Origin of the sequence: Clostridium sp. 19966, from assembly GCF_032335695.1 — a bacterium.
GTDB lineage: Bacteria > Bacillota > Clostridia > Clostridiales > Clostridiaceae > JACTOJ01.
In genome coordinates, this window is record NZ_JACTOJ010000019.1 from 57,672 (window position 1) to 106,389 (window position 48,718).

Here is a 48,718-nt window from a genome sequence, read left to right on the forward strand (position 1 = left end):
TTTATACATTTCTTTTTTATCTTCTAAGCCAGATAATTGTCCTAAACAAGAAGCTCCGTGAGTACTTTCACTAATAAAATCGCTCCAAGCCGATGGGAGCTGTAGCATTCTTAAAGTATGTCCCGTTGGTGCAGTATCAAATATAATATTGTCATATTCCTTCTTGATTGACTCATCTGTTATGAAGGTTGAAAATTCATTAAATGCAGCTATTTCAACAGTACAAGACCCTGAAAGCTGCTCTTCCATATTTTCTATTACTGAACTCGGAAGCTTACCTATATATGGCGCTAAAACGCCTTCCCTATATTCTCTTGCTGCTTCTTCAGGATTAAGATTCACCACTACAAGGTTAGGTACATCTTTTATAACTGTTCCCTTATTATCAAGTTCCACACCGAACACATCCTGAAGATTAGAAGCAGGATCTGTACTTATCAAAAGTACTTTTTTGCCCTCATCAGCTAGTTTAACCGCTGTTGCGCAAGCTGTGGATGTTTTTCCAACTCCGCCTTTTCCTGTAAAGAATATATATTTTGTCATTTGTATATATCTAGGATTAAATAATTTATACATAGAATTCCTTCCTTTTTGGCTTTAGTTAGCAGCATCCGTTTCCATTACAGCCACAACGCTTATTGGCCTTTTTTATTTTTACACTGGCCACTTCTTCTTTTGTCAGTCCTGACCACAATGCAAATTCATCATTAGTTGGATATTCCTTAATTTTTATTACTTCGCCATCCACAAGGGTTATCGGAAGTACCTCGGCACCTTGTTCATTTAAATATTCATTAACTTTTTTGTTATCTATAAATGCTTGAGGATTACTAGAAAGATTATACCTTGTAATACTAACTTCTTTTTTAGTCATATTATTAATAGCTGTTGCAACTCTTAAAAGTTCCTTGTTTATACTTGGTCCGCAAACTCCTGTGGAGCAGCACATAGCTGGATCAAAAATTTCTAATTTGCTCATTTATATTACTCCTCATAATTCAAATTCATTATTTTCAATTCTTCTAGCTAAATCTTTAATCTTTTCTTCAATGGTCTTCGCTGTCTTTATAAATTCCTCGTCACTCTTTCCTGTTGGATCTTCTAAGCCCCAATCTTCTGTATACTTTGCTGGCAGAAAAGGACATACTACATTACAACCCATTTTTACTACAATATCTATTTCAGGAAGATCATCTATTAGCTTTGATCTATACTTTTCATCCATATCAATATCATATAGCTTTTTTATAATTCTTACTGCATCTTGATTAATACTATCTCGAAGTTCTGTTCCCGCTGAGTAAGAATCAAAGACCTCCTTGGCAAATGAATTTCCTAATGCTTCAGCCATTTGAGACCTGCAAGAATTGTGTACACATATGAATGCTACCTTCGGTTTCATAATTACATTCCTCCATTGAAATTAAATTTTTTTCTCCAGTATAATGCTACATTTACAAGCCCTATCATTACAGGGACTTCAACTAATGGTCCTATAACTGCTGTAAAGGCTTCTTTTGATTCTATTCCAAATACAGCAACGGCAACTGCTATAGCAAGTTCAAAGTTATTGCTTGCAGCAGTAAAGGATAGGGTTGTGGTCTTCTTATAATCAATTCCAGCTTTATAGCTTATAAAAAATGAGATAGAAAACATTATTATGAAGTACACTAAAAGTGGAATTGCTATACGTAATACATCCAAGGGCAATTCTACTATATATTTTCCCTTGTAGGTAAACATAATTATAATTGTAAAAAGCAAAGCAATTAAGGCTATTGGACTTATCTTAGGAACAAACTTTTTCTGATACCATTCTGTGCCCATTTTAGGCTCTAATATGACTCTAGTAAGAAGCCCGGCCGCAAAAGGTATACCAAGATATATAGCTACTGATTCTGCTACTTTAGCCATAGAAATATTCACTGCATATCCAGTAAGCCCAAATAATTTTGGCAAAGCAGTTATAAATATATAGCAATATATTGAATAGAATACTATTTGAAAAATTGAATTAAAAGCTACCAATGCTGCTGCATATTCTGTGTCTCCGTCTGCTAGGCTATTCCAAACGATAACCATAGCTATGCATCTTGCAAGCCCTATCAATATAAGTCCAGTCATAAAAGCTGGATAGGACTTTAAAAAAATCACCGCCAATATGAACATTAAAACCGGTCCAATTATCCAGTTCTGAAGTAAAGATAACCCTAAAACTTTAGGATTTTTTAAAACTTTGCCAAGCTCTTCATAATTAACCTTAGCAAGAGGAGGATATAACATCACTATGAGTCCTATTGCTATAGGAATAGAGGTTGTACCAACGGACAAACTTGATAATCCCTCAGCAAGACTAGGAATAGACCAACCTAAAAATATGCCTATGGCCATAGCTATAAATATCCATAGAGTTAAATACCGATCAAGCCAAGATAATCTAGATGTACTATTTTTCACATTCCTCACCTCCCAATTTATTAAAGCATATTTCCCCTTCTTTTAAGTCATCACAAGTAAGTCCGCTTTCCTTATATTTTTTTAGTTTTTCTAGATCTTCTTTGCATTTGCTTAATTTAGAAGCATGTTCCCTTACAATATCATCTATGAAGGAAAATTTATTTACAGTTTCCTCATTCATTTTGTAGTATACATACTTATTTATCTTGTAGTAGTCAACAATCTTAGCATTAGTAAGCTTAGTTAAGTGCCTTGAAGCATTAGATTGACTAATATCCAATACGGTTTCTATCTCACAAACACATAATTCTTCATCCTTAAGAATGTTTAATATCCTCATGCGTGTTTCGTCAGACAATGCTTTCATCACTTGTAGTAAATCCACTTTTTATCACCTCATATGAACATATTCAATTATAATCATATAACATCCTTAAAAAACTTGCAATTTTTTTATAAAATGCAAGTAATATTTTTTCTACTAATATAAATTTCTATATTTTTCATACTCCTGAGCAAATAGCTTAAGATGAAGCTCTTCATCAAGAATTATTCTTTCAATCAATTTTCTGATATGTTCATCTTTTATTATAGTTAAATGATATCTGTAATTTTCTATGGCCTTCTGCTCGGATTTAATATCTTCCAGAAGCATTTCTCGTATGTTAGCGGAATAGTTAACATATATGGGACTCCAAAGTCTGCCAGGAGGGCAAGCATTATCCATATATATTGGTTTAACCCCCTCTAATTTAATCGTTTCTGCCAAAAGCTCTAAATGCTTCATCTCCACCACAGAAATGCCACTGATAAGCTCAGCATAAGCATTATATTGTCCTTCACTAACAAAATGCTGATAAATATACAAACTTATGGCAGTAAATTCACTAACTGCTCCAGCGTAGTCCTTTAAAATAATATTAGCATAATGTATGTTTTGCATGTCTATCATTGGTTCAGGATATGGTAAATCAACAGCGTATTTAATGTGTTTTGATATTCCTCCTGCCATATTTCCTCCTAAATAATTAAACATACAATATTATATTTATTATTTATAAAAATATGCCTACCACCTTACTTCTTCGCTCCATTAAAACCACATCATGCCATATACCATTTGACATCTTTCCAACCTTTTCTCTTATGCCAATTTCTCTAAATCCGCATTTTTTATGCAAAGCAATACTTCCATCATTCTCTCTTATGATTCCAGATTGCAGAGTCCAAATTTCATTCTCTTCTGAAAGTTTTATTAAATGTTCTAAAAGCATTGTCCCTACGCCAAGGTTTCTATATTCTTTTCCAATATATATACTTACTTCAGCAACACCTCTGTAAACACACCTGCTGGAAGTAGGACTTAACGCGGCCCAGCCCAATATTCTATTCTCACTGTATGCAACCAATCTGCAAATTTTCATATGTCCTTTATCCCACTCATCAAAACTTGGAATTTCTGTTTGAAAGGTAGCTCTTTGGGTATCAATACCTTCAAGATATATTTTTGAAACAGCCTCCCAATCTTCTTCTTTCATTTCTCTAATACTATAATTCATTATTAATACACTCCTTTCTAATATTTAAAGGCTTTAACATTGGCACCTGCAAATGCTTCATCAATAAGTCCTGAATCAACTTTACTATATGCCTCACTGGAATTTTTTTGTTTAGCTATCTCCTCTATAAAGTCTTTTGTATATATATTTACTGGTGTGATTTCTATATCAGTAAACCCTACCTTTTTTAATGTTTCTTCATACTCTTTAATTGGTAATGCACCAGCTATGCATCCTACCCACATTTCAACACTTTCTTTTATACTTTCAGGTATATCTTTAAGCATAACAATATCTGATATAGCTAACCTTCCGCCTTTTTTCAAAACTCTGTAAGCTTCTGATAGAGCCTTTTCTTTACTTTCGCAAAGATTTATCACACAGTTTGAAGTAATGACATCTATTGTTTCATCATTCAATGGAATATCCTCAATATACCCTTTTATAAACTCCACATTTTTAGTTCCCATTTTTTCTTTATTTTTGTTTGCTAAATCCAGCATTTCATCCGTCATATCAAGTCCATATACTTTTCCCTCTTCTCCTACATATTTAGATGAAATAAATACATCTATTCCACCTCCGCTGCCTAAATCTAATATAACTTCGCCTTTTTTAGGATTTGCTAATACAACTGGATTGGCACATCCTAGAGATGCATTTATGGCTTCATCTGGTAATCCCTCAATAAAATCTTTTGTATATAAATATGAATTGCCTGTTTTAGATCCGCAGCAAGAACTTCCACATCCACAATCTTCTTTAGATTGATTAATTACTTGCTTAGCTATCTTACCGTAATATTCTTTGACTTCACCCTTTATGTTATCTTTCATAACAATTCCTCCTTAACAACAATTATTTTTGTGAACTGCTTCAACAAGCAGCTTTAAACTATCAAGTGTTTGTTCTCTTTTTCCCTCTGGTATAGACATAAAAACACTATTGTAATATTTCGCCATGTTCCCTTCTATAGTTTTAAATATATTTATTCCTTGCTCTGTAAGTTTTATAGTTATATAACGCCTATCCATTGCATGAGCTTCTCTAATCACAATATTGTCTTCTACGAGCTTGTTTATAGTTCTACTCATTGTGCTTTTATCAAGTGTCAATAATTCTGCAAGTTCATTTAAGGAGATTTCTCCAGCTCTTCCAATTTCAACAATGGCATGGCATTGTGAAATTGTAACTCCGCAGCAGCCTGCATCTGACTTTTCTAAAACTCCTAAATTTCTAACCAATATCCTAAGTAGTTCTCTTAAATAGTTACTGTCTTTTTTATCCATTTAATCACCTCAAAATAATTGTATCACAAAACAGTTGCATTGTACAACTGTTTTGTGTATTTTTTACTTTATGCACATATACATCTAAGAAAAAGACTGAGCTTTAAAAGGATATTGATAAAGACTTTGGTGGATTTCAAGCTTCAAAGATAATATCCCCCTTTTTAAAACATAGCCTACAGCACTAATTGTAGAATTTTTATAAAAAAATTGAATTATTTAACATGAATAATTTATTTATAATCTGAGAAAATTATGTATGTTATAAGAGTTATTATTTTTATAATGGAGGGATGCTTAATGGCAGATGATAAAGATTTTGAAAAAAGTAAAAATACTCACGATAAGGGTATTCTACATTGGATTTTAAGATTCATCTATGTGGCTGTTATTTTGGCAATAACATCATTTCTAACACCGGGTTTTACAATAAATGGATTATGGGCATTTTTATTAGCTGCAGTGGTAATAATTGTATTAGATTATTTAGTAGAATTAATTATAGGAGTTGATGCAGCGCCTTTTGGAAAAGGAGTAACTGGATTTGTAATCACCGCAGTGATAATATATGTGACTCAATTTTTGGTTCCCTATATGAGGGTATCTATAATTGGCGCAGTGTTAGCCGCTTTAGTTATTGGGATTTTAGACGCAATAATTCCTGGAAGAGCAATCTAGTACTCTATATTATTATATTTTAAAGGAGGGTATGTTTTAAATCAGTGTAAAAATTAACACTGATTTAAAACAGGGCCTTTTATTAATTTGAAACAATTCTTTATTCCTTCTTAAGATGCTTATACTATATTGAAAAGGTGAGTGAAATAATATGATGGTTGTATATCATGATGTTGGAGGCGCCCATTCTACAGCAGTAGCAGCTAATATACATATCAATAAATTACCAATGGATAAAACACCAAGTAAAGAGGAAATACTTGAGCTTCCTACCTTTGATAAAATTGAGAAAGAACAAGTTGGACACTTGGTGTACATAGGAAAAGATGAGTTCAATGCACAGATCTATACTTTATCTAGGCAGCGTACGCCAAACTTAGTTATTGATGCTATTACAGATATGTACTCTATTTTGCATGGAAATGCTGATGGGCTTATAATTGTAGATACGAAGCCAACTGTTAATTTACTTATGAATATAGGTGGATTTACCTCAAGAAGGCTTCACTGGGTAAACTTTGGAAGACCTATTGTAACAAAAGGAACGCAGCAAGCGTATATGGATATAGTTAATATAGTCAAAAGTACAAAAAACAATATAGAAAAATATGAATTTAAAATTAAAGGGTAATTAGATGTCTTTTTTACCTCTACCTATTTATTTCTTGATACCAACCACCTAAAATTTACTGTGTAAAATTTACTACCAATTTTATTCTTATGCAAAAATATATATCTTGGTTTTCTAGATGGTATTGCTGCGTTACTTCCACTTATATCTATACTAAGTATAAAATTCACAATATCTTTAGCTACGTTTGAATTGATAAAATTCTTTTGTGAATTCTTGATTTCTTTTAGTCTTTCAGCATTATTTTCCACAAGATTTTCCATTACCTCTTTTAGCTCACTAACTTTTTCGCACACTACTCCAAGATTGTATTTCTGCGCAAATTCAGGATTTCCATTTTCTTGTCCTGGTAATGCCCCTGTTATTACAAGCGGAATATTACAAGATATAACTTCCATCATCACATTTGGGCTTCCCCTTGTAAATGCTATATCAGATGCTAGCATTAAATCCTGAACATTTTTTGTAAATCCGTAGACTTCAACTCTATCTCCATATTTTTCGCCTAAAAATTTCTCCAATTTATTTCTTAGAGTGATATTTCGCCCAGCAACAATTTTTACTGTACAGTTAAAGTTATCAAGCAAAATTTTAGCTATTTTACTCATATTACCTACACCTTCACCACCGCTCATAATAAGACATTTTAGCGAAGCTTCAGAATTATAATTTGTCTCCTCTTCATAAAACTCAACATTATTTAAAAATCTTGAACGTACTGGAAAGCCCAAAACTTTAATCTTTGATTCCGAAACTCCATACTCTATGCATTTTTTCTTTGCTTCCTCAGTGGGACTTATAATATAATCTACTCTGGAATCAGCCCAAAGAGGATAAATGCTCACTAAATCAGCAATTAGCGTAATAAATGGAATCTTGATATTATATTTGTTCAAAACATTTATTACTGATCCATTAAAATTTGGATGAACAGATAAAATCAAATCAGGCTTTGTTCTCCTTAAAAGCTCAAGTAAATTATCCTTTATTACAAATTCAATAATTTCATCTACTACCTCAGGCTTTCTTGCTGATGCTTCCCAAATAAATTTCCACAATTCCTTAGAAACCCTTGTAATAGGCCCATAGGCCTTTCCCACTGATAGCAGAGCTTTTCCACCTAATGAAAAACCATCTACTACATGTACATTAATATTCTTATCTTCAGAGAAAAACTCACATAGTGACTCAGTTATACTTTTATGTCCATGACCTGTAAAATCTGAAGAAATAATTAAAATATTCTTAAACATAATATTCTCCTTTTAATACATACTTTCTTTAGTTGCCATCTTTTCGTGGATAATCGTACAAGTGGTTTATAGTTGTAAATAATCTTCTGTCTTTTCATACATTATTAGCGCATAAGATTAAAATCATATTAAAAATCCATGTATTTATTTTAAGATTTTAAAATTTAATTTAATTTTAATAGATATATTTTTAGTTATAAGTTATAATTTATTCCTATACTAACCTGCATTATTTACTACCTCTTAACTGTTTATTAATCTTCTTCAGGAGTTGAATTCACATGAATATCAATAAAATTAAAATAGTGTATACTATAACTGTTTTTGTAGTCTTAGCTGCCTTTGATAATATAATTGTAGGACTATTCCCACCGCTATTTTCTTCCATTGCAAAAGATTTGAATGTTCAAATATCAGCTCTTGGGTTTGTTTCTGGTATTAATATATTTGTTACATCAATTTCGTCAATATACTGGGGTTATCTCGCAGGGAAATTTAACCGTAAAAACCTTATAATAATCGGCACAATATTTTGGTCTGTCTCTGTATTTTTAACCGCCAGAAGTAATACATATGTACAACTTTTGATTTTTCAGATTTTCACTGGTATTGGCCTTGGCTGCATAGCCTCAATAGGCTTCAGCGTTCTAACGGATTATATTCCTCATAAATTCCGAGGCATGCTGTTAAGCCTTTGGGGAATGTCTCAAGGCTTTGGGGGAATTGCTGGATCTATAATGGCCTCTTTGGTAGCCACTTCTTCAAGCTGGAGAAAGCCCTTTGAAATTGTGAGTATTATCGGACTTTTATTAATTGTGCTATATCTGTTTATTAAAGAGCCTGTACTCGGTGAATCAGAGCCTGAACTGCAAGAACTAATAAGGGCAGGTTCAAATTATGATTATAAAATAAATACCAAACAGATACTTGAAATAATAAAAAAGCCAAGTAATCTATTGCTTTTTTTGCAAGCATTTTTTATGAACATTACAGTGGGTACCCTAACATGGCTGCCTACTCTATATATTTCAAAAATACATACACAAGGATACAGTTTAAGTACATCGATTATAGCTTCCGGTTATCTTTATGCACTATTCCAATTAGGGGGTTTAACCTCATCCTGCTTCGGTTATCTTGGAGATAGATTTCAGAGAAAAACATATAAGGGAAGAGCCTTGTTGACTTCATTTTTTATATTTATTATGATGCCTCTTTATGTTGCTATATTTATGGTACCAATGTATAATCTTTTACTGCCAAAAGGCAGTAATGCATTATTGATACTTTTGGGTTTAACAAAGCAAATAGCCTTAAATCCTTGGATGGCAGGAATATTTATTTTATCATTTTTTGCAAGTGCAGCACAATCTGCTAATACACCTAATTGGCTTGCTCTCATAACTGATGTTAATCTACCGGAACATAGGGCAACATCCTTCAGCATAGCTAACCTTGCAAATGGTATTGGAAGAACCATCGGCAATATAGGCGTAGGTGTTCTACTTTCCATAGTTTCTCTTTACACCTCAGCACCGCAGAATTATATAATTACATTGGCATTATTTCAGGTATTTCTTATACCTTCAGCACTTTGCTATATAAAAATGGCAAAATATAATGTCACTGATATAAATGAAGTTAAATCGCTCTTACATAAAAGAGGTAATATCTTTTAAAGATATTACCTCTTTATAATTTTTTCAGAATCAATATCTGCTACGAAACTGTGTATTTCTTCTCTCTCGTCATAGAAAGATATCCTACTAGAGCAAGTATAATTACTGTAAGAACCAGACTAACAGTACCAGTTCCAATACCAAGACCTCCGCGGTTTTGAGGGACTCCCATCCAGTCTGCAAATGATGCACCTAGTGGTCTAGTGATTATATAAGCAAACCAAAAAGCAAAAATCTCATTAATCTTAAAAAGCCAATAGGCTAAAGCAGGGATGACAAATATAATGGCAAACATAATTCCTGAATTTAAATATCCTAATTTCATGGTTGATGCAGTCATATCTCCAACTGCAGTACCAAGTGCAAAAGTGGTCAATATAGTCGCCCAATAAAATAGTTCTCTGCGTTTTGTGTAGATACTGTGCATTGAAAGAGTTTTTTCACTGGCATACCAAATACTAAATACAATAGCTAGTACCGTCATAAAGAATGCAGTCGATACTATATAGGGAATACCTAATCCAACATGCAAAACATCTGCAGCCATAGTACCGAAGATACTTACTATGATTACAGTTGACCAATACATCCATGCTATATATCGACGCATGGAAATTTGAAGAATTAACGAGATTATCAGTATGATTCCGCAAAAAGCCACGACTATTACCGGGTCCATCTGCCTAGCGAGAAAATCAGAAGCTACTTCTCCCATTCCTGTAGTCAATATTTTAATAATCCAAAAAAATATCGTAATTTCAGGAACTTTATTAAGTATTTGTCTGCCTCTTGAGTCCATGACATTAGTTTTATGGGATTTTAATCCTTTTTGATTGTTACTTTTACTTCCTTCCAAATTAATAGTCCTCCTTATTTTTACTCATTGCTTCTTATATTTTAACTGTCAATCACTAAACATATTTAGAGCTGAACAGATAATTTTTAATAAGCTGTCGCTGATTATAGATGTAAAAAGATATTACAGCTATAATATTAAAATTTGATTAAATATTTAAACTTAATTAAATTTTAATATTAGTCAAGTAAAATAAGGCAGGTTATCGTGAATACTAAGGAAGATAAGGGTGAAAGAAAGATAGATTGTGAAAAGATAAATAAAGGAATATAAGACGCATATATTTTACCAACCACTTTCTGATATTTTCCAGCTAAAGCTTGAACCGTCTGATACCCTGATCAACAGATAGTTTGTAGAAAACTCTCCACTTGGTATTGGTTCTTTACTATCATCTTTATATTTAGCATGATATTTAACTAATAATACTTTTATATCCTCCTTCAATAGCTTAGTATCTTTATGTTCTTGAAGGTAACCACTTTTAAGTGTGTTTTCATCTGATTCCTTTATGCTGATTATTTCTATATTTTCTAAATTATCTAACTGAGACTTAGATATATTAAAATTTCCATAAGTATATTTATTTATTTGGGAGGAGTTTTTTTCATTCATATACTTATAAAAAATTCTTATTGTATTCTCAGGTGTTTTTTTAGAATTTAAATACATATTAATAAAAACATATATTAAAGAAAAAACAATTAAAATTATACCTATTTTTAATGCATGGTTTTTTTTCATATGAAATTTCCTCGTTTATCACATTTTTAAAGGTTTTCAATATTATTTAATAGGATTATTATAGCATGCATTTGCATTGGTTTATATGAATATCAATACTTCTTTTTCTCTTAAATTCGATACCTTTACTATGCAAAAACACCGATTACCTTTAAGTAACCGGTGTTCCTTATGATTCTTATAAATTTTGTGTAATTTGCTAATTTTAAATGCACCACGGATTATACTCATTTGCTTGCTATTACAATATATTTTTGATAACCAGTCAAAATAGTCACTCGATACTAAATTACAAAAAATACGATGGATTACTAAATTCATTAATTCCATTCTTGATTTTTTTGAATTTTTAATATATAATAATATAATATTTGGTGCGTATAATTAATCAGCACGAGACTATCCATTAGTCTCGTGCTCTATTTTTTGCCCCAAATATTAAAACAAACAACAGGAGGATAAAAAAGTATGGAATTTCATATGAAGTTACCACGAAACAAAAAAGAATTTGCATTATTTATGGCAGTGATATCCATTATCTCAGTCAACATCATCGCTCCACTTATCACGTGCTTTGAAATGGGGTTCCACCTGTATATCTGGGCTGACACGCTAAAGGCTATTCCTTTCATTTGGATTGCCGTAATTATAATGGTACTAGTTACATACAAACCAGCTGAATGGTTGACCGCTTGAATTGTAAAAGAGGGCGATAGCTTTGGATCTCATATTGCGATAAACATCCTTTGTACAGTGTTTCTAATGTCTATATTTCTAACTGTCATTGGTACTTGGATAGGAATACGTCATATCAGCATGGAGCCTATTCGTATGTTTTTCTACAGATGGCCCCGCAATGCTTCGATTTCATTCTTCGTCGAAGCGTGTATCGCACAGCCAATAGCTCGTTTAGTAATGTTAAAGATTCATCAACATAAAGATTTAAGGGCACAATTAAGCTCAGACACTTAATTATCAAATGCCTAAGCAACATAAAAAAATCAGTACAAAAAAGGCAATCCTTTTTTGTACTGATTTTTGTTGTGAATAACAGGACTTGAACCTGCATGGGCTGCAACTAGAACCTGAAACTAGCGCGTTTTTCCGTACCTTTCTAAGCCAGTAATATCAATGTATCACGCTAGATTAGTCCTTAAATTCCACGTAAGACATTCTTTATATGTATTTTTATTATAGACCCAAAATGAGGTAAATTTCAATACATATTTATCCCGTTTCATTAACGTTAATATATTAAATCCTTATACCCTATTAACTATATAGATATTCGAAGTACATCTGCCTAAATTTCTCCCCGTAATATTTAATTTCCAAATAACAATATTTTTACTTTTAAATCCAGAGGCTTTATTCAACCGATTGCCTAAAAATATATATAAAATTATGCAATCGGTTGAATACACTAGAATACTGAAGTTTTCTATATTTGAATACGTTTATACAAAGCTTATTTAAATAATTTAATTTTGATTTTTACTTTTTTTAGTAATATTATCTTATTAACAGAAATAAATACAAATTTTAGGAGGCATTCTTATGAACAAAACGAAAAAATTTTTAAGTTTCTTTCTATCAATTCTTGTTACTTTCATTCTATTTGGAACTACATTTTCTAAAAATGTCAAAGCCGATACTCTACCAGTACAGTTATACTACGGAAAATACATACAAACCGCTATACTTGACGGTTCTTGTTATGAATATTCTGCCACTGGATATATCGCTGTTCAAAAATCTTCATATTCCAAAAACATTTCTATTCATTATTCAACAGACAACGGTACAAATTGGCAAGACACAAATGCAAACTATGTTAAAGATAATTCTACCGATGGTTATGAAATATGGAGTTTCAATTTGGCTTTAAATGATAATTCATCATTACAATTTGCTATAAAATATGAATCTAACGGTGAAACTTACTGGGATAATAATTACGGAAAAAATTATTATCTTAGTTCAGGCAATACATCTACATTTGGTAAAAGTCAGCTTTATACAACAGTTTACAATGATGGTAATGTTCCAACCGGATCAAATATTATAGGAAGTATTACTCTAAATAACATAGGTAACCCTAAAGTAGTTAAAATTAGATATAGCTATGACAATTGGGCTACATACTTAGAAACTAACGCTAACTATAATTCAACTTCAAATAACAATTCCTTAGACTACTGGGATTTTACTATTCCGTCAAATCCATCATCAAAACAAGTAAAGTTTGCAATATCTTATGAAGTAAACGGAATTGAGTATTGGGATAACAACTTTGGTAATAACTATACTGTAAATTATGTTTAAGTATTCCATTATGCTAATTCACTAAATTGTTTGATATAACTGCTACCACTTAAGGTTACTTACAAATCAACAATTATTTGTATATTCGTCATATTCTTTTAAGCACGAATTTGAGACTTGGAAATGGACAACTTATAAGATACAAAATAGCCTGAGGAAATCCTCGGGCTTATGCTTATTTCTTCTCATTCATATATCCTACAGTTGTTTTTATAAGATTATAAATTTCTCCATCTGTAACAGTAAGTCCAATCTTAGGCAAATCATTTTCTATAAGCTCTATTGCCTTAGCATACTTTCTACCACTAACATTTTCTACAAGCCCTTCTTTAGCTAACTGCTCTACTTCTACAACTGAATCCTTAACTATCTTTTCAAACTTCGTAGTATTATCTGTACCTATAAAATTCTCTACTTCATTTTCTAAATTCTTTATTGTTTCACTATTTTCTAATAGGTGTATTTTTTTCAGTAAATATCCGTTTAAAGCTATTATTATTGAGCTTAGCATACACCCTATAATTTTTTATCATTTCCAAAATCTGCGTCCACCTTAGCTTGTCCTACTGTAAATCCTTTATTGATTAATCTATTCTGAATCCATCTGACTAATTCATTTTTAGAGCCTTTCTGAAGTAATATTTTCGATATAGCTGCATTAGTTCTATTACCTCAAATACCATCTTCAGCCAAGTTATATCCACTAAGGTTACAGGCGTATTGAAAATCCAAAATGACAGTATCGACCTTATGTTTATCCAGTTCTGCTATTTTAGCGTTTAGACTTGCTATAGTATGCTGTCCTGCTAGTCCATCAGCTTGAAGCCAATCATCCTGCTGATACTTATAAACAGCATTTTTAATTTCATCGAATGGAAATTTTTCTCCAGGGAAGGAGGTATTATGTAATGCTCTATGAGGTTCAACTCTGCTTAAATTATATTTTTGCAATAAATATTTAATTAGTTCCATTTTCTTTCTCATTTTTCTTCCTCCAAAATAAAAAATCCCACATAAGACTAGTGAACAAATCACTAAAAGTCTTACGCGGGTTTTTTGAAGGTTTTTAATTTAAATCTAGCGTGTACCCTTGGTATCACTGCATTTAAGAAGTGCGGATAACAGGACTTGAACCTGCATGGTCTCCCACTAGAACCTGAAACTAGCGCGTCTGCCAATTCCGCCATATCCGCATACCTTTTGAATCACAATTCAATATTATAACATATTAAACTGCAATGTCAACTGGTATTCTCCAATATATGGTTTTACTATTTTAGCCTTCTCATGAATACAAATAGCTTTTTAAATAAGTATTGTCTGTTATTTCCACTTTCCTGCTTTAGATATCTCTCAAATTCACTGTAAATGTATTTCTTATCAAGCTCTTCCTTAGGCTTTCCTCCATAGAATTCCTCATATACCGCCTCTATGAGAGGATTTAAAATCAAATAAAGCTGTCTAGGCAGTGTCTTTATAAACTCTTTATCTGTAACATTATAAGGTTTATTGCGTCTATATCTTTTAAGTCTCTTATTTACGTATATATATAGCTTTATTGCAGATTTATCCTTAAGCATCGCTGTTTTTCTCTTATTTTGAATTAAGGATATGAGTAAAATTATCAATATTAAAGCTATAGTTACAGAAGAATATATTACAATTTTTGTATCCAGTTTATGATTTACCACTTTAACCTTTGTAGCTTGAGGATCATTATTTTTAGTAGATGGCGTATTGGTATTTTGAGGATTACTTTGCTGTTGATTCTGCTGAGCTTCTGCAGGAGCCGAATTATTCTCATTTGTATCCTGCTTCATATTCTCTTCTGGTGTAGGTGCTGCATCGCTTATTTCCCATACATTTGGTTTAACCATGTACTCGCACCAAGCATGAGCTTGCGAATTTCTTACTTCATAGATTCCTCTGCTATTGGCATTATCGTCCATTTTAAAGCCTTCTGTAAACCTAGCTGGTATACCTGCGATTCTGTACATTATGGTCATAGCTGTAGCAAAGTGAACGCAGTAACCTTTCTTATCCTCAAAGAGAAAGTAATCAACAAAGTCTTTTCCTTCTGGAACCACTGATGCATTTAATGTATATTTATAGTTCTTAGATAAATAATCTCTTATAGCTTTTATTTTTTCTTCATTTGTATTGCAATTTTTAACTATATCATAAACAAGATCTATTGTCCTTTGGGTTATACTGGAGGGTAATTGCAGATATTTAGAATATTCACTGTTATTATAAGCAACTATAGCTCCCGAAGTAAGCTTAGATAAATCCACATCATAAAAATCCACCGTATATTCATTATTTAATGCTTTTGTGCTAAGAAAAGTTCCTTCATCTTCATTATAAAAAGTTGTTCCTTGATGATCTAATACGCTTACGGGATATTTAGGTACAAATATAGAGGTAGTGATTAATCCGTCAGGTATTATTGTTATTGTCTTTCTTTCGCTGTCATTAAATATATTATTAGGAAGTCCTTTTTGCACATCCAAGGTTTGATAGTGAGGTGATATATTGCTTCCTTTGCTGTATTGCACCTGAGACTTTTTCCAGCTATAACCTGTATATTGATCCTTTACATCTCCTACCAGATAATAGGCTGCATCACTTTCTACATTAAAAGCTACGGAAGTATCAAGCTTAATGGGCCCACCCAATTTTTGCTCAGTACTGCTATAGCCAGAATAATCTAAACCATATCTCTCGGTAAAGGCTTTTGATTTAGAGCTTATAGTCCCACTGTCCCCACTTATGCCCTCAATTATGGAATCGCCGTAATTCATTTTAGTCTTATTAGGAAGAAGTGTAGACATAAAACTTACAGCTAAGCTTAAAAGGATTAAACTTATTATGAACATGTAACTGTTTATATGAATTAAAATTCTTTTTCTTTCAAGATTATTTATGAGCTTCATATGCTTGTTTATTACCATAGTAAAAATTGAAACCGCTATAAAAGGGAATAAGCATTTTATTACTTCATTATAATATTGAAGATACCAAAACATTATAATTTCAAAAGTTAAAAGAAATTGTACTGCACTTTTTGCTCCCACCTCATAGAGGAAGTATAAGCATAAAGTGATTAAAGGCACTATCACAATAAACATGGATTGATAAGCATCAAAATAAGTGAAACCATAACTTTGCATCTGATTATTTATGTAATTTAAGTTTGCTAAAAGCTGATTGTTTTCCCAGGAAATAAATGAATCTTTGTTAGCCAGAATAAATATTGCTGATATAATTAATATGGAAAGTATAATTATAATTTTTGCATAATTATTTTCCACGAAATATCCAAATAAATAGCAAACGAAAACTGTCAGAAAATACAAAACTGAAATATATACATAATTGAAGCCTCTAATGCTATAGCAAGTGCTCATAATGTAGAAGAATACTAATACATTTATATAATTGAGCAATATGTTGGTTATCTTTTCTCTTGAACCCTGCACGTTAATCACACCCTAAACCATCATTTAAAACAGAGCCATTTATCAAGTCATAAATATTAATCATACTTATGTTAAGTCTTTCCAGCTTATTAATGGCTTCCTTATTTTCTGAGTCACTGTAAATTATAGTTATGTTTCTTTTTCGTTCTGTGAGTCCTATTATATAATTCATTGTTTCATTATCAATACGAGATGTAAGTATAGCCATGTTCTTCATATATGGATTCTTGGATATTTCAATCCTCAAAAATTCAGAGAACTGCATATCTCCAATACTTTTGTTTAGTAGAAAAAAATCCATAAGCTCATCAAAGGATTTTGCATCCTTTATTTCCATAGAAGTCGATTTTTCTCCATTTATGAATATGTTTGAAATTACCTTTTTCTTGGAAAGCAAATGAACCATAGAAGCACAAATATCTATAAGCTGTTCCTCTAAAGCTCCAGTTTCGTCTGTTAAGTAATTCTCTTTGTTCATATTTAATAATAAATTGAACTCCTGTCCAGACACTATGTCATGATTTTTTACATACAATTCATTATGTTTTGCAGTAATCTTCCAATTCACTTTTTTTATATTGTCTCCAGACACATATTTTCTGTTGTCCCTTATGGAATAAGTATCTTCTATACCTGTATTTCTTATTTTTAGGTTATTGAATATATTAAAGCCCTTCATCTTGGATATATCAATTCTGTGAATATTAGGATAAACATAGATATTGTTTTCATGAGAATATTTCCTAGTGGTTCTTAGCATGCTGCTTATATCCATGAATTCTATCTTAAAATTACCTACATCGTAAATTCCCCGGATATGAAAAATCATATTATATGCCAATTCCTTATTCTCAAAGGGAGCTAAGCTTATTACGACCTCTTTATCTTTCATATTTGATGCTTTAACTAAAAGATTTTCAAATTTTAGAAAAAATACAGGAAAAAAACTTGTATTAATAAAATCTATTGATAGCTCTATTCTATCTCCAGCTATGAATTTATTTTTTGTATATTTAATTTTAGCTGCTAAATATCTTCTGTTTATAAATATAATCATAATTCCAAGTATGGTAATAATAAAAAGAGCATAAAATACTTTTACGTAAAGTGTACCCCCATCTAAGAAAGCCATGGCTGCCGAAATCAAAAATAATATTATATAAGGAATACTTATTTTTATCATACTATTTCACCTTAGGTACTGGAACGCTTTTTAGTATCTGATCTATTATAGTTTCACTTTTTATATTTCTGGATCTAGCTTCTGAGGATGGAATCAATCTATGAGAAAGCACAAGTACTGCGTTTTCCTTAATGTCTTCCGGAATTACATAGGTTCTTCCCGCTATAAGTGCAGTAGCCTGGCTTACCCTTAATAGTGCCAATGCCGCTCTGGTGCTCATACCCATTACTACCAAGTTATTTTTTCTTGTAGCTTCAGCTATGTCTATTATGTACTCATTTATAGGATCACTTACTATTATCTCTCTAGCCTTTTGCTGAAGCCATAAGATCTGTTCTCCTGAAACTACTGGTTCAATTTCTTGCAAAGGCTGGCTGTTTTTATATATCTGAAGTACCTTTTTTTCTGACTGCTTATCTGGATAACCTATGGATAATTTCATCATAAATCTATCCAATTGAGCTTCTGGAAGATTAAAGGTACCTTCATATTCTATAGGGTTTTGAGTTGCAAATACAAAAAAAGGCTTATCCAATTGGAAGGTATTATTGCCTTCTGAAACCTGATTTTCTTCCATGACCTCTAAAAGCGCCGATTGGGTTTTGGGAGACGTTCTGTTGATTTCATCTGCTAATACAATGTTTGCAAATATAGGACCCTTCTTGAATTGAAATTCCATTTCCCGCTGATTGAATATAGATACACCTATTATATCTGAAGGGAGAAGATCCGGTGTAAATTGAATTCTGCTATAAGATAGGTCTAAAGTTTTAGATATAGCTTTTATCATAGTGGTCTTTCCCACACCAGGCACGTCCTCAATTAGTATATGCCCACCAGCTATTATTCCCTTTAATATATTTAAAATTTCTCTTTTTTTACCTATCATTACCTTATCTACGTTCTCTACTATTTTTTCGATAAATTCTTTTGCCTCAACCATTCTAATAAACTCCTTTTCTTTAGCCTATAAACATAATTTTTTGAATATTCTAAGCTTTACCTATGATTATATCATGATTTTCCAATTTAAGAAAGCACGTATAAATATTTACTTAATTTTTACAATAAAGATTTATAAAAATAAGAGCAGACTTCCAAATAGAACTCTGCTCTTCTCTATATCACAATAATCATTATATTATCCATTTAAAAAGGAATTTACCTTGTCATACACATCTTCTTTGCCTATCACTACTATAGCATCTTCACCAAGGAATTTATAATTAGGCCCAGGAGATATGACTATCTCTTCCTTTCTTCTATAAGCTATTATAGTAGCACGTGTATTTTGCCAAAACTTAACTTCGTTTATTGATTTTCCAATAAACCTAGAGTCACTCTTTACAATTACCTCTACTAATACGAAAGGAGTTATATTCTTAAATCTTCCTACAAACTCTAACACATTGGTAAAGTTTTGCTCTAATTCCTTGTCTAATTCCCTTCTTTTCTGTATTATTGAGTATATGTTTTCTACCATAGTGCTTACATATTCATTGCTTTTATTCTTTTGTATAAATTTTTCTGCTGCAGATATAGAAAGCACTTCTATGCCGCTGCCTACATTAGCAGTAACCACTCCCATCTCCTTTAAAAGTGCTATTGCTCTTCTTACTGTTTCAGGAGAAACTTTGTACATACTAGCAAGCATGGATCTGCCGCTAATCTTATCATTTACCTTTATTTCTCCTCTAACTATTTTGTTTGCAATATCTAAAGCAATCTTTTTATAAATGGGTTCCCCTTCTTTTTTCATAGTCTTCATACCTCAATCAAATAAAATAGCCTTCTAAACAAAGGCTCTGTTTTAACTCAGTGTTGATTTTTACACTGAGTTAAAACTTCCTTCAGTTCGGTAGGCTATGTTTTAAAATGTTGATATTATCGTTTAAGTTCTAGAAACTCTTAGGGATTGCGACTTATAATTGGCGTAATTTTGCCCAGGACGGGCAAAGCAATTTTAGCGCCATGGAGGGCGCAATAAAATTGGTAGCCAATTATAACAAAGCAGCCCTTAGAGTTTCTTACATGGGTTCTGAAAGAAACCATGCTAGACGAAAAACGCCTTTATTAACATCCTTTTAAAACATAGCCTAAACAAATGATGAAATTACAAATGCTATAGAAAGCACAACTATAAACATAATAGTAATCCAAATGATAGTATTTTGCGTTTTACCATTTGTATATTTCCCCATGATATCTTTATTATTAGAAAGCAAAGCCATGAATATCAATATTATAGGACTTAATATTCCTGCTAGCTGCTGAGATACCAGCATCATTCCAATAAGAGAAATATGAGGAATCAATATTATTACAGCACTGACTCCGATCATAAGCGTAAATATTATATAAAATGCAGGTGCATCGTTAAAACTATTATCCATTCCTCTTTCTACCCCAAAAAATTCACAGATAGCATAGGTGGTAGATAAAGGAATTATAGTTGCCGCAAGAACTGAAGCTCCAAGAAGTCCAGCTCCAAAAAGAATGGTGGCATAATTTCCAGCTATAGGTTTTAATGCTAACGCTGCCTGCTTAGCGTCCTCAATTATTATACCATGCTTATATAAAGCCATGGCCGTTCCTACAATTATAAAAAATGAAACCAAATCTCCCCAAATAGCTCCTAAATATACGTCCAGTTTCTCATATTTAAGCTCTTTTACAGTGAGTCGTTTATCCACTATAGCTGATTGCAGATAAAATTGCATGTAAGGAGTTATAGTAGTGCCAATCATTCCTATAAAAGTTATGATAAAGGCCTTATCAAAGCTTAAATATGGTGTAAAGGTAGCTTTAACAACTTCATGCCAATTTGGATTTTCTTTAAAAGTAGTAAATATGTATGCAAAAAATACGAAAGTAAATGCTAAAAATATTTTTTCTGTCTTTTTGTAGGAGCCTTTGGTAACCACCAGCCATATTACTACTGCTGAAATAGGTACAGATATGTATCTATTTACGCCAAAGAGCTCAAGACCTGCAGCTATACCTGCAAAGTCACCTATACATACTCCTAAATTCGCTATAAAAAGTACAACTATAGCAAAAAAGGAAACTTTAACTCCATATTGCTCTCTTATTAAATCAGAAAGTCCCTTGCCGGTAACTACTGCCATTCTTGCATTCATTTCTTGAATTATGGCCAAGCTAAAAGTTATTATGAGAAGTCCCCAAAGCATTTTATAGCCATAGGAAGCTCCAACTGTAGCATAAGTAGTTATTCCGCCAGCATCATTGCCTGCGTTTACAGTAATTAAACCAGGTCCTATGATACCCAATATAATAAGAAGCTTGCTTTTATTTTTTTTCTTCATAGTATTCCCCCTCTGTTATTACGGGGCAATAAGATATTGATAGCATAAATGCATCCTATAGACCCCGTGTTTTTTTAAATTGTAGTTATTGTTACATAAATGACTAGGGTCTGCATCCATACTATTCATCTCCATTCTACAGCTTATACCTAAAAGCCTTTAATATTCCTACATTAATATACTCCCTTTATAGTAAAGAGTCAATGAATTATCTCTTATCCAATGTTAAATTTGCATAAAGGAGCTATAGGACAATTATCGCAGCCCGGCTTCATAGCTTTGCATAGATATCTTCCATGAAATATGAGAGTATGATGAGCTTTTATCCATTGATCCTTAGGTATGAGCTTCATAAGCTGCTGCTCCGTTCCTTCCACATCCTTGCTCTTTGCAAGCCCTATCCTGTTGGAAACTCTAAACACATGAGTATCTACCGCTAAAGCTGGCACACCAAAGGCATTGCTAAGTACTACATTAGCAGTCTTTCTTCCTACACCTGCAAGTTTCATAAGCTCCTCATGATTTCGAGGCACCTCACCATTAAAATCATCTACAAGGGATTTGCACAGACTTAAAATATTCTTAGATTTATTTTTATAGAGTCCTATTTGCTTTATATATCCCTCCAGCTCTCCTTGAGTGAGCTTTAAAAAGCCCTCAGGGGTATTGCAGACTTTAAATAGGCTTTCTGTCACCTGATTCACCTTTTTATCAGTGGTTTGAGCTGATAAAACTGTTGCTATTAAAAGTTCAAAGGGAGTTGTATAGTTAAGTTCACATTCGGCATCCGGGTACATTTCATATAGTTTATCTAATATTTCTTTTGCATTCTTTTTATTCATAATTTTTCTCCTACTATTATTTTTTACAGATTGAATATATTAATTTTATGATATTACACAAAAAAGTTTTGAACTATGTGTAAATTTTAAATTATTTATGATTTCGTTTTGATTAACCTCTTAAATTATTATATAATGACTCTATAGTAATTTAATAAAACATAATATGAAAGTATGTGCATATTATTAAATATATTGCGTCTTAATTTATGTTAAAATATTGCAATTACTTGTGTTTAGGGGGGATCATATGTGTTGTAATTTTGGAATTGACGTGGATAATTTCAACCCAAAGATACTTTACACTTTTGAAAAAAAATACTTTCCCAATAGAGGATTGGAAATACATAGTCACGATTATATGTCCGTGATATACATAATAGCCGGAAACTGTGACTATATTATAAATGATATTCCATACAAAGTAAAAAAAGGTGATATTTTAGCTCTTAATCCTCATGTTCCTCATGGGAAGATAATATCCTCTGAAGGTACCTTAGTGGAATTTCATGCTGGTTTTCAAAATTTTAGAGTATACGATTTACCAAGGAACTTTATAATATCTGATAAAACCACACCAGTAATTCCTTCTACCAAGTACGACAAGGAACTAATGAAATGCTTCAGAGATATATTATCAGAGCAAAATAAAAATGACTGCGGTTCTGAATTAATATTAAAGACCTTAGGAATGCGCCTTTTGGTTATACTGCTTAGAGCTACTTCTCAAAGAGAAACCGTGCGTGAAATGGGCTGCATAAATTTTGAGTCCTATGATAAAGCCACTATAGTAAATGCTATAACAGAATTCATAACCACTAATTATGCTGAAGATTTGTCTTTAGAGATTATATCCAAAAATATGTATCTTAGTCCAGCATATATATCAAAGCTCTTTAAGGAAGAAACCGGAGAATCTCCTATTAATTATCTTATAAAGATAAGACTTTCTAGAGCTAAGGAATTTTTAACCAAGGGCAATCTTACAATAAAAGAAGCTGCAAAGGCAGTAGGTTATGAGGATGCTTATCATTTTAGCAAGCTCTTTAAGAAGCATTATGGATATCCTCCATCTTGCGTAAAATATAAAGCCAGTTAGTAAAAAAAGCAAAGAGCCCCATAGAGCCTCTTTGCTTTTTATGTACTTTATAAGCAATAATTATTTATACACTCCTCTATACTCCTCTGGAAGGAGCAGTGCAATGGAATGCATAAGCTCATATAAAGCTCTTTTTTCGTATTCGTGCCTATCTTCATCCTTATTTTTTTCAACCAGCTTAATAGGTTTACCTATATTTACCCTTACCTCTGCCGATTGAAATTTTTCTCTGGCCATATTTCCTTCTTTATCTATAGGAAGCAGTTTTTCACTTCCGCTTACTCCTATAGGAACTATTGATACCTTAGTAATTTTTGCAATTAATATAATTCCCTTTTTAGCTTCTATCATTTCACCAGATCTGCTTCTAGTCCCTTCAGGAAATATAAAAATATTCTTTTTTTCTTTTTTTATAGTATCTATAATTTTAGTAAGTGCTTCCTTATCCGCAGTGTTAGGCTTTATATTAATAGTTTTAACTACATTTATGCCTATGTTTGTAACTGGATCATTACTTAGTTTTATACCTGCCACAAAGCTTACATCCTGATTTTTTAATACCTTTGATAAAATAAGTCCGTCAGAATTGCTAAGATGGTTTCCTACAAATATGACAGGAGCTTCCACATTGCTTAGGTTCTCCATTCCATTAATTTTGATACTTGCATATTTAGATAAATAATAATCCGCTATACTTTTGCACACAAACTTGCTTGCCCCTTTAGGCAATTTGCTGATGATCTTTGCTGCTATAGGAGGTAACATAACTCCTTCCACCTTTCATATAAAAAAATATCCTATGCTGCTCAATATTTTTCCTAGCAGAATTTTATATAAGATTTCGTTGTATTTACATTACCATACCTATTAATTATAATTCCTGCTGCTTTAAAAGTCTATTGTAATAATCCTTGATATAAGGTGATTTTATTTCTTTCAAATCAGTTATTTTATGCCCACTATTGGTTACATAGATTAATGCATTTCTTTGAAGTATATTCTTCCCTCTCCATCCACAGGAGGTAAGCTTATACTTTTCTTTGAATATAGCATTATCAATATTCATCAATTCTTCTATATCAACATTTACCATATGCTCTAGTGGTTTAAATTCTTTAATTGGAGAGGTACTAACATCTTTATTATATGGACATGCAAATTGGCAGGTATCACATCCAAAAAGTCTTTGCCCCATAAGATTAAAAAACTTATCCTCTAAATCCTTTTTTTGAGTTATATAGGATAGACATATATTAGGATTTTTTTTATGCATATTTATAGCTTTAGTGGGACACTTCTTTAAGCAATTCTCACAGCTTCCGCATTCTTCATATTTAATCATTTTATCGTAAGCTCTATTATTCTCTTCCTGAATATCAAGGGGCAAATCCATTATGATTTCTCCCAAGAAAACAAAGGATCCATATTTTTTAGTTATAAGCATATTATTTTTTCCTATAAACCCTAGGTTGCATAAATAAGCAATATACCTTTCAGGAAGAGGATTGCTGTCTACGAAAGCTTTGCATACACCTCCATTTTCCATTATAAATTCGCATATCTTACTTAGATACTGATTAACCACGCAGTGATAATCTTGTCCCATAGTATATATAGAGAATCCCTTTCCCAGCTTATAATCCGTATCACTATAATATGGAAAAGCTATTGAAATTATAGTTTTTCCTTCCGAAAAATGAAGAAAGGGATTTATTCTTTTTTCTATATCCCTCTCTTCAAATTCATTGATTAAATTATTATCTATCCTATATTGATACATAGGTGTAAGTTCTTCAAAGACTCTGCATTTAGTAAAACCTATTGTATCTAAACCTAAGGATTTACAGTAATCAATTATTTTTTCTTTCATATTTATAAGCTCCTAAAGACTCACTTTAAACCACTCTTTATATTGTCATTTCATTATATATAGTCCTTTTTTTACCTTGGTAATCACTTATTTCTATTATGGTTTTGGGCTTTTTTGCAATTATTCTGGCTGGTACCCCCACTGCTGTAGATTGAGCTGGCACATCTGTAAGCACTACTGAATTAGCTCCTATTTTAACATTATCTCCTATTAAAACAGGGCCTAATATTTTAGCTCCTGCTCCTATAAATACATTGTTTCCAACGGTAGGATGCCTTTTTCCCTTTTCTTTTCCTGTACCGCCTAAGGTAACTCCATGATATATAGTTACATTGTTTCCTATTTCGGCAGTTTCACCTATCACTACCCCCATGCCATGATCTATAAAAAGTCCTCTGCCTATTTTAGCACCAGGATGAATTTCTATACCTGTTAAAAATCTTGCTATCTGGGAAATTAACCTCGCTATAAAAAATAGTTTTATTTTGTAGAAGGCATGAGATATTCTATAAAAATTCAGCGCATACATTGACGGATACAATAGCAATACTTCTAAGGAAGTTCTTGCCGCTGGATCATTCTTTTTTACATTTTCTATATCATATCTTAAATTTCTAAACACTTTATTACCCCTCTTCCTAAATTTACAGGTTTTAAGTATCCGCATACCCTAGTAAGGTATACATTTATCAAAAAATAAACTTCGTCTCTCCTAGAGACGAAGCTTCGCTTCGCTATTCCACCCTATACATAGAATAATAAAACTTCAAGTACATAACTATATTTATATACTCTATCACTGTAACGGGTGATTCCGTTAATTCCTACTAAATGCAATCATTAAATACTGCTTTAACAATCATCATCTTTCAGAAAACTACTCCAAAGGGCACTTCACATTACAACACTGCAGAAACTCTCAGCTAGTTGTTTCCTCTCTGTTCAGATACATAATGCTACTTTCCTTCTTCAATGTATTTCCGAGTTAATTACTATGATTTATAATTTTATTATATTCTATTTATTATTTTTGTCAACTACCACTTTCATTAAATTAGTTGTACTATTTGCAAAATCTATGACTTCCTATTACTTTTATTACTGGTCTTGACCAAATCCATTTATTAGTGGTTTTAGCTGGATTATAATAGAATACCGCTCCTCCTGAAGGGTCCCATCCATTTAGTGCATCTCTTGCTGCATTTATTGAGCTCTGTTCTATCTTTACATTAATTTGACCGTCCACAATGGCGGTAAAGGCTCCTGGCTGATAGATGACGCCTGCAACAGTATTGGGAAATCTAGGATCTCTCACTCTGTTCATTATTACTGCTCCTACAGCCACTTGCCCTTGATAAGGCTCTCCTCTGGCCTCTCCATTTATAAGCCTTGAAAGCAGAGTTAAATTTTGATTGCTGGCCGTACTTGTTCCTGTAGTTTTCTGAGCCACATTTATTCCTAAAGCTTTTAATGTAGCATCACCAGCAACTCCATCTGCGGTTAACCCATTCTTTTGTTGAAATTTTTTCACAGCAGTATAGGTTCCATAACCATACTTTCCATCTACACTTCCTGTGTAGTATCCCCATCTTTTTAATCTGGTTTGTATTTCCGTCACAGTACTTCCCGTAGCTCCCCATCTATAGGTTACTGCCATTACTTCACCTATGTACGGCGTTATTAAAAAATCATAAAGCGCATATGTGAACACCATTACTGCTAAATACACTGCTATCTGCTTTTTTAATTTCATATTTTTCTCACCCCTTCCTGCATTTATTTTGCTTATAGATTTTAAAAAAATACAGGAAATTAATTCATCTTCTTCCAGGGTAAAATAAAAAAGCAAACGGCATAATTTCGTCGTTTGCTTTTTTATTTAGAGTATATTATCTATACTACCTTTTTAAATTTCTTTTTCTTACTATTTATAACATATTCATCAATGATATCATGAATAATTACTATTCCGCTTAGTATTTCTTCCTCATCTATTACTGGCAGAGAAAGCAAATCATACTTCATAGAGAGGTCAATTACATCATCAATGGCATCTTCTATTTTTACTTTTACAGGCTCTTTATCCATTATATCTTTAAGCATTGAATTTCCATCAGAAATTATAATATCTCTAAGGGAAACAACTCCTTGAAGCTTGCCAGTCTCATCCGTTATATAAATATAATACATAACTTCGTCATCAGGTTTCAGTTCTCTCAAAAGCTCTATAGTTTCTGTTACAGTTATATTAAAGTTAAAGGAAATATAATCCCTATTCATTATGCTTCCTACAGTCTCTTCTTCATATCCCATAAGCTCTCTTACTTCGTCAGCATCGTCTTTCTCCATGCTGGCCAGAAACTTCTCGGCGGTTTCTTCATCCACTTCATCTAAGATATCCGCAATTTCATCATTAGGCATAGCTTCAAGCACTACACTAGCCTTTTCTTCACTTAGATTAGCTAAAAGATCTGCCTGTATTTCTGGTTCTATCTCTTCCAGTGTATCCGCTGCTAGATTTTCGTCCAAGCTTTGGAAGATTTTCGTTCTGTTTTCAGAATCCATATCCTCTAATATGTCCGCAAGGTCTGCAGGCTTAAGCTTAGAAAGCTTTTTATATGGTACAGAAATTTTTAAATTATCATTCACCATTTCCAAAGACTCAACATTATCCCACATTATCATAGAATCTGCGGGATTTCTCTTAAAAGCCTTAAAAAAGCTTTTTACAGGTCCTTCTACCCCAAGTCTTCTTCCAAGAGCTATAGCCCCGCTGTCCACAGCTACTACTGCTATCTCTGCCATTTTCAAGTCATTTACTCTTACTACTTTCTTTCCATTTACATCTACTATTTGCTTATCCAGTAAGTTTTTTGAAAGCAGATAGGAAAAGGTTCTTGGTATTATATCTTTTACACCTCTAACCTTTATAAGTATTTTCCCATTGTCATCGTCCAAAAAAACTATATTTCTGAACTCATAGTTTAAAATTTCTCCGTCCTTCTTCACTTTATAGCCTATAGCTCTTGGATATCCCTCTTCCGTTGTTACATAAATATCCCAAAGTTTGCCTATGCTTTCATCAAATTCATCGTAGACTTTTTTGTGAAGAATGGAACTTAGAAATACACTGTTTACTCTATTCATAAATATTCCTCCTTCTTGTATCAAGAGGAATATTTGAAATCTTAATTCATGAAGACACAAAAACTAAGCACGTAAAATATATCTTTTAAATTTTCCGCACCTAAATATCCCTCTTGATATTCAATTTGTTTAAAGTTACAACTGTGACTTTGAGGGCCAGCCTCCATAAAAAAATACACCACCTTTTATTTTCAGAAAACTAAACTCATAATTTGTTTAGCTTACATCTTATTACACTTTTATTATATTCCTTTTATAACAAAATGCAACCATATTTTCTAATTTTCAATGATATTTAATTAAATTTAAGACTTATTCCTTAATAGAGCCCATTTACTATTTTTTAATGTGTATATCTCCTCCTTATTCTCGCTGTTATGAATTGTTGCTATATATTTTGTAATAATCTATAATGATTATATTGATTGCCTATGTTTTAAATCAATGCTGATTTAAAACTACATTCAGTTGGCAAAATACCACTTGGAAGGAAATGTCGAATGAACATAGCGAAAAACTTTTTGCCAATAAGCAAAAAAGATTTAAAAGAAAGAAATATAGAAGAATTAGATTTTGTTTTAGTTAGCGGTGATGCTTATGTGGATCATCCTTCCTTCGCTGCAGCAGTTATAGGAAGAGTATTAGAATCAGAAGGCTTCACCGTAGGAATAATACCTCAGCCAAACTGGAGAACCACTGAAGATTTCATGAGACTTGGCAAACCTAAGCTAGCTTTTCTTGTAAGTCCCGGAAACATAGATTCTATGGTTAATCATTTTACTGCAGCCAAAAAAAGGCGACATGATGATTTGTATTCACCTGGAGGAAAAGGCGGATACAGACCTGATAGAGCCTTAATAGTATATTGCAATAAAATAAGAGAAGCTTATAAGGATATACCTATAGTAGTCGGTGGAATAGAGGGAAGCCTTAGACGCTTTGCTCATTATGATTATTGGGACGACAAGATACGAAGAAGTGTCATAATGGATTCCAGAGCTGATTTGCTTTTGTATGGGATGGGTGAAAAAACTATTGTACAGGTGGCAAACATGCTTAGATACGGTAAAAATATTTCAAAGGTTACAGATATAAGAGGTTCTGTATACATAACGAAGGATATAACTGATTTAAAGGATTTTATAGAGCTTCCTCCCTACGAAGAAGTATGTGAAAGTAAAAAAGCTTATGCTGAAAGCTATAAAATTGAACACCAAGAGCAGGATCCTATACGAGGAAAAACTCTTATACAACAGCATGGTACGGAGTATGTAGTTCAAAATCCTCCTCAGCTTCCACTTTCTGTAGAAGAAATGGATGTGTACTATAAAATTCCATATGTAAGACAGTGCCACCCTATCTACGAAAAGGATGGCGGAATTCCTGCTATTAAGGAAGTTAAGTTTTCCGTTACCAGCCATAGAGGCTGCTACGGCTCCTGCTCCTTTTGCGCCATCACTTTCCATCAAGGAAGAATAATACAAAACAGAAGCGCAGATTCAGTAGTGGATGAAGCAACACTGCTTACAAAATTTGAGGATTTTAAAGGTTATATTCACGATGTAGGAGGCCCTACTGCTAATTTCAGACATAGAGCCTGCAAGGTGCAAGAACAGCATGGAGCCTGTAAGCATAGAGAATGTTTATATCCAGGACCTTGTAAAAATCTGATTATAGATCATTCAGAATACTTGGAGCTTTTAAGAAGGGTAAGAAAAATAGATGGAGTTAAGAAAGTATTTGTACGTTCTGGAATACGGTATGATTACTTAATCTACGATAAAAATGATACTTTCTTTAAGGAGCTTTGCAAATATCATATAAGCGGCCAGCTTAAAGTGGCACCTGAGCATGTAAGCAATGCTGTGCTTAAACAAATGGGAAAACCATCAAAAGAAGTATATAACAAATTTGTTCAGAAATATTCTGATATAAATTCAAAATTGAAAATGAAGCAGTACCTAGTTCCATATCTTATGTCAAGCCACCCTGGTTCTGACTTAAAGGCAGCCATAGAGCTTGCCTTGTATATAAAGGATATGGGATATATGCCAGAACAAGTGCAGGATTTTTACCCTACTCCAGGAAGTCTTTCTACCACAATGTATTATACTGGCATAAATCCTCTTACAGGAGAAAAAGTTTATGTACCAAAGACTCAGGAAGAAAAAGAAATGCAAAGAGCACTTTTGCAGTTTTCTAATCCTAAGAATTACGACTTAGTGAAAAAAGCCTTAATAAAAGCTGGAAGAGCAGACCTAATAGGCAAGGGTAGAAATTGCCTGATTTCTGATATGCCTCCAAGAAAATCTTCAAATAAGGTAAGAGGTAAGAGGTAAATTCCAATTAAGAAGTAAGAGGTAAAAAGTAATAGTCATTCATTTTTACTTCTTACTTAAACTCTTTACTCTATTCCAAGCACCTTAATGCCGCCTTTTATGCATTCTATAGTCAACGGAAAATCCGGTCCTCTTTCTCCGTCTATGTCTGTAACTATATTTTCATAGCATTCAATATGTAATTTAGAGGTTTTAAAATATATTAGAGCATTACTTCCCTCTAAATGATCTCCCTTAATCATTTTTATGAAAAGTGCTACTATATCTTTTATCATAGAAGCTTTTATTATTATAACATCGAGCATGCCATCATCTATCTCAGATTTATATGCAAGCTTCAGGTTTCCAGCGGTCTGCCCATTGAAAACCAACATGAGATACATATCTCCCTCAAAATTGAATTCCTTAGAATTCACCTTTATTTTAAGGCTTCTAAAGCTTGGAAGCTGCTCTATGCCTTTTATATAATAGGCCAATTTCCCTATAGTATTTTTTAAATTTACATCAGTTTTTTGGGACACATCGGTAAACAGTCCAGTACTAGCCACATTTATAAAATGCTTATCATTTATTTTGCCTATATCCAAAGACCTAGGACTGCTATTTAAAATTTTTTCGCAGGCATCCTCAACATCCTGGGGCATCTGAATAAATTTAGCAAAATCATTTGCTGTACCAACAGGCAGTATTCCTATAGGCAAATCTATATTTAATTCTTTCATGGAATTTACTACGCTATCTACAGTTCCGTCTCCCCCGGCTATTAGCACATAATCATATTCATAATCCATATCCCAAAAAGCATCTTTTATGTCACAATCTATAGTTATTCTATGCAGAACAACTGTATATCCATATTTTTGATGAATCATTATAACTTTATCTATATCTGTAATTATAGCGTTTTCTCCTGAGTATGGGTTATAGATAAATTTTACTTTCTTCATTTTAACTCTCCCGATAGTAATTTTTTTGTAGTATATATTTTAAAACATATCATTTCCAAATGAAGGTCTTTTTAATAAAGTATCCACCAACATTTTATGCAAGATATGTAAATTATATCACTAAAAAGAGTCTGTCCACAAGACTTAATTTAAAATGTGGAATTTATATGCATCCATATAAATTCCACATCATTTATACTAAATATCTACTGAATCGTTGGACTGCAAGGCTCCGATATATTCTTTAATGCTGTTTCTGCATTATTTTTTAGAGCTGGTTCTAGAGCAATATCACCAAGAGCTACCATTCCAACAAGAGTATTGTTTTCTACTACAGGCAATCGTCTTATCTGTCTCTCGCTCATTATCCTAACTGCATCATTTACATCAGCATCAGGATTAACCGTAGCTGGATTTGAGGACATTACACTTCTAACAGAAACATTTTTTGTATCACTGCCTTTTGCTACGGAACGAAGTGCAATATCTCTGTCTGTGATTATACCAACCACTCTTCCCTGTTCGCATACTGGTATGGATCCAACATTATGCTGTTCCATGAGACTGGCAGCCTTTTGCAGGTCATCATTAGTTTCTATACTAGCTATATCCTTTGTCATAACATCTCTTATCTTCAAAACTATCACCTCCATATTTTATTATGCTCAGGTGATATATTTTTTATTATTAAAATTTTTTGCTTTTTTTAGTCACCATGGAAAACAGCATTGCAAATAAGATAATTATAATAAATGGCAATATAAATTGCAGTGAAATTGGGTTGTCCAAATGCTTTCCCGCAGAGGAATAGGATATCATTTCAGGAATAACTCCTATTACTGTTCCAAGTATGAAATCTTTATATTTAATTTTTGACAATCCCGCTGCATAACTTAGTGCATCAAAGGGAAATATTATACTGAGCCTCATAAAGAACATTATTTTAAAGCCGTGTTTTTCTATGTTATCTTCAAGTTGCAGAGCTTTTCCTTTTGTAAATTTTTCAACAAAACCTTTTCCTAAAAATCTGGAAATATAAAAAGCCACGGTGCTTGATAAAAAGCATCCAACTAGACTGATAACTGTTCCGAGAAATACGCCATATATTCCGCCGGTAGCAATAGCTATAGCTGAAGTAGGTAATATAAAGCCTACAGGTTTTACCATATATATTATCAATATAGCTAATACTGTAAATTTTCCGAAATGCATAAGATATCTTCTTATATGATGAAGATTAAAGCCTAAAGGCTTATGTTTATGAACGATAAGCATGTATGCTAAAAAAATTACGAAAAGTACTAGAAGCAATATCTTAATGATATTAGAAGCATTTACTTTAAAAATATCTTTTTTCATACGACCTCACCAAATACATTTTATATTTATATATTCTTATCCCTTATGCTATAATAACATTTTCATTTATATTAATCCACAAAAAGTTAATTATGCTATTAATTTTTTTCAAAATTTGTTGTATAATATAAATTATAACTTGACAGCTTGATATATACTATTTTTAGGTTATAATATACTATGGTAGGGACTTATAATTTATTTTGGGGTGATTATGCTATGATAAAAAAATCTATACCTAATATCTTTACTTTAGGTAATCTTGCCTGCGGACTGTTATCTATACTAGCGTCTTCAGGAAAATGTTTTTATTGGGCTGGAATACTTATTCTTTTAGCTGGCGTTATGGATAGATATGATGGAAGAGTTGCTAGATTTCTACAGGTTTCCAGTGAGATAGGAAAAGAATTAGATTCATTAGCAGACCTTGTTTCATTTGGAGTAGCACCCGCTATTCTGATTTATTCTATGTATTTCGAACCGCTTGGACCATTAGGATATATTCTAGTGCTTATGTTTCCTATTGCTGGAGCATACAGGTTGGCTAGATACAATTGTACTAGCTTTGATGGTGTATTTATGGGGATACCAATCACTATAGCCGGAACCTTTATGGCTTTTTTCGCATTAATAACTATAAAAAACCCTTCAAACTTTGCTTTGCCAGTTATACTTATGGTTGCCTTATCTTATTTGATGGTTAGTAAATTAAGAATAAAAAAAGTATAAGACTTGTATATAAAAACATTTAGCTTTATGCCCTAGGGCATAAAGCTTTTTACTTTGTATCTCTGCTGTAAATCAGCTATCTTTTTATTCTATGTAGCCAAAGCCTTTATCAGCATTTTTTAAAACATAGCCTATTCTACTAATCCTGCAGCTTTAATTCATTATCGATTTCATTCTTAATATATTGAAATTGCATCTGACTTTTCATAACTTGTGACTTTAAGTCGCAATAATCTATATAACCGCTACTAGATTCTTTCAATATAACTAATAAATTATCTATAATCTCACCTAGCTCATGTGATCGTTTTATGGCGGCTTTAATATCTTTTTTGCTGGCAAGAGCAATGCCATTAAGCTCATTAGCTCCTCCAATAAGCAATCTATATGAATTCACAAGTTTCGTTAAAAGATCTGCTAAATTACTAATATCGGTATAATAATTTTCAATAACCTTTCTGTGTCCCAAAAAATCACCATATCACATAGTATTATCAAAAAATTATATTATTAAATCAAGGTTTCTATTCCAATTTTTTATTTAGAGGAATCTACTTTAAATATTGATTTTTTCAACTTTATTCCAGTAGATGTGGCTGCTATACCTCCCAGTCCTGTTTCCCTAAGAGTCTCAGGCATAGCTCTTCCTACCTTATACATAGCACTTACCGTTTCGTCAAAGGGCACTAAACTATGTATTCCGCTAAGCACCATTTCCGCAGAAGATAGTGCATTTACTACACCGGATGCATTTCTATTAGCACAGGGACATTCCACTAGACCGGCTATAGGATCACAAATCAGTCCCATTATGTTTTGAAGTGCTATAGCTGCTGCTGATAAAGACTGCTCTGGAGTGCCACCCATCATTTCTACAACAGCACCTGCTGCCATAGCAGCTGCTGAGCCGCATTCAGCCTGACATCCTCCCTCTGCACCAGCTAGAGTAGCATTTTGAGCAATAATAGCTCCTAAGGCTGAAGCTGTAAAAAGAGAATTTATCATATCCTCTTCTGTCTTATGAAATTTCTCTGCGGTAGTAATTATTGCAGCAGGTATTATGCCGCAAGAACCAGCAGTAGGCGCTGCTACTATTTTTCCCATAGATGCATTAACCTCAGAACAGGAAAGAGCTCTTGCCATAGCTATTAACAAAGTACTTCCAACTATGGAACTGCCTGTTTCTATATATCTATTAAGCTTTAAAGCTTCCCCTCCTATCATGCCGCTTACGGATTTAGTTTCATTGTAAAGTCCATAGCTTGCTGATTCCTGCATGACTTTTAAATTTTCTCTCATTCGGCTTATTATGTTTTCTCTGCTATAGCCATTCTCCTGCTCTGCTTTAATAGCATATTCATAAATTAAAATATTCTCTGTCTTACATATCTCTAATAATTCTTCTCCTGTTGATGCGAACACTAAACTCTCTCCTTCATATTTCGTCAAACTATGTTTAACTCATAGCTGCTATTTTTTATTATTTTTATCTGTCTTAAACTAATAGCTCCTTAAAGAATTTATAACTCTTACGCTAGAAATGTGCGGTATATTCTGCATCTCATCATATATGTCACTGCTTATATTGTTATCTAGCTCGAAGACCATAGTGGCTCTTTGACCTTTATCTGTTCTAAAAACCTTCATAAAAGCAATATTCACATTTGCATTATAAAGCAATGTAGTTACCTTCGATACAACTCCAGGTACATCCTTATGCCTTACAATTAATGTGGGATATTCACCTGTAAATTGGACTTGATCCCCATCTATGGAGTTGACTACTATGTTGCCTCCTCCAATGGATGAGCCTTCTACTTCTGTTATTTTACCATCTTTTCTAGTAATAACAAATTTTACAGTGTTAGGATGGCAAGCTTCTTCATTCTCTTCCTGAAAATAAATTTCTATATTTTTTTCCTTAGCTATACTTATAGAATCCCTAAGTCTTTCATCCCAAGGATCCATTCCTAAAATTCCTGCCACTAAAGCTTTATCTGTTCCATGACCCTTGTAAGTCTTTGCGAAGGATCCATAAAGAAGGAATTTAGCTTTAACGATATCGCCTCCCGCTATTATTCCTGCTATCTTTCCCAATCTTGCAGCCCCTGCAGTATGTGAGCTGGAAGGTCCTATCATTATCGGCCCAAGTATGTCAAAAACGCTGTAATTTTTCAATTCATTCATCCTTCCCCATCTCTAGTATTTATAAAAACAGCTGCCTCCTATAAACTCTCTTAATAAGGAATTTTCCGGTACCAATTCTGTATCTACATCCTTAAAGAAGCTAAGAAAGCTTATCAGTTTTGTTGCCTCATAATATACGGGACTATCATTTTTTATCTTTTTAAGTTCCTCTATGGCAAATCGCTTCAAAACACATAATTCATATACAAGAGTGGAATTGAACATAGCATCCGCTTGTTCCTGAAATACAAATATATTTTTTTCCTCTCCTCTTCTTATGGAAGGCCACATGTTAAGAGTTTGTTCTCCTCCATAGCCTCGCGATAAAAAATCCCTTACTATTCTTCTAATAATTCTTACATCCGTTGTAGAAATTCTGTTATGATCATCTAAATTAAGCTGGGTGAGAGCGCTTATATATATTTTAAATTTATTCTCCCTTGGAACCGTTGAGGTTAGCATATCATTTAGTCCATGTATTCCTTCCACCACTATGATGCCATTATCAGGAAGCTTAAGCCTATGCCCAGTCCATTCCCTTTCCCCTGTTTTGAAATTAAAGCTTGGAATTTCAACCTCCTTGCCTTTCATCAAATCATTTAAATCTTTATTGAAAAGCTCTAAATCTAAAGCATATATGGATTCAAAATCATATTCTCCATTTTCATCTTTGGGAGTGAATTCTCTTCCTACAAAATAGTCATCTAAAGATATGGGAACCGGCATCAAGCCATTTACTCTAAGCTGTATTCCAAGCCTCTTTGAAAAGGTAGTCTTTCCAGAGGAGGATGGTCCTGCAATCAACACTAATTTTGTCTCTTTTCTATCAGATATCATATCTGCTATATTAGCTATTTTCTTCTCATGAAGAGCCTCTGCTACTCTTATTATATTTATTATGTCCTTATTCTCCACTTTATCATTCAAAGAGCCCACATCTGCTACTCCCAATATATTTCCCCATGTCTCAGTTTCATAAAATATTCTGGAAAGCTTCTTTTGTTCAACAAATTCAGCTATTTCTAAAGGAGATTTTTCCGAAGGAAGTCTCAGCAAAAATCCTGGCTCATAATATACTAAATCAAATAAATTTATTATTCCCGTGGATGGTGCCATAGGTCCATAGAAATAGTCATATCTTCCATCCAGCTCATAAAGCTTAAGCCTATCTATATCCATGTGCTTAAGGAGCCTTACTTTATCCTCCATATTGTAATCTGTAAAAACCTCTATGGCCTTTTCTCTGGAAACATAGATTTTATTGATAGTAATATTCTGATTGACAATCTGCTGCATTCTTTCTTTTATTTTTAATATATCTTCAGAATCCAAGGCTTCCTGCTTATGAATTTCTCCGAAAATACCATTTCCAAGGCTATGTTCCATAGTAACCTTAGCCTTCGGAAATAAATCATAAACCGCCTTTATAAGTATATACTGCAGAGTTCTCTCATAGGTTTTTAAACCTCTTCTATCATTTATATATACAGGTTCAATGACTCCTCCACTCTCTAAAGCCCCATTGATTTCTGTGTATTTATCATCTATTTTCAACATTATACAAGACAATTTCCCGTTAAACCCGCAAAGTTTAACTACTTCCTTCAAGGGTGTTCCCTTAGGGACAACCAATGTATTGCCATTTTTAATTATTAAATTAATATTCTCCATAGTGCACCTGCCTTTCCAATTAAAAATTCTACAAATTTTATTTTTGAGTTCTTATTTAAATCAATCTAAACACTATCTTAAAACATAGACTTATTATACTTTAATTATACAAAATTTTCTATAACTTATACTATTCATAATTTTTGATTTTTGAGAAAAAATATACTTAATAAGTTTATGTATTTAAATTTTAAATTAATGAAACAATATTTTACGGATATATTTTAAATAAGTAATAATTTTTTTCATTTTCTTATTTTACATATCCTATATTATTTTATGTAAGTGGTGATAATATGTTTATTATTTTAATTCGTACTATTTTATTATTTGCAATGGTTATGTTTTCTCTAAGAATAATGGGTAAGCGGCAGATAGGGCAGCTGCAGCCCTATGAATTAGTTGTGGCTATAATGGTTTCAGAACTAGCCTCACTGCCAATGCAGGATACCAGAATACCTCTTATCCACGGGATAATTCCTATCGTAACATTGCTTGTAATTGAAGTAATGATTTCCTTTTTGGAAATTAAAAGTCAAAAATTTCGAATATTAATAGATGGTAAACCAAGCATAATCATATGCAAAGGTAAGCTAGTAAAAGAGGAGATGAAAAATCAGCTGTTCACTGTTAATGATTTGTTGGAGGAAATGCGAATTAAAGGTTATTTCAGCATTCAGGATATTGAATATGGAATATTGGAAACTAATGGTGAATTATCTATAGTGCCCAAAAGTCCTGCAGAACCTCCTGTGAAACGAGATTTAAACATTAAGCCTTCTCAGAAGACCTTTCCTGCTGTGTTAATTCTGGAGGGTAAGATTAATTATGAAAATCTCACATTGATAAATCGAGATGTTAAATGGCTTAAAAGCCAATTAGCAAAGGAAAAAATAAAAGAAGTATCGGAAGTGTTCGTAGCTATATTGGATAGTGATAACAATATTTTTATTCAGAAATATAACGAAAGAAAGTACAATGTAGGGGAGATAGATATATGAAAAATGTATTTATATCATTATGCATTTTTGTAGTGATAATTATAGCCATGAGTTTTTCTATAAGATATTTAAATACCACTTGCTCTAAATTAGAAACCAACGCGGATAAGCTTGAAAATCTTCTTAACGATGAAAAATGGGATGAAGCCTATACTCTCTCAAATGACCTATACGATCAATGGGAAAAGCAGTATACTATCATGCCCATTTTTATTAATCACTCTGAGATTGATAACCTGAATAATGAAATAATGAAATTAACACAATATGTGAAGTGTAAAAACAAGGAAGAATCCCTGGCTTCAGACCATGCTATAAAGTTTTACCTGGATAGTTTAAAAAGTCTGCAAAAAATAACCATTCAAAATATATTTTAAAGCGTAGTCTCTTTAATAAAGTTTCTTTATTTTTTCTACATCCTCATTGCTGCATTCTGAATTGCTGTACCTAGCTTTTTCATACATTTTTGTTAAGGTATTTAGTGTATTTTCTTCATCAGCTAATTTATTTTTTATTTCTAGAGGAGTATCGCTATTAAGTATGATACTTTCTCTTTTTCTCTTTTTAAGCACAAGCTTATAATATATTTTTCTTATTTTCTTGTCGTTGCTTAGATTCAACATATCCCTTATTTTTTCGCTTACTGCATCTAAATTTTTTACCATTCGTGAAGTTATATTTTCTGTTTTTAAGGTGCTTTCTCTTTCTTCATTTTTCCGTTTAAGATTAAGTTCCATATAATTTTGCCTTATATTTATTATAAGCATCCAAAGCAAGTATATTATAAAACATGCTACTGCCGCTATTATAATTATTTTTACAATTACCCATAGATAATCTAAAATCGGAGATTTTTTAGAAGATTGATTTGCTAATTTGCCCCAATCAATATTTTCAGTCCCCTTGGTCTGTGAAATATCCTGAGATTTAGGATTTTCTTGATATCTTTCATTAACATTGAACATGCTAAGCACTGATTTTTGAAGCATATCCGCCAGAGAGAAAAATCCGCTTAAATACATAACTACAGCCATAAAACATACTACTGCAGCTACTATTGATGACATAGCTAACTTCATTTTAAATATTCTATTTGAAAATGCTTTAGCATAATTAGTTTCCCATTTCATTAGATTATCTGTCCTTGTGATATGAATATAAATTAACTCTAATAAAATATTTAAGCAGCCTAAAAAGGTTATTATATTGCTTATGCCGTAGATTCCTGCTCCATAAGAAGCAAAAAGCAGCAGAGTAAAAAATACAACATCAAAATATATTCTAGTGAAGCCAAAAAAGTTTACTTTCGGATCATATTTATTTCTGAAATCATTGATAAATTGAAATATCAATAATATACCATAAATAGCTTTGTCATAAATGTTAGGAGCTATACAGACTGCAATGACTATTAACGCTGCATTGAACAGTGTGAAATAGGTTATTTTATTTATTTTCCTCTTTGCCCCAAGGGATATAAGCATCAAGATAAAAGCTGTAAAAATTTGCCCAATATACTTTATTCCAGCTATAGAAAGCATTATTGATGCTATAACAACAAAATTCAGCCAGGTTTCCATAATCTCAATATAGAAGCTTTTACTGGAGCTTACATTCATCCAGCTGGAGTTTACTGCAACAATATTCACATTATATGTTTTTTCCTTCTTCATAGCATCTTCACTTCCCATGCATATAAATCTTCAACATTTTCAAGTTTTATATTTTTTATATCAAAATCCGGAACAATCCATTTTATCTGAAAGCCTTTATATTTTAATAGATTTATCTTTTCTGCAATTTTATCATTATAGTAATGAGATATAAATATTATATTGCTTTCTAATCTTGAAAATTTCACCGCATCGTCAATAAAATCCTCTGTATTCAAGCTCATATTTTTTATGTCCAGTCTAGCTAAAGCTTCATATATGTAAAAAATCTTATTTATACTTTTCCCAACACTTATCTCTACTTTTTCTTGAGATACCCTGTCACAGCCATTAGTCAGCACCTCTACTTCAATGCCTTCCTTTATATACTTTGTACTTAGCGTAGCAGCTATCCTAATTGATTCTTCTATGTTTTCATCCAAATCCCACTGGTTGAATTTCTCCATATTTATCATTATTGTTATTTTACCTGAATTAGTTGAAAAGTAATTATTTACTTTTAGTTCCCCTGTCCTGGCCGTAGCTTTCCAATTAACCTGTTTCATACTGTCAAAAGGTGAATACTCTCTTATACCTTTAAATTCAAAAGGGTCTTCTATAATCTGCCTTTTGGATATTATATCGCCATTTAGTTTTTTTAAGCTGATATTAAATTCATCTTCAGATATAATCCCAGGATAAACATATATGCAGGATTCTACCGAAAATTTTTTTATTTCCTTATATTCGGCAAAAATATCTCCACTGCTAAGTTCAAAATCATGTAGAGTATAATATCCTCGTTTGTTAGCTTTCACCCTGTACTTTTTCCTAAATATTTCATATGACATAATAAAAGCTAAATCTTTTCTATGATTTTCTCCAGCCACAAATCCCTCATCACTTTCAAAAAGAAAGCTTTCGTTTGCTAGATAACTTATTCCAAGCCACCACAGCGGCATAAGTTTATCGTTTGACACTGTTATTACTATGTCTGTTTCATCCTTTTCAAATACACCCTTGGATTCAAATTCCGCCTTTGCTGCCACCTTCTCAAAACATTTTTTTAAATATATATTTTGCTGAAAAAGGTATATTAAAATAAGCAATAAAAAAAATAATAATATTCTCATAGGTATCACCTGACTTAATTGGACTTAGTCCAATTTTCAACAGGCGCTTCTACGGAATTCACTATATCCATTAATATTTTACTAGAATTAGTTCCTCTTAAGCTTAAGCTGTCTCTTATGATTATTCTATGAGCCAAAACAAAGGGGCACATATGCTTCACATCATCAGGAATTACATATTCCCTTCCATTCATGGCAGCATAAATCTGGCAGGCTTTAAGCAGGGCTAAGCTTCCTCTTGGACTTACTCCTAAAAGAATATTGTCACTATTAGTAGTAGCCTGCACTATTTTAATCATATATTCCATAATATCATCACTCACATGAACGCTTTGATAACTGTTAGCTGCTTCAATAATCTCTTCCTTGCTGCAAACAGCTACTATGCTTTCCATAGGATTTTTGTCCATAAACCTTTTAAGTATTTGCTTTCCTTCTTCTAGGCTTGGATACCCCATCTTCAGCTTTACAAAAAATCTATCCAATTGAGCTTCTGGCAAAGGAAAAGTTCCCTGAGTTTCTACTGGATTTTGAGTAGCTATTACTAAAAAAGGCTTGTCTAGCATATAGGTCTCTCCTTCAACGCTAACCTGCTTTTCTTCCATACTTTCAAGCAAAGCAGATTGAGTCCTTGGAGTGGCCCTATTTATTTCATCTGCTAATAAAATATTTGTAAAAATAGGTCCCTGTCTAAAAGTAAATTCTCCTAGTTTTTGATTATAATAATTAATTCCTGTGATATCTGACGGCAGCAAATCAGGTGTGAATTGTATTCTTTTAAAATTTCCATCAATGGATTTTGCTAAAGATTTCGCAACTACTGTTTTTCCCGTACCTGGCACATCCTCTAGAAGTATATGTCCTCCTGCAATTATGCTGACCATCATAACATCTAAAACTTCGTTTTTACCTATTATAACTTTTGATATATTCTCCTTAATTTTTTTACATAGCTCACTTATTTCTTGGAATTTCATGTTAGCACTTCCCATCTTAATATTCTAATAAACTTCAGCCATTTTATCCTTATTATACCACGTAAAGGTTTAAATATTTTTTCTTTTTATTAATAAAAGCAGGAAATCTAATATTTTGTAATTTTGCCTAATAAAATAAATATAGAGCTTTTTAACAATTTAAAATTAATGGGCTTAATATTTTACACATTTAATTAATTTTTCTTGTAATAATCGTAGGTATTTCAAAAAAATATATATTTGTTTACAACATTCTACATTGTTTCTTCTAAAAATGTACAATATAATAAAAGAAAAGTTATACATTATAATTTGGAGGTACGTTATGACAGAGGATTTAACTAAAAAATATGATATAGTTTGGAATAACTATACAGAAAAGGATCATGAGGCTTTAGAAGATCTATCAAAGAGATATATCAGCTTCATGTCAGATAATAAAACTGAAAGAGAATGTATATCCACTTTTGTGGAAACGGCTGAAACTAATGGATTTAAAAATTTAAATAAAATAATAAAATCCGGTGATAGTTTGAAACCTGGAGATAAAATATATGCAGTTGACAAAAATAAAATTCTTGCACTTTTTGTTATTGGCCAGGAGCCACTTGAAAATGGTCTTAAAATACTTGGAGCTCATGTGGACTCCCCAAGAATTGACTTAAAACAAAATCCACTTTACGAAGATGGAGTAAGTAACTTTGCTATGTTTGATACTCACTATTATGGAGGAATCAAAAAATATCAGTGGGTGAACATTCCTATGGCTATTCATGGTGTAGTAGCTAAGAAAGATGGTTCTTTAGTAAATATAGTTATTGGGGAAGATGATAACGATCCTGTAATCGGCATTTCAGATCTATTAGTTCACCTTGCTAAAGATCAGCTGCAGAAGACTCTTGCTAAGGGTATAGAAGGCGAAGATCTCAATGTTCTAATCGGCAGCATTCCTTTAAAAGACAGCGAAGGAGAAAATAAAGTAAAATTAAATATATTAAAAATTCTTAATGAAAAGTATGGTATAACAGAGGAAGACTTCACTTCAGCAGAACTAGAGGTGGTACCTGCGGGAAAAGCTAGAGAATATGGTATAGACAGAAGTATGATAATGGCTTATGGTCACGATGACAGAGTGTGTGCTTTTACATCCTTTGAAGCTATTTTAAACATAGTCATACCAGATAAAACTTGCGTGGCTTTATTTGTTGACAAAGAAGAAATAGGCAGTGTTGGTGCTTCCAGTATGCAGTCGAAGTTTTTTGAAAATGCAGTAGCTGAATTGATAAATTGTTCTGGAAGATTTTGCGCTATATCTCTTAGAAGAACTTTAGCTAATTCAAAGATGTTATCTTCCGATGTAAGTGTTGCCTATGACCCAAATTTTCCTAGTGTAACAGAAAAAAATAATACTTCCTTTTTCGGAAAAGGCATTGTCTTTAACAAATATACAGGTTCCAGTGGCAAGTATGCTTCAAATGATGCAAACCCTGAATTTATAGCAGAAATAAGAAGTATAATGGAAAAGCATTCTGTGGCCTGGCAGACAGGTGAGCTTGGAAAAGTTGATCAGGGCGGCGGAGGCACTATAGCTTATATATTAGCAGCCTATGGCATGGAGGTGCTAGACTGCGGAGTTCCAGTATTAAACATGCACGCTCCTTGGGAAATATGCAGCAAAGCTGATATTTATGAAACTGAAAAAGGCTATGAAGCTTTCCTAAAAGAAGCTTAATAAACGATAATAGGATGTATCTCTTAAAATACATCCTATTATTTTAATGAATCAAAGCCTTTATCAATATCTTTTAAAGCATAGCCTATTACTTTTCTATATAGTTTATTACGTGCTTAATAACCATATTTATGCTTCCATCACCATTTCTTACGATTTCAAATTTAGAATTATCATGATAGGTTTCTTCATTTATATATAAATCTATGTCCTTATCAATTTTAAGCCTTACCCTCTTTAGTTTCTTTTCAACCCAGTTTTTATCAACTACCACATCGTTGTCTATGCCTTGGCTGCCTACAAAATTCTTAAAGGATTCCTTGTCAGCTTCATCTGAAAATAGGCTTTCTGAAAGCTCATTTAACTGGATTGTATCCTCTTCCTTAAGCTTCTTCTTAAGGGTGCTTCTTATTCCTTCTGCTTTTACTGCGTCATCTGCTGCGTTGGCTCTTGTCCAATTCTCCGCAGCCTGCACCAAAGTTTTTGTCATATCTCTCTCATTATTTATAAAATAGCAGCCTAAAAAGCTATTAATAAAATAATTAGAGCCATAATCTTCATCCTTGTTTTTGCTTTGTTTATCTATAACCATAAGATGAAAGTTCATACCTTCTTTTATTTGCTTAATAAACGCACATTTTTGAATTCTCTGTGCACTTACAGGCAGTCCTGTATCTTGAGGTATTATGCTTATATTCATCTTATCTTCCACAAAATCAATTTTGTGAATATAATTTTTTACATAATCCATTTTTATAATACCAAGCATAGGTCCATACTCTGTAGTAAAGGCCACCGTCATAAGGTCACAAGAAGGTATATTGCTGTTGCTTTTCATTAAGTAAAATAAATTCTTTGATAGTTCTTTGGATATGGTAATTAAATCATTCTGCCCATTTAAATACTCTTGAGTAAGCTCTTTTACTATTCCTCTTCCATCATTGAAAAATGCGTATTTAAGCTCCTCATCTTTCAGAGTTCGTTCAACATGTTTAAGCACAAATTTGTATACATCTTCATTTAAATCAAGATGGTATTCGTTTAAAACAGGTTCATCTGAGTTAACGTCCAGAATATGTACAACCGCTTCCATTATGCTTATTTCGCTTACATATTCCATAAAAACACCTCACAGTTTATAAGTTTTTCTTCACCGCCTTTGGATTAACTCTAAAACATAAATCAATCATTTTTTCATCTGGGGTGAAATTAATAGTAACCTTTTTAGTTCCTCCTGTTACTATAGCAGAATATACTCTGTTTTCGCAACCTTTAGGATACAAGTTCATTATTTTGCTAGGCTTATTTGAAAAATCCTTTATCACATCGCTGTCCGCTGGTGCTAAAAGTTCTATATCTTTTACATTAATTGTTATAAGTCTCTTTCTTTTCTTTAATTCATATATGGCATCGAAGTCGATTTCACTCGCTCCAAAATTATATTCGTACTCCGCATACAAATACTTCTTAAAATAAAATACAGCTGCTGTTAACGCCGCAAATATAACCGCTAAAATTATCCCTCCTACCCTACCAGTAGATAGAAAAACTGCTGCAAAAATCGCAAATACATACAACAATCCATTGGCAATACCGTAGGCCTTTGCTGGTGTAGTTTTTACCAATTGCTCATAGAAATTATCCATTTATATATTACCTACCTTTCAACGAAAATGCGTTTATATCACTTAATTATGATATAATACTACTAACTCTATTAATTATATCAAAGCAGACTTCCATTTTAAAGATAAATATAAATACATATATAAATTTGGTACATTTATCTCCTATAGCTTTTAAATATTGTAGCATATACCAAAAGGTCATATTTTAAATCATTGTAAAAAGCAACACTTATTTTAAATAGCTTATTAAAAATGGAATTTATGAAAGGATTGATAGTTTATGAATGAAATCGAAACCAGGATATTAGATATTGACGTAGACTTTATAAGAGAAAAAATGAAAGGGCTTGGGGCTTCCAATGTAAAAAAAGAGAATCAAGTTAACAATATTTATGATTTTCCCGACAGAAGATTGTTAAAAGAAAAAGGTTATGCCAGAATACGGATAATAGAGGATCTTTTAAATGATAAGGATGTTTACTATATGACCACAAAGAAGATGCTGAGCCAAGATAAATATAAAGTAATGGATGAAAATGAAGTTATTATAGATTCTGCTTCAACTGGAGAAAAAATATTTTTGTCCTTAGGACTTACCTTAGTTGAATCCATAAAAAAATATAGAGAGAGCTATAAATATAAAAATTCTCTTGTAGAAATAGATATAAATGATAAAGATTTCTGTCCTTTTCCTTATATAGAGATTGAAACAAACCAAGAGGAAGAACTTCTTGAATTAGTAGAGCTTCTTGGCTACACCCTGGAAGATACTACTTCTAAAACAATATATGAAATTTTGAAGGAAAGAGGTCTTTAGTTAATTTCAAATGACATTTTTTAGGGCTCATTATTGCTTCTCTATTCCATATTGAAGCACACCTGATTTCAGCCGAGCCCTTGATAATTATATAACTAGTTAATTGGTAATTTGCAAATTATAAGTAACAAGTAAGAGATAAAAATTAAGATATAAAAGATATGGTTAAAATTGTCTTAATATTCTTAATTGATTTTTTTTAATAAAACTCATTGACTCTTATTATAAACATGATATAATAGTTTTTGTCAGCAAGAGAGCACGACAAAATAAAACAAAATAATTAATGCCCAATAGCCAAATGGTAAGGCACCTGCCTCTGGAGCAGGCACTGTGTTGGTTCGAATCCAGCTTGGGCAGCCAAAAAAGACTTAATGACGATTAAGTCTTTTTTATTTTAAAGAAAAAGGCACATGCTTTTGGATAAAAATTTTACTAAGCATGTGCCAATATTTTTTGGCACTCTAAAAAGGGAGAGTGTAAAAAAATGAAAATTAAAATGAAAGCAGATTTAAAAAATAAAAAAATATGTGATGCTTTTGATGAATTTATCCTTAACTGTAGAGTAAGGAATTTGTCAAAGCATACACTAACTTATTATGAAGAAGGATATAAATCATTTATAAATTTTTATGATGAAAAAAATCTTATTTCATCAATTAATAAAAGCACAATAAATGATTATATTATTCATCTTTCATCTAACTCAAATATGAATACTACTAGCTTAAATACAAGGCTACGAAGTTTAAGAGGCTTTTTATATTATTGTATGAAACTAGAGTATATACCTAGTTTTACTATTGAGATATTAAAATGCGAGAAAAAAATTAAAGAAACATACACTGATGCAGAATTAAAATTACTATTAGAAAAACCCAATTTAAAAAAATGTTCCTTTACTACTTATAGAAATTGGGTTCTAATTAATTATTTAATTTCCACTGGCAATCGCTTATCTTCTATTATTAACATAAAAATAGAAGATTTAGATTTTGAAAATGCGACCATTGCTCTTAAAGTTACTAAAAATAGAAAGCAGCAAATTATTCCTATGTCGAAAACACTTACAAAAATACTCCTAGAATATCTTCAATATAGAAAAGGTGAACCTTCTGATTATCTATTTTGTTCCCAAACTGGTACTAAGTTCACTAAAACAGGATTTGAACATACAATTAGACAATATAATTTTAGCCGAGGTATAACTAAAACATCCGTGCATCTTTTTAGGCATACCTTTGCTAAAAAATGGATATTATCTGGTGGAGATATTTTTCGTCTTCAAAAATTGCTTGGTCATTCCTCTATAGATATTGTAAAAGAGTATGTCAATATGTTTTCAGATGACTTAAAAAAAGACTTCGACACCTTTAATCCTTTAGAACAGCTCTCTGATAAAAGAACTAAACTTACACTAAAAAAATAAATTAATACAAAGGGTATCTTCAAAACAAAGATACCCTTTATGGTTATATAAAAATTTTATTTTGTTAGTTAAAGAAGCAATTATAATAACCCGTCATGCATAGAAATTACCATTGTATCAATGGCATATGGATTATCTTCATCAATAAAATATGTTTTTACCTGAACATGGTAATTACCAAATGATAATGGTATAGATGTTAATGTCCAGTTCCAAGATTTTTCATTGTTATCAAAATGTGCATCAGATGCATATAAATATTTATGGTGCACAACTTGATTATTTGAATCCATTAAATCAATACTTATGGTATTACAAAACGAGGTAGCATTAACGTCATATATTCGAATATCATAAGTAAGTGCTCCTGAACCACAATAAAAAGTTTTTGATTCTTGATAACTAGAATCTCCATATCCATATGAATAAAGATGATAGGAATCCGTAGTTCTCCATACTAAAGATGCATGAGTCGGCACTGCAAAATTTAAGATAAATATAAATGCTAGTGCTATTGATAATAAAAGCGATTTTTTTCTAATAAGTTTCATATTTCCCCCCATATTACATTTTATACTTTATTATCATAATAGCATGTCCATTTTTGTAAATCAATACATATTTTTGTTATAATATCAAATGCATATAAATAATCATTAGTAATAATTTTTTTACTTACCTTGATTCATATATCCAA

General features: G+C 32.2%; 50 protein-coding genes and 2 tRNA genes (1 of these 52 running past the window's edge). 13 read left to right on the forward strand and 39 right to left on the reverse strand.

Annotated features, from left to right (window positions below; translation table 11 throughout):
• The 9 genes from arsA to IAI10_RS17730 form a co-directional block, all read right to left on the reverse strand.
• On the reverse strand, positions 1-576 hold the 5' end (the start) of the coding sequence (arsA, locus tag IAI10_RS17690) for an arsenical pump-driving ATPase (RefSeq protein ID WP_315674635.1). The gene continues 1,176 nt to the left of window position 1, outside the view; the window shows 576 of its 1,752 coding nt (coding positions 1-576); it begins with the start codon at positions 574-576; its stop codon lies off the left edge, out of view.
• A 25-nt stretch (positions 577-601) separates the two neighbouring features.
• Complete coding sequence (arsD, locus tag IAI10_RS17695; RefSeq protein ID WP_315674636.1) at positions 602-979, reverse strand: arsenite efflux transporter metallochaperone ArsD; 378 nt, start codon at positions 977-979, stop codon at positions 602-604.
• A 12-nt stretch (positions 980-991) separates the two neighbouring features.
• Positions 992-1,402 carry an arsenate reductase ArsC gene (locus IAI10_RS17700; RefSeq protein WP_315674637.1) on the reverse strand — a complete coding sequence of 137 codons (411 nt, stop codon included), beginning with the start codon at positions 1,400-1,402 and terminating at the stop codon, positions 992-994.
• Between the two features lie 2 nt (positions 1,403-1,404).
• Positions 1,405-2,457, reverse strand: a complete 1,053-nt coding sequence (gene arsB / locus IAI10_RS17705) for an ACR3 family arsenite efflux transporter (protein ID WP_315674638.1) — start codon at positions 2,455-2,457, stop codon at positions 1,405-1,407.
• Complete coding sequence (locus tag IAI10_RS17710) at positions 2,447-2,842, reverse strand: metalloregulator ArsR/SmtB family transcription factor (RefSeq protein WP_315674639.1); 396 nt, start codon at positions 2,840-2,842, stop codon at positions 2,447-2,449. Before IAI10_RS17710 ends, arsB begins: the two co-directional genes overlap by 11 nt.
• 96 nt (positions 2,843-2,938) lie before the next feature.
• On the reverse strand, positions 2,939-3,469 hold the full coding sequence (locus tag IAI10_RS17715; RefSeq protein ID WP_315674640.1) for a ferritin-like domain-containing protein: 531 nt from the start codon (positions 3,467-3,469) through the stop codon (positions 2,939-2,941).
• Positions 3,470-3,512: 43 nt separating this feature from the next.
• On the reverse strand, positions 3,513-4,016 hold the full coding sequence (locus tag IAI10_RS17720) for a GNAT family N-acetyltransferase (RefSeq protein ID WP_315674641.1): 504 nt from the start codon (positions 4,014-4,016) through the stop codon (positions 3,513-3,515).
• A gap of 17 nt (positions 4,017-4,033) precedes the next feature.
• Positions 4,034-4,852: an arsenite methyltransferase gene (gene arsM / locus IAI10_RS17725; RefSeq protein ID WP_315674642.1), complete on the reverse strand. Its 819-nt coding sequence runs from the start codon at positions 4,850-4,852 to the stop codon at positions 4,034-4,036.
• A gap of 12 nt (positions 4,853-4,864) precedes the next feature.
• Positions 4,865-5,305 (reverse strand): MarR family transcriptional regulator, encoded by a 441-nt coding sequence (locus IAI10_RS17730; protein ID WP_315674643.1) that lies wholly within the window; start codon positions 5,303-5,305, stop codon positions 4,865-4,867.
• A 300-nt stretch (positions 5,306-5,605) separates the two neighbouring features.
• Here IAI10_RS17730 and IAI10_RS17735 point away from each other — a divergent pair, with 300 nt between their 5' ends.
• A complete protein-coding gene (locus IAI10_RS17735; protein WP_315674644.1) occupies positions 5,606-5,983 on the forward strand; it encodes a phage holin family protein in 378 nt (125 codons plus the stop codon).
• A 151-nt stretch (positions 5,984-6,134) separates the two neighbouring features.
• The gene (locus tag IAI10_RS17740) at positions 6,135-6,614 is read left to right on the forward strand and encodes a DUF3189 family protein (protein ID WP_315674645.1); all 480 of its coding nucleotides are present in this window, start codon (positions 6,135-6,137) and stop codon (positions 6,612-6,614) included.
• 23 nt (positions 6,615-6,637) lie between these two features.
• Here IAI10_RS17740 and IAI10_RS17745 read toward each other — a convergent pair whose 3' ends face one another.
• On the reverse strand, positions 6,638-7,867 hold the full coding sequence (locus IAI10_RS17745; protein ID WP_315674646.1) for an MGDG synthase family glycosyltransferase: 1,230 nt from the start codon (positions 7,865-7,867) through the stop codon (positions 6,638-6,640).
• Positions 7,868-8,148: 281 nt separating this feature from the next.
• On the opposite strand from IAI10_RS17745, the gene IAI10_RS17750 reads away from it, so the two are divergent.
• Positions 8,149-9,546, forward strand: a complete 1,398-nt coding sequence (locus tag IAI10_RS17750) for an MFS transporter (RefSeq protein ID WP_315674647.1) — start codon at positions 8,149-8,151, stop codon at positions 9,544-9,546.
• Between the two features lie 40 nt (positions 9,547-9,586).
• Here the strand turns inward: IAI10_RS17750 and IAI10_RS17755 are convergent, their stop codons facing one another.
• Both IAI10_RS17755 and IAI10_RS17760 read right to left on the reverse strand, forming a co-directional pair.
• The gene (locus IAI10_RS17755; RefSeq protein ID WP_315674648.1) at positions 9,587-10,402 is read right to left on the reverse strand and encodes a hypothetical protein; all 816 of its coding nucleotides are present in this window, start codon (positions 10,400-10,402) and stop codon (positions 9,587-9,589) included.
• Positions 10,403-10,687: 285 nt separating this feature from the next.
• Positions 10,688-11,146 (reverse strand): DUF4829 domain-containing protein, encoded by a 459-nt coding sequence (locus IAI10_RS17760; RefSeq protein ID WP_315674649.1) that lies wholly within the window; start codon positions 11,144-11,146, stop codon positions 10,688-10,690.
• 1,557 nt (positions 11,147-12,703) lie between these two features.
• Here IAI10_RS17760 and IAI10_RS17765 point away from each other — a divergent pair.
• On the forward strand, positions 12,704-13,471 hold the full coding sequence (locus IAI10_RS17765) for a carbohydrate-binding protein (RefSeq protein WP_315674650.1): 768 nt from the start codon (positions 12,704-12,706) through the stop codon (positions 13,469-13,471).
• 175 nt (positions 13,472-13,646) lie between these two features.
• On the opposite strand, the gene IAI10_RS17770 is transcribed toward IAI10_RS17765, so the two are convergent.
• From IAI10_RS17770 to nth, 9 genes are all read right to left on the reverse strand, one after another.
• On the reverse strand, positions 13,647-13,982 hold the full coding sequence (locus tag IAI10_RS17770) for a hypothetical protein (RefSeq protein WP_315674651.1): 336 nt from the start codon (positions 13,980-13,982) through the stop codon (positions 13,647-13,649).
• A 161-nt stretch (positions 13,983-14,143) separates the two neighbouring features.
• Positions 14,144-14,455 (reverse strand): hypothetical protein, encoded by a 312-nt coding sequence (locus IAI10_RS17775; RefSeq protein ID WP_315674652.1) that lies wholly within the window; start codon positions 14,453-14,455, stop codon positions 14,144-14,146.
• Positions 14,456-14,584: 129 nt separating this feature from the next.
• Positions 14,585-14,664, reverse strand: a tRNA-Leu gene (locus IAI10_RS17780).
• 78 nt (positions 14,665-14,742) lie between these two features.
• Positions 14,743-16,953: a transglutaminase domain-containing protein gene (locus IAI10_RS17785; RefSeq protein WP_315674653.1), complete on the reverse strand. Its 2,211-nt coding sequence runs from the start codon at positions 16,951-16,953 to the stop codon at positions 14,743-14,745.
• A gap of 1 nt (position 16,954) precedes the next feature.
• A complete protein-coding gene (locus IAI10_RS17790; RefSeq protein ID WP_315674654.1) occupies positions 16,955-18,136 on the reverse strand; it encodes a DUF58 domain-containing protein in 1,182 nt (393 codons plus the stop codon).
• Between the two features lies 1 nt (position 18,137).
• Positions 18,138-19,079, reverse strand: a complete 942-nt coding sequence (locus tag IAI10_RS17795) for a MoxR family ATPase (RefSeq protein ID WP_315674655.1) — start codon at positions 19,077-19,079, stop codon at positions 18,138-18,140.
• A 198-nt stretch (positions 19,080-19,277) separates the two neighbouring features.
• Positions 19,278-19,895, reverse strand: coding sequence for a TrkA C-terminal domain-containing protein (locus tag IAI10_RS17800; RefSeq protein WP_315674656.1), 618 nt, complete (start codon positions 19,893-19,895; stop codon positions 19,278-19,280).
• A gap of 337 nt (positions 19,896-20,232) precedes the next feature.
• A complete protein-coding gene (locus IAI10_RS17805) occupies positions 20,233-21,462 on the reverse strand; it encodes an Nramp family divalent metal transporter (protein WP_315674657.1) in 1,230 nt (409 codons plus the stop codon).
• A 215-nt stretch (positions 21,463-21,677) separates the two neighbouring features.
• Entirely contained in the window at positions 21,678-22,304 is a 627-nt protein-coding gene (nth, locus tag IAI10_RS17810) for an endonuclease III (protein ID WP_315674658.1), read from the reverse strand.
• 250 nt (positions 22,305-22,554) lie between these two features.
• Here nth and IAI10_RS17815 point away from each other — a divergent pair, with 250 nt between their 5' ends.
• Positions 22,555-23,403 carry an AraC family transcriptional regulator gene (locus tag IAI10_RS17815; protein WP_315674659.1) on the forward strand — a complete coding sequence of 283 codons (849 nt, stop codon included), beginning with the start codon at positions 22,555-22,557 and terminating at the stop codon, positions 23,401-23,403.
• A gap of 60 nt (positions 23,404-23,463) precedes the next feature.
• Here IAI10_RS17815 and IAI10_RS17820 read toward each other — a convergent pair whose 3' ends face one another.
• The 5 genes from IAI10_RS17820 to IAI10_RS17840 form a co-directional block, all read right to left on the reverse strand.
• Entirely contained in the window at positions 23,464-24,168 is a 705-nt protein-coding gene (locus IAI10_RS17820; RefSeq protein ID WP_315674660.1) for a lysophospholipid acyltransferase family protein, read from the reverse strand.
• 106 nt (positions 24,169-24,274) lie between these two features.
• Entirely contained in the window at positions 24,275-25,279 is a 1,005-nt protein-coding gene (gene queG / locus IAI10_RS17825; RefSeq protein WP_315674685.1) for a tRNA epoxyqueuosine(34) reductase QueG, read from the reverse strand.
• Positions 25,280-25,310: 31 nt separating this feature from the next.
• On the reverse strand, positions 25,311-25,895 hold the full coding sequence (gene epsC, locus IAI10_RS17830; RefSeq protein ID WP_315674661.1) for a serine O-acetyltransferase EpsC: 585 nt from the start codon (positions 25,893-25,895) through the stop codon (positions 25,311-25,313).
• Positions 25,896-26,336: 441 nt separating this feature from the next.
• A complete protein-coding gene (gene sleB, locus IAI10_RS17835) occupies positions 26,337-27,026 on the reverse strand; it encodes a spore cortex-lytic enzyme (protein WP_315674662.1) in 690 nt (229 codons plus the stop codon).
• A 140-nt stretch (positions 27,027-27,166) separates the two neighbouring features.
• Positions 27,167-28,420: a magnesium transporter MgtE N-terminal domain-containing protein gene (locus tag IAI10_RS17840; RefSeq protein ID WP_315674663.1), complete on the reverse strand. Its 1,254-nt coding sequence runs from the start codon at positions 28,418-28,420 to the stop codon at positions 27,167-27,169.
• Between the two features lie 500 nt (positions 28,421-28,920).
• On the opposite strand from IAI10_RS17840, the gene IAI10_RS17845 reads away from it, so the two are divergent.
• A complete protein-coding gene (locus tag IAI10_RS17845; protein WP_315674664.1) occupies positions 28,921-30,759 on the forward strand; it encodes a YgiQ family radical SAM protein in 1,839 nt (612 codons plus the stop codon).
• 65 nt (positions 30,760-30,824) lie between these two features.
• Here IAI10_RS17845 and IAI10_RS17850 read toward each other — a convergent pair whose 3' ends face one another.
• From IAI10_RS17850 to IAI10_RS17860, 3 genes are all read right to left on the reverse strand, one after another.
• Positions 30,825-31,706, reverse strand: coding sequence for a YegS/Rv2252/BmrU family lipid kinase (locus IAI10_RS17850; protein ID WP_315674665.1), 882 nt, complete (start codon positions 31,704-31,706; stop codon positions 30,825-30,827).
• Between the two features lie 206 nt (positions 31,707-31,912).
• Complete coding sequence (locus IAI10_RS17855) at positions 31,913-32,344, reverse strand: CBS domain-containing protein (RefSeq protein ID WP_315674666.1); 432 nt, start codon at positions 32,342-32,344, stop codon at positions 31,913-31,915.
• A gap of 49 nt (positions 32,345-32,393) precedes the next feature.
• Complete coding sequence (locus IAI10_RS17860) at positions 32,394-33,065, reverse strand: TVP38/TMEM64 family protein (RefSeq protein ID WP_315674667.1); 672 nt, start codon at positions 33,063-33,065, stop codon at positions 32,394-32,396.
• 219 nt (positions 33,066-33,284) lie between these two features.
• Here IAI10_RS17860 and pssA point away from each other — a divergent pair, with 219 nt between their 5' ends.
• A complete protein-coding gene (pssA, locus tag IAI10_RS17865; RefSeq protein WP_315674668.1) occupies positions 33,285-33,794 on the forward strand; it encodes a CDP-diacylglycerol--serine O-phosphatidyltransferase in 510 nt (169 codons plus the stop codon).
• 139 nt (positions 33,795-33,933) lie between these two features.
• On the opposite strand, the gene IAI10_RS17870 is transcribed toward pssA, so the two are convergent.
• The 4 genes from IAI10_RS17870 to IAI10_RS17885 all read right to left on the reverse strand — a co-directional run bounded on the left by IAI10_RS17870 (position 33,934) and on the right by IAI10_RS17885 (position 37,652).
• Positions 33,934-34,263, reverse strand: coding sequence for a hypothetical protein (locus IAI10_RS17870; RefSeq protein WP_315674669.1), 330 nt, complete (start codon positions 34,261-34,263; stop codon positions 33,934-33,936).
• 68 nt (positions 34,264-34,331) lie between these two features.
• Positions 34,332-35,216, reverse strand: a complete 885-nt coding sequence (gene sdaAA / locus IAI10_RS17875; RefSeq protein WP_315674670.1) for an L-serine ammonia-lyase, iron-sulfur-dependent, subunit alpha — start codon at positions 35,214-35,216, stop codon at positions 34,332-34,334.
• Between the two features lie 78 nt (positions 35,217-35,294).
• Complete coding sequence (gene sdaAB / locus IAI10_RS17880) at positions 35,295-35,972, reverse strand: L-serine ammonia-lyase, iron-sulfur-dependent subunit beta (protein ID WP_315674671.1); 678 nt, start codon at positions 35,970-35,972, stop codon at positions 35,295-35,297.
• Between the two features lie 21 nt (positions 35,973-35,993).
• Positions 35,994-37,652, reverse strand: a complete 1,659-nt coding sequence (locus IAI10_RS17885; protein ID WP_315674672.1) for a nucleoside kinase — start codon at positions 37,650-37,652, stop codon at positions 35,994-35,996.
• Positions 37,653-37,948: 296 nt separating this feature from the next.
• Between IAI10_RS17885 and IAI10_RS17890 the strand changes: the two genes are divergently transcribed.
• Positions 37,949-38,653, forward strand: a complete 705-nt coding sequence (locus IAI10_RS17890; protein ID WP_315674673.1) for a DUF421 domain-containing protein — start codon at positions 37,949-37,951, stop codon at positions 38,651-38,653.
• Positions 38,650-39,030, forward strand: coding sequence for a DUF4363 family protein (locus IAI10_RS17895; protein WP_315674674.1), 381 nt, complete (start codon positions 38,650-38,652; stop codon positions 39,028-39,030). Before IAI10_RS17890 ends, IAI10_RS17895 begins: the two co-directional genes overlap by 4 nt.
• Positions 39,031-39,042: 12 nt before the next feature.
• On the opposite strand, the gene IAI10_RS17900 is transcribed toward IAI10_RS17895, so the two are convergent.
• From IAI10_RS17900 to IAI10_RS17910, 3 genes are read right to left on the reverse strand one after another with little or no spacing between them, the layout of a single operon-like run.
• Entirely contained in the window at positions 39,043-40,326 is a 1,284-nt protein-coding gene (locus IAI10_RS17900; RefSeq protein ID WP_315674675.1) for a hypothetical protein, read from the reverse strand.
• Entirely contained in the window at positions 40,323-41,438 is a 1,116-nt protein-coding gene (locus IAI10_RS17905) for a DUF58 domain-containing protein (protein WP_315674676.1), read from the reverse strand. Before IAI10_RS17905 ends, IAI10_RS17900 begins: the two co-directional genes overlap by 4 nt.
• Before the next feature lie 14 nt (positions 41,439-41,452).
• Positions 41,453-42,415, reverse strand: a complete 963-nt coding sequence (locus tag IAI10_RS17910) for a MoxR family ATPase (protein ID WP_315674677.1) — start codon at positions 42,413-42,415, stop codon at positions 41,453-41,455.
• 325 nt (positions 42,416-42,740) lie between these two features.
• Between IAI10_RS17910 and IAI10_RS17915 the strand changes: the two genes are divergently transcribed.
• Complete coding sequence (locus IAI10_RS17915) at positions 42,741-44,147, forward strand: aminopeptidase (protein WP_315674678.1); 1,407 nt, start codon at positions 42,741-42,743, stop codon at positions 44,145-44,147.
• 88 nt (positions 44,148-44,235) lie between these two features.
• Here IAI10_RS17915 and IAI10_RS17920 read toward each other — a convergent pair whose 3' ends face one another.
• Together IAI10_RS17920 and IAI10_RS17925 are read right to left on the reverse strand one after the other, a co-directional pair.
• Positions 44,236-45,267 (reverse strand): nucleoid-associated protein, encoded by a 1,032-nt coding sequence (locus IAI10_RS17920; protein WP_315674679.1) that lies wholly within the window; start codon positions 45,265-45,267, stop codon positions 44,236-44,238.
• Positions 45,268-45,283: 16 nt separating this feature from the next.
• Positions 45,284-45,793, reverse strand: a complete 510-nt coding sequence (locus tag IAI10_RS17925; RefSeq protein ID WP_315674680.1) for a hypothetical protein — start codon at positions 45,791-45,793, stop codon at positions 45,284-45,286.
• 262 nt (positions 45,794-46,055) lie between these two features.
• On the opposite strand from IAI10_RS17925, the gene IAI10_RS17930 reads away from it, so the two are divergent.
• From IAI10_RS17930 to IAI10_RS17940, 3 genes are all read left to right on the forward strand, one after another.
• The gene (locus tag IAI10_RS17930) at positions 46,056-46,592 is read left to right on the forward strand and encodes a CYTH domain-containing protein (RefSeq protein ID WP_315674681.1); all 537 of its coding nucleotides are present in this window, start codon (positions 46,056-46,058) and stop codon (positions 46,590-46,592) included.
• Positions 46,593-46,879: 287 nt separating this feature from the next.
• A tRNA-Gln gene (locus tag IAI10_RS17935) sits at positions 46,880-46,955 on the forward strand.
• A 124-nt stretch (positions 46,956-47,079) separates the two neighbouring features.
• Positions 47,080-48,021, forward strand: coding sequence for a tyrosine-type recombinase/integrase (locus IAI10_RS17940; protein ID WP_315674682.1), 942 nt, complete (start codon positions 47,080-47,082; stop codon positions 48,019-48,021).
• Positions 48,022-48,101: 80 nt separating this feature from the next.
• On the opposite strand, the gene IAI10_RS17945 is transcribed toward IAI10_RS17940, so the two are convergent.
• The gene (locus IAI10_RS17945; protein ID WP_315674683.1) at positions 48,102-48,572 is read right to left on the reverse strand and encodes a hypothetical protein; all 471 of its coding nucleotides are present in this window, start codon (positions 48,570-48,572) and stop codon (positions 48,102-48,104) included.
• Positions 48,573-48,718 lie beyond the last annotated feature (146 nt).

What these genes read in the sequence shown, in the direction of transcription:
- IAI10_RS17850 (WP_315674665.1), bottom strand. Translation starts at nt 31,706, where the DNA reads ATGAAGAAAGTAAAATTTATCTATAACCCATACTCAGGAGAAAACGCT.
- IAI10_RS17740 (WP_315674645.1), top strand. Translation starts at nt 6,135, where the DNA reads ATGATGGTTGTATATCATGATGTTGGAGGCGCCCATTCTACAGCAGTA.
- IAI10_RS17720 (WP_315674641.1), bottom strand. Translation starts at nt 4,016, where the DNA reads ATGAATTATAGTATTAGAGAAATGAAAGAAGAAGATTGGGAGGCTGTT.
- IAI10_RS17800 (WP_315674656.1), bottom strand. Translation starts at nt 19,895, where the DNA reads ATGAAAAAAGAAGGGGAACCCATTTATAAAAAGATTGCTTTAGATATT.
- IAI10_RS17940 (WP_315674682.1), top strand. Translation starts at nt 47,080, where the DNA reads ATGAAAATTAAAATGAAAGCAGATTTAAAAAATAAAAAAATATGTGAT.
- nth (WP_315674658.1), bottom strand. Translation starts at nt 22,304, where the DNA reads ATGAATAAAAAGAATGCAAAAGAAATATTAGATAAACTATATGAAATG.
- IAI10_RS17770 (WP_315674651.1), bottom strand. Translation starts at nt 13,982, where the DNA reads ATGCTAAGCTCAATAATAATAGCTTTAAACGGATATTTACTGAAAAAA.
- IAI10_RS17905 (WP_315674676.1), bottom strand. Translation starts at nt 41,438, where the DNA reads ATGAGAATATTATTATTTTTTTTATTGCTTATTTTAATATACCTTTTT.
- IAI10_RS17845 (WP_315674664.1), top strand. Translation starts at nt 28,921, where the DNA reads ATGAACATAGCGAAAAACTTTTTGCCAATAAGCAAAAAAGATTTAAAA.
- sleB (WP_315674662.1), bottom strand. Translation starts at nt 27,026, where the DNA reads ATGAAATTAAAAAAGCAGATAGCAGTGTATTTAGCAGTAATGGTGTTC.
- IAI10_RS17815 (WP_315674659.1), top strand. Translation starts at nt 22,555, where the DNA reads ATGTGTTGTAATTTTGGAATTGACGTGGATAATTTCAACCCAAAGATA.
- IAI10_RS17930 (WP_315674681.1), top strand. Translation starts at nt 46,056, where the DNA reads ATGAATGAAATCGAAACCAGGATATTAGATATTGACGTAGACTTTATA.
- IAI10_RS17795 (WP_315674655.1), bottom strand. Translation starts at nt 19,079, where the DNA reads ATGGTTGAGGCAAAAGAATTTATCGAAAAAATAGTAGAGAACGTAGAT.
- IAI10_RS17735 (WP_315674644.1), top strand. Translation starts at nt 5,606, where the DNA reads ATGGCAGATGATAAAGATTTTGAAAAAAGTAAAAATACTCACGATAAG.
- IAI10_RS17700 (WP_315674637.1), bottom strand. Translation starts at nt 1,402, where the DNA reads ATGAAACCGAAGGTAGCATTCATATGTGTACACAATTCTTGCAGGTCT.
- IAI10_RS17760 (WP_315674649.1), bottom strand. Translation starts at nt 11,146, where the DNA reads ATGAAAAAAAACCATGCATTAAAAATAGGTATAATTTTAATTGTTTTT.
- IAI10_RS17805 (WP_315674657.1), bottom strand. Translation starts at nt 21,462, where the DNA reads ATGAAGAAAAAAAATAAAAGCAAGCTTCTTATTATATTGGGTATCATA.
- IAI10_RS17775 (WP_315674652.1), bottom strand. Translation starts at nt 14,455, where the DNA reads ATGAGAAAGAAAATGGAACTAATTAAATATTTATTGCAAAAATATAAT.
- IAI10_RS17945 (WP_315674683.1), bottom strand. Translation starts at nt 48,572, where the DNA reads ATGAAACTTATTAGAAAAAAATCGCTTTTATTATCAATAGCACTAGCA.
- IAI10_RS17910 (WP_315674677.1), bottom strand. Translation starts at nt 42,415, where the DNA reads ATGAAATTCCAAGAAATAAGTGAGCTATGTAAAAAAATTAAGGAGAAT.
- IAI10_RS17765 (WP_315674650.1), top strand. Translation starts at nt 12,704, where the DNA reads ATGAACAAAACGAAAAAATTTTTAAGTTTCTTTCTATCAATTCTTGTT.
- IAI10_RS17920 (WP_315674679.1), bottom strand. Translation starts at nt 45,267, where the DNA reads ATGGAATATGTAAGCGAAATAAGCATAATGGAAGCGGTTGTACATATT.
- IAI10_RS17895 (WP_315674674.1), top strand. Translation starts at nt 38,650, where the DNA reads ATGAAAAATGTATTTATATCATTATGCATTTTTGTAGTGATAATTATA.
- IAI10_RS17885 (WP_315674672.1), bottom strand. Translation starts at nt 37,652, where the DNA reads ATGGAGAATATTAATTTAATAATTAAAAATGGCAATACATTGGTTGTC.
- arsM (WP_315674642.1), bottom strand. Translation starts at nt 4,852, where the DNA reads ATGAAAGATAACATAAAGGGTGAAGTCAAAGAATATTACGGTAAGATA.
- IAI10_RS17860 (WP_315674667.1), bottom strand. Translation starts at nt 33,065, where the DNA reads ATGAAAAAAGATATTTTTAAAGTAAATGCTTCTAATATCATTAAGATA.
- IAI10_RS17915 (WP_315674678.1), top strand. Translation starts at nt 42,741, where the DNA reads ATGACAGAGGATTTAACTAAAAAATATGATATAGTTTGGAATAACTAT.
- IAI10_RS17820 (WP_315674660.1), bottom strand. Translation starts at nt 24,168, where the DNA reads ATGTTACCTCCTATAGCAGCAAAGATCATCAGCAAATTGCCTAAAGGG.
- IAI10_RS17900 (WP_315674675.1), bottom strand. Translation starts at nt 40,326, where the DNA reads ATGAAGAAGGAAAAAACATATAATGTGAATATTGTTGCAGTAAACTCC.
- IAI10_RS17890 (WP_315674673.1), top strand. Translation starts at nt 37,949, where the DNA reads ATGTTTATTATTTTAATTCGTACTATTTTATTATTTGCAATGGTTATG.
- pssA (WP_315674668.1), top strand. Translation starts at nt 33,285, where the DNA reads ATGATAAAAAAATCTATACCTAATATCTTTACTTTAGGTAATCTTGCC.
- IAI10_RS17745 (WP_315674646.1), bottom strand. Translation starts at nt 7,867, where the DNA reads ATGTTTAAGAATATTTTAATTATTTCTTCAGATTTTACAGGTCATGGA.
- IAI10_RS17790 (WP_315674654.1), bottom strand. Translation starts at nt 18,136, where the DNA reads ATGATAAAAATAAGTATTCCTTATATAATATTATTTTTGATTTCGGCA.
- IAI10_RS17925 (WP_315674680.1), bottom strand. Translation starts at nt 45,793, where the DNA reads ATGGATAATTTCTATGAGCAATTGGTAAAAACTACACCAGCAAAGGCC.
- IAI10_RS17750 (WP_315674647.1), top strand. Translation starts at nt 8,149, where the DNA reads ATGAATATCAATAAAATTAAAATAGTGTATACTATAACTGTTTTTGTA.
- IAI10_RS17715 (WP_315674640.1), bottom strand. Translation starts at nt 3,469, where the DNA reads ATGGCAGGAGGAATATCAAAACACATTAAATACGCTGTTGATTTACCA.
- arsD (WP_315674636.1), bottom strand. Translation starts at nt 979, where the DNA reads ATGAGCAAATTAGAAATTTTTGATCCAGCTATGTGCTGCTCCACAGGA.
- IAI10_RS17840 (WP_315674663.1), bottom strand. Translation starts at nt 28,420, where the DNA reads ATGAATAGAGTAAACAGTGTATTTCTAAGTTCCATTCTTCACAAAAAA.
- IAI10_RS17730 (WP_315674643.1), bottom strand. Translation starts at nt 5,305, where the DNA reads ATGGATAAAAAAGACAGTAACTATTTAAGAGAACTACTTAGGATATTG.